The organism is Paraburkholderia sp. CNPSo 3076 (genome assembly GCF_026343935.1).
Classification (GTDB): Bacteria; Pseudomonadota; Gammaproteobacteria; order Burkholderiales; family Burkholderiaceae; genus Paraburkholderia; species Paraburkholderia nodosa.
Genome location: NZ_JAPMAL010000001.1, coordinates 1 through 56,023, shown reverse-complemented (window position 1 = coordinate 56,023; position 56,023 = coordinate 1). Strand labels below are relative to the sequence as shown.

Here is a 56,023-nt window from a genome sequence, read left to right as displayed (position 1 = left end):
GTGGACCTGAGCTTCAACTATCCGTCGTCGCCCGATCAGACCGACCTGCTCAGGGCAGCACTGCGCCAGCTCGCGGCGGCCGGCGACCTGGAGTCGCTGCTCCGCTACCAGCCCCAGGGCGGGCGCGAACACGAAAGGGCGACGGCGGCGCGACACCTGGCCCGCCGGGGCCTGGAAGCCAGCGCCGAAACCACGCTGTTCGTGAGCGGCGCGCAGCATGGACTGACGACGACGGCGATGGCGTTATTCGAACCCGGCGACGTGGTGGCGGTGGACGCGCTGACCTACCCGGGGTTCAAGCTGGCCGCCGAGGCCTGCCGACTGGAACTCGCACCGATCCCCGCCGCCGGACGCGGCCCGGATCTGGACGCATTGACGGCCCTGTGCAAGCGACGAAAAGTGCGCGCCGTCTACACCATGCCGACCCTTCATAATCCGCTCGGCTGGGTGATGGGCGCGACGCGGCGCCGCGAGCTCGCCGCCATCGCACGACGACATGGGCTGATTCTGATCGAGGACGCCGCCTATGCGTTCCTGGCAGACGATACGCCGCCGCCGTTGGCATCGCTCGCGCCGGAGACGACGGTCTATGTGTCGAGCTTGTCGAAGAGTGTTGCGACGGGACTGCGCATCGGTTTCATCCACGCACCGCGCGATTGGGTGCCGAGGCTCGAGCGGGCGATCCGGGCGACGACGTGGAACACGCCGGCGACCATGACGGCCATCGCCTGCGGCTGGATGGAAGACGGCACGGCGGCGAGGCTCGAAGACGAGAAGCGGCGCGATGCCGCGATACGTCAGCGCCTCGCCGCCGAGGTTCTGGGTCCGCTCAAGAGAATAGGGCACCCAGCGTCGTACTTCATCTGGATGCCACTCGAACCCGAGGTCCGCGCCGACGCGATCGCGATGGCGTTGATGCGCGAACGGATTTTCGTGACGACCGCGCTGCCGTTTTCGACTTCGCCTCACGTGCCTCACGCTATTCGCCTTGCAATCGGTTCCGTCGATCTGGCCACGCTCGAGCGGTCGCTGGAGACGGTGGCCCGTGTGGTTGCTGAACATACGTATTGAACGGAGCGCGCGATGGCTCTGATGAGCATCGAGGGATATGAGAACCTGATGCTATCGGTCAGGTAAAACATGAAGTATCGCGCGAGATCCTATCGGTATTCCTATGTTCAAATCGCGTACTCGCAGCTTTCACATAACGAGTAAGAACACGCTGAATTGAATTGACGAGGCGTAGAACGCGGCGGCACTTCCGCACCGATAGTCAGACGACTTGTCGATCTGGAAATAGTAAGTAATGTTTCCCACTGCCTGGCGCAAACTAATTCGACACCAAATGTTGTATTCGTCGTCCGATGTGGCATAGTGGAAAAAATTAACTTTTCAAAGGAAAACCACGAATGGCTACGCTCCAATCGATTCAGGCAAGAATCGCAAAGCTGCAGGCTCAAGCAGAATCGCTGGCGACAACGAAATCGTCGGTTGTACTCGAGAAGATTCGCGGCCTGATGGACAAGCATGCCGTGACGGTTGCTGACATTGAGGCATTTGTCGGCAAGCGGCGCGGCCGCACGCCGGGCGCGACCGTTGCTGCGAAGCAGGGTCCGTCGGCAGCGAAATATCGCGATCCCAAAACCGGCGCGACCTGGACCGGCCATGGTCGCGCTCCCGCGTGGATTGCAAATGCAAAGGACCGAAGCAAGTTCCTGATTGCCGGCGCGGCGCCGAAATCGGCCGCTGCTGTGAAAGCGCCTAAGGCAGGTAACTACGTGCGCGGACCGCAGCCGCCGAAATATCGTGACCCGAAAACCGGCGCGACGTGGTCCGGTCGTGGCATCGCACCGGCATGGCTCGCAGGCGCGAAGGACCGGTCGAAGTTTTTGATTGAAAAGGCTGAGCCTGCAGCCAAGACGGCCAAGGCGCTGGCAGCGAAGAAGGCTGCTGTAAAAAAGAACGCGGCAACGAAAAAAGCTGCTGTCAAGAAGGTATCTGTGAAGGCGGCGGCATCGCCGGCACGCAAAGCTGCACCGAAGAACGGCGCAGCGGCGAAATCACCTGTCGTCCGAAAAGCCCGTGCGCCGAAGCTTGTGGTGAAATCGACGGCGCCCGTCGAAGTTGCCGCGCCTGCGGCGGCCACTGAAGTTGTGAGCACGGCCGCTGCGGCCTGAGTGGCACACACCGGGCTCCGGAAGCCTGCTTCCAGCCCGGTTCAGCGCTTGTTACTCGTGGCGGGGCCGCGTGAATACACGGACGGTTGCTGGCATCGACGTGGGCGGTGACAAGAAGGGCTGCCATCTGGTCATTCTGGAAGGCAGCCGTGCTTTCCGGCCTGCCGATACGAAAACCCCGCAGGAGATGCTGCAAGCGTGCCTCGAGTACGGCGTCCAGGCCGTTGGGATCGACGCGCCTTGCCAATGGGGTGTCGAAGGCGAAGGGCGGCGTGCGGAAAGGGAGCTTGCGCGTCAACGCATCTTTTCATTCGCCACGCCAACCCGAAAGCGGGCCGATGAGAATCCGGGTCGCTTCTACCGGTGGATGTTCAACGGAGAAGTCATTTACCAGGTCTTTACTTCCGACTTTCCGCTGCTGTCATCTCGCGATTTCCAGGGTGGGCGTGTTAGCTTCGAAACGTTTCCCCATGCCGTGACCTGTGCTCTGCGCGGCAAGGAGGGGACGTCTGCGAAGGAGAAGCGCCGGCAACGGCCTGAAGTACTCGAAAGCGCTATGATCGACGCCTCTGGCTTGAAATCGATTGACGACTTCGATGCCGCGCTGTGTGCGCTGACCGCGAGATACCTGGTTGAAGGGCGCTCATATGCTTACGGCGACGTGGAAGGTGGCTACATTCATGTTCCGATTCCGCTTTCCTTGAACACGTATTGACGCTAATACCGTGCCGCCGTGTGGGAAGGTGTTGCAGGTGGCTTGCCGTGCGTTATGTCCCACTGCAGTTGTCACGAGGGCAATCACAGCTATGCACTCGAGCAGCGAATTTACCTATTTCGCGTACGGCTCCAACATGTCGATACGACGCCTCATCGCGAGGCTGCCGTCAGCGAGGGTTGTCACCACGGGGTTTGTGACTGGCTACAAACTCGCGTTCGACAAATTGAGCAAGAAAGACGGCTCGGGAAAATGCGATTGTGAGCACACGGGAAACGTCGGTGACAGAGTCTATGGCGTCATTTTCTCGGTCGTGCCTGGCGAACGGGAGGCGCTCGACACATTCGAAGGAGCGGGTAAGGGTTACGAGCCTTTGAGTGTCCGGGTTGAGACCGCGACTGGCGGAGTGTATGCGCTGACCTACGTCGCTACGAAGAAGCAACCGGGTCTTCAGCCCTACCACTGGTACAAGCAGCACGTATTGGTGGGCGCGAGGGAGGCGAATTTGCCTGAAGACTACGTGCGAGCTATCGAGGCAGTTGACTCTATCGACGATCCTGATTCAGCCCGAACCGAGAAGGAGCTTCGGGCTTACTCGGCGACTTGACCGGCCTCGGCACGGGATGCCTGCGCTTTCCATTTCCGAGCCGCCATTGCTTCACGCCTTTCCGACAAATGCAGGATCGGGTGCCTGAGGCGGCGCTCGCGACGCTACTGCGGCAAACTCCAATTCACCGACTGAGGTTTTTCCAGAAAGCCATCTCTGCTGCGACACCGGCGCTAAGGAAGTTGTCGGTGGCGGCTAGATCCAGATTCCCGTTCGCATCCCTCGTATAGGAATCCATGAGGTCATTGAACACCTGGCTTCCGCTCTCGATACTCTTGCTCACTCCCTCAACAAACTCACTCAGCGACACCTGATCATCGTCGGATGCGTCAAAGCTTTTGAAAAGCTGCTTTGCGGCGTCGGCCGCGACGCCGGCGCGTGAGGTGAGCCTGAAATTCTTCAAGTGACAGGGATATTGGGTAGGGCAGGAAACGGACGCCGATGCTGGTACCCGGCTGTATTACGGTTGTATTTCAGTGTGACTTTAGATATTTTTTAAATATTGACTGAATTCTGCGTCCTCATCCCTTTCCGAGCGGGGGCCGATGTGAGAATCCCGCCATATTGCTCAACTGGGCCAGTTCATTGGCCGCCTCGCGTAGCAGTCCCGAGTACTCGTGAATCTTCCCGGTCGTTAGTCGCACCCGAGGACCGGCCAGGCTGATGACGCCGACGCAGCGTGAGCCGCTCACCACGGGCGTCGCCACTGCCGACATGCGCGGGGCAAACACCTCGTCGATCATCGCGTAGCCACGCACGCGTGCCGCATGCACGAAACCGAGCAGCGCTTTTAGCGTCGTCGGCGCATTGGGTCCGAACTCATTCGGCTGTCCGAAGCCTTGCTTCAAGACTAGCAAGGCCGCCTGTTCGTCGGTCATCGTCATGAGCCATGCGTGTCCGGTCGACGTGCATGAAAGTCGTGCGGCCTGGCCCATGTCGGGGTCGTAGCGGAAGCCGGTGCGGTGTCCGTCCGCCTTCCCGACCCAGATGATCGCTTCGCCATCCACCAGCGACAGTCGCGCGAGTTCGCCGGTCTGCGCAGCGACGCGTTCGATGATCGGCTGGGCGATATCTGCGATGCCCGTGAGACTCAGGAATTCGAGTCCGTTCGACGTCATGCGCATTGTCAGGATGTAGCGGCTGTGATCGACCCGTTGCCTGACATACCCGCCTTCAACGAGTTCGGCGAGCAGGCGGTGGCAGGTGCTGCGCGGCAGAGACAAGGCATCGGCAATGGCCACGAGGCCTGCGCCTTCGCCCTGCGACGCCAGCAGATCGAGAATTCTTAGGCCGTTTCTAAGCGACATCTTTCGCTGGTTTCCATATTATGAGATGCAGTTCCGGTACGGAACGCCCCGCCTGTACAGCACAAACAATAGCACCTGTTCGTCGCCAGAAACGAACGCATCGACATATCAAGAATTCAGGAGACAACATGTCATTTTTTGCTGATTCGGACCTTGCCGCGGAGGGACGGTCTGCGCAGGCTCACTTGATGGCGCGTCGGGCAGTAGCAGGGGCAACTGTCGGTACCGCGCTCGAATGGTTCGACTTCGCGCTCTATGGCGTGGTCGCGGCCACGATCTTTCCCAAGCTGTTTTTCCCGTCCCTCGACCCGACCGCCTCGCTGCTCGCGTCTCTCGCAAGTTTCTGGGCAGGGTTGGCCGCACGCCCGCTCGGGGCGGTGATTTGCGGGATGCTCGGGGACCGTTGGGGACGCCGCAAACTGATGCTGATCACCGTGTCGGTGATGGGCGCGTCGTCGTTCCTGATGGGCTTGCTGCCCACTTACCACCAGGTTGGCATCCTAGCGCCGACGTTGCTGGTGTCGCTTCGCATCATTCAGGGTTTCGCGCTTGGCGGCGAATCGACGGGTGCGCAGCTGATGGCGGTGGAGCATGCGTCTGCTAACCGCCGTGGCTGGTATTCAGGTCTGCTTGGCATTTGTTCGCCGCTCAGCCAGATCCTCGCCAATTTCTCGCTCTTTACGCTGGCCGCGTTGCTTTCGTCGGACGACTTCGATAGCTGGGGCTGGCGAGTTCCGTTTCTCGCGAGCTTTGTTCTGGTGCTGCTGGGCATCTATATCCGCAGGAAGGTTAGCGAGACTCCGGCCTTCGAGGCGCTCAAGAGGACTGGCGCATCGACACGCGCCGCCAATCCGCTCGGCACCGTCTTCAAATATCACTGGCGCACCGCGCTCCGCCTGACGCTGTTCTTCTGCGGCCCGGCCGCGCTGTTTTATCTGATCGTGGTCTTCTCGCTCAGCTACCTGACGAAGCACCTCGGCGTACCCAGGCAGACCGGCTTCATGCTGCTGATGGTGGCGAATGTCTGCGCCATCGTGGGCGCGCTTGCGGGCGGCTATCTGAGCGATCGGATCGGACGCAAACGGGCGCTGATGATCGGTTCGTCCTGCACACTGATCTGCTGCCTGATTTACTTCCCGATCCTCAACCACAACTCGATCGCCATGACGATGGCACTCATGGGCGCCTTCCTCGGCTTCACGCAGTTCCAGAGCGGCATCCAGCCGGTCTGGTTCGCTGAGTCATTCCCGACCGAGGCGCGCTACACCGGGTCCGCGCTGTCGTACTCGGGAGCCAACCTGCTCACCGGCGGTCCGATGCCCATCGTCGCCGTGGCGCTGCTCAATGCCTTTAACGGCTCCCCGTGGGCCATCGTCGCGGTTTGCGGCTCGCTGAACCTGATCTCCTTCCTGATGATCGCAATATCCCGGGAAACCAAAGACACGGTCCTGGAACGCTCTTCTACACATTGACACCATGACTCGCAAACTCTACATCCTCAACGGCTCCAACCTGAACATGCTGGGCGCGAGGGAGCCGCATCTTTATGGCACCACCACGCTGAAGGACATCGAACAGAACTGCCTCACGCTAGCCGACGCACTCAAGTTCGACTGCGTATTTCGTCAAACAAACAGCGAAAGCGAACTGATCGACTGGATTCAGGAAGCCTTCCTGCAGGACGCCGCGCTGATTATCAATCCGGCCGGCTTTTCGTTCGGCCGGATTCCGGTGCTCGACGCAGTCAAGCTCATCCGCCGGCCAGTAGTGGAATTGCATATCACCAACATCCACCAACGCTCGGAGGAATATCGTCACTCGACGATTTCGGTGGCCGCCACGGCGGTAATTTGCGGGGCGGGGGCAAACGGATACCTGCTGGCGATCCGCGCGATCGACGATCTGTGGGCTAAACAGACTTGAGCCGGCTCCTCGATTTATGAAGCACGCGGGCTCCTCGATGGAGCCCGCTTCGTTCGGCATGCGCTACATCGTCATCTGGGGGCTCGCAATCGACAGTGTCCGAGGCGGGGCGAAACAAGTCCTCAAATAGGGTTGCGTTGGGTTTGCACAGCGCCTTGAGAACAAGAATCGCCGGTACCATCACGAGAAGTCCATTGAAATTGAAGTTGAAAACTTGATGCGCCGTTTCGGATGCATCTAAGCGGGCGGCAAACGATATGCCTCCGGTCCGATGAGCTTCCAGCTTGAAAACGCCGTCGTCGCGCGCAGCCTGCTCTTCGGAGCGATGGTTCGGTCGAGGAGACCGGGCGCTTTAGTCATCTCGATCGCAAGGGCAGCCACGGCCTCGCTCCTGGTAAGCGACTCTCGACTCTCAGTATTTGCGTGCGTACGAACCAAGCACCCTGATTTGAGTGTTTGATTGGAGAAATTCCTGCAATGCGCCAACTTTTGCGTGCCCCTCCACCTCTATAAGGTAACGATGGGTGTCTAACGTTCTCTTGCTCGGCCGTTCATAGATGGCAGGAATTTTGAGCTTCGCGGCCGTCATGTCTTCGAGTAAAGAGGAGAAGTCGTTATCCGCCACGTCCACAAGCAGCGACGTCTTGTCGTTGCCAGTGGCAGCAGGCATCTCTCTGCCAAGCACCCACCATCTCGTTACGTTGTGCGAGCCCTCTTCGATGTCGTCGACGAGAGAGACGAGACCGTAAATCGCGCCGCCAATTTTTGGTCCCATCGATGCTGTGTCTAGCGAACGGCTTTCCGACACGCTTTTGGCGGCTGCACCGCCACCGAGTGCCGTGATGCGACGTACCTTTGGCATCTCCTTGTCGAGCCACGGCTTGACCTCCTCGAGCGCTAACTGTGACCCACCTCAGCCGGTGAAGCACTGACAAAAGAAGCGAAAGCTGGCGTGGCAAAGGCAGTACGACGTCTAGCGCGCGGAGGAGGAGACCGAACGGACTCCTCTCTCGCCACGCATCCAGTCTCGTTACTTTTCCCCCAGGGTGAGCGGGGCGAGGAGCGACGTCCTCCTCCTTCATGCACGTTGCAGAAAGTTGGACAAGTTAATAGCGGTGGTAGTAGCCACCTGCAGGCACGACGATGCAGCCGCTCAACGCGGTTGCGAGACAAGCAGCCATCAGCACCAGCGCAAAAATTCGCTTCATACGTTCCTCACTTGTCGGTAGTGAAGGCAATATATTTGGAGCGCAAATTACTGATGTGTTTGTGTGTAACGAGACGTGTAATTTGAAACATCTGACCGGTCCACGAACCAGTTCGGACATCCGGTCTCACGCGAAATAATCGGTTTCAGAACTCACAACTCGTCAGTCAACATGGTGGTCGTCCGTGACGTTGAGGAGGTGAACGGCGAGATGCCGTCCCCTCAATGGAATCGGAGACGAACATGCACAACGTTGCCTACAAAATCGCGGCTATTTCTGTACTTGCTTTGTCATTCGCAGGCACCGCGTCAGCGCAGACCAGCTGGGATGCAACGCACCCACGTCGCGCAGAGGTGAATCACCGCCTGGCGAATCAGGACCGACGCATTCACTAGGAGGTGCGTGAAGGGGAAATGTCGCACGCCGAGGCGGCGAGACTCCATAGCGATGACCGTCGGATTCGGCAGGAGGAGCGCGACATGGCAACCCAGAACAGCGGCCGTATCACCCGGCGAGAGGACTACGTACTAAACCAGCAGGAGAATCACGTAAGCCGGCAAATCGGCCAGTAACGCGTTCGCCGACGTTAGACAAGGCTCGAACTGGGGGGAGTGGATACGCTCTGCCCAGCGTCATCGGCCCTCGGACTTGCCGGAGGGGAACATGAAAAGCACGGATGAAAAGTCTCTACGCTGTCAGGTCGAAAAATGGCTAGCTCCAGTACCAGCACTACCGGTTCACGTGATTGAGTTCGGTCGTACACGATGGGGCGGTAGTCGCTATGTGTACGTCGCGACCGCAGACGGGGCCAGAGCACTGTTCTTCTTTCGGCACGACGATGGTGCGTGGAGCGTTTGCCCGCCTGCTTCGGAGAGGAAGAAGGCGGCGGTTCGGCTACCCGCCCCGGGGCACCTTGGGGCTTCCGTGTCTGAATTTTTCTGACTTCACAGGCGCACAGCAGTATCGAACTTCGACGGTCAGGTGGGACTGCTGCTTGAATCGTTAGTCAACTGTACCGCCGTAAGAATGTAGGCAAAACTATAACGTTCGCTAACTAGCCCTGGCGTTTCACCATTATCGCCGTGCCGAATTGCCGCGGTAGCTTGAGCGCACTTGAACCTACGCCTACTGATAGCGCAAGAGCTTTTCACGAAATGACGCGGTCTTCACATCGATATGTTGATGTCGATGGCAATACGGCAATGGATGCGCGAGCGAACACAACCCAGCAACGAAGGGCCTATGCCATGTAGCACCTGCAGCGCGCGATGGCAAGGTTTGCGGATGCCAATGGCGCCGGCGAGAGCGCACTCCCTTTTCACGGCGCACGCCAGGGGCGGTCGTTGGAAGCTGCCGCGCAGTCTGGTCGCGACCCGACGTTCCGGTGGCTACGCCGCGCTTGTCCCGCGCTCTACGTGTGCCAACGCCAGCGCCAGCCGTACCCCGACCTCGGCATTGTGTTTCACGATCGCGATGTTTGTCGCGAGGCTGCGTCCACCTGTCAACGCCGTGATGCGCGCCAGCAGGAAGGGGGTCACGGCCTTACCGGTGATTCCTTTCGCAGTGGCCTCGTCGAGCGCCTGCTGAGTCAGCGCGTCAATCTCTTCGAACGTCATCGCTGCCGCTACCGGCACCGGGGTGCTCAACACCACACCGCCCTCGAGGCCGAGGTCCCACTTGGTGCGGATGAACCGCGCCTGCTCCGCCGGGTCGTCCAGCCTGAAGTCCGCGCGAAAGCCGCTGTCACGCGTGTAGTACGCCGCGAAATTGTCCTGTTCGCAACTGAGTACCGGGACGCCATGGGTTTCCAGGTATTCCAGTGTGAGCCCGATGTCCAGGATGGACTTCGCACCGGCACAGATTACCGCCACCGAGGTCTTCGCCAGTTCCTGCAGGTCGGCCGAGATGTCAAAGGTCTCCGGCGCACCCCGGTGTACGCCGCCAATGCCTCCGGTGACGAAGACCTCAATGCCGGCCAACGCGGCACATATCATCGTGCCAGCCACCGTCGTGGCGCCGGGCCCGCCTCCGGCCAGCACGGCCGGCAGGTCACGGCGGCTGACCTTATGTACCCGGTCCGAGCGGCCGATCAGGTCCAGTTCGTCGTCCGTTAGGCCGATGTGGATTCGCCCACCGATCAGTGCGATAGTCGCGGGCTCAGCGCCCGCGTCTCGGATCAAGGACTCCACTTCATGAGCAGTGCGAACGTTCTCCGGGTAGGGCATGCCGTGGGCAATGATGCTCGATTCCAGCGCCACGAGCGGCCGGCCGGCGGCCTGTGCGGCAGTCACAGGAGCGCTGCAGGTCAACCACGAGCGTGCAAGGTCCGTAACCATGTCGATGCCTCGTCAACTGAGCTGGTTTGCGACCATCCAACCCGAGCCGCCGCCGAGCCCGGGACCAGGATGGGTCGATGCGCCGATGTAGTACAGGTTCGCATACGGCGCGGTATGCCCGCGCTTACCTGAGACGCCCGCGAACGGGCGCAGCCAGAAGAACTGGTCTGGCGAGCATACCCCCCAATAGGGGTCGCCGCCCACGAGATTGCAGTTCAGGCGTTCGAGGTCCGCGGGTGAGTAGGCGCGCCGGCCCACGATCCTGGTGGCGAGCCCTGGCATCACCGTTTCGAGGCGCCGCTGGATGCGGTCGGCCACCTGCTCGCGCACGGCCTCGGTCCAGCGGCCGTCCTGCGGGACCTCAATCTCGCCCGCGGCGTCCCCCGAGAGGCGTGCCGGCATGTCCTGCATCTGCAGCCACAGGATCGCCGCGCCGTCTGGGGCGCGGCTCGGATCAACTGCGGGAATGATAATCAGCAGATCTTTCATAAGGCTCATTCACAAAGAGAATCGATCGCTGGATAGAAGCGACCGAACTACACATTGAGCTCGACGAATAGCAGAAACTAGCACAACTAACGGATCACCTAAAAGTCCGCTACGGGATGAGGAAGCGACGTTCGAGTGACTATCCGCGTAAAGTCGAAGGACCGTTCCTGGTCGAAGGGCCGCGACGACTGTTGCGCCTTCAGCCGGGCGATCCCGCGCCAATGCCGGACTTCCGTAGCCGCCCCGTATGCCAGCCGTTACACCATCACAGGGACTGCCGCGAACGACCTGTAAATGCAAATTAAGGGACGAGTCGGATAACAGAGACGGTGTGGGATTTTCCAGCGAGCATGTTGGCGAGGATCACGCTCCAGGAGAATGCGCGACCTCGTAGCTGCGCAAGCCATCGTCACGCGAGGTCATTCCGACATAGCCCAGTTCGCGACGTGCCGCAGCATCGCTCACACTGAATTCCCGCCCGATCATGCGCACCATTGAACGCGACAGGGGCGGGTCGCTGTTTTTCCGCAGAATGGCCCAGACGGCATCCATCAATCGCCCTGAGGCTGAAGCCAGCCAGTAAGGCATCGAACGCAGTTGCCTGACGGAAAGACCCTGCACGCCTGCAATTAAAGCGATGAACTCGCGGAACGTTTGCGTCTGCTGATCAGTGATGAAAAAGGCGCGACCACCTTCGCCGCGCGTCAGCGCGCACTGGACGGCTTCGACGACGTTATCCACGTGGCAAGTGGAGAACGCATAGTCACCACCGTCGATGAAAGCGAACTGGCCTGACTTGATCGCACGGGGGAGTTCGCGGCTGAACGGATCACCCGGCCCCCAGAGTGCCGGCGGGCGCAATGCGATGGTGCGAAAACCCGGCTTGTTGGCAGCCAGCACGATCTGCTCGGCCTGCGCCTTGCTCGCCAGATAGGCCGAAAAGTGCTGCGCAAAAGTAGGAGCGCTCTCTTCTGCATGACGGATGGGCGAACCGGATTCGTCCATGATGACGCCTGCCGCGCTGATATGAACGAAACTCGCCGCGCCAGCTTGCTCTGCCGCTGCCAGCAGTCTCGCGGTGCCATCCACGTTTGCGTGAAAGAACGGCGCGCGCGGCCCGGAGAAGCGAAACATGGCCGCCGCGTGAACTACGGCATCAAGCGCGGGCAGTATCAGCGGCATGCGGCTTTCCAGATCGCCATCGACAGGCTGAGCGCCCAGTTCCTGCACCCTTTCACGGGACGACGCCGAGCGTGCAAGCGCAAAGACCTGATGGCCTGCCGCTGCGAGTGCTGGGAGCAAGCGGCTGCCGAGCAGGCCGGAGCCTCCAGTGACAAGGATTTTCATGGTCGTTCAGCCTTTCGTATCCGTTGTGTCTGTTGTCAGAATGGCGCGCATGGCGTTCTCGCGGATGTCCTCGAGAACGGCGGACGCGGGTGCCGCCGCATGGCGCAGTTGCGCCGTGACATAGAGCAGAGAAGCTGCGTTAGCCGACGCCCACATCACATCCGCCGCGACTTCCACCGCGAGCGCGAGCCGCCCCTCGGCGGCGATGGCAGAAACGCACTCGATGAGGAGTGCGAAAGCTTGCTGGGCAGCCGGTATCTGCGCCCCCTGCAGAACACGTCCCAACATCGCCGCGTAGAGTCTGGGCCGTGCGGCCGCGAAGCGCACGTAATCGTCCCAGCCATCGCGCAGGACGGTCACGGGATCGGGCGATTGCGCGGCTGCATTTTTGCTTTCCAGAAACTGCGCGAACGCCTCCGCCATCGCGGCGCTTAGCAGACCGTCGGCGCTGCCGTAGTGGTGATATAGCGTCGGCGCGGTGACTCCCGCCAGGGAGCAGACCGCGCGCGTCGAAAACTGCGCCTCGCCTTCTTCTTCGAGAACTTTCAGCGCCGCAGCAAGCAGGGTGGTCCGTGTATCCATACCACCAATATAGCACCGATATAGACGATTGTATAGCGGCGATATAGCCCGGCGTGTGGGTGTTCTTTGCACGGGGAGCGGACAACCCCAGAAGCAGCTCGGAGCTGTCATCCATCGACTCAGGGAACGCTGCTGCCGCACTTGCTGGCTTCGAAGATGTCTTGCGCACGAAGCCATTTGTGTGTGGCCGGAGTCCAGGCCGGTAACGCGGCGATCGCCTTGGGTGCGGTGGTCGTGCTCAGGGATGCTTGTGCTCAGTCCGTCGATTCCAGCAATTCCACCTCACGAATCCGAGCTGATCAGGACCGCCCCACTGCGATCCGCCCGCTCGATGTGCGTGATCGCCTCGATGAACCGGGACAGATCGTAGTCGGCCTCCAGCTCGAATTGTTCGGGCGCCGCGCGGCCGATCTCGATCGCCTCCGCCACATCCTCGCGGCGCTGCTCGGCCGACGTGGTCTGCAGCCATCGCGAGCTCGAAACGCCCTTGAACATGATCTCGTGATGCGCCAGCTGGACGGACGGGAGTGCAATGGGCTCCGGCACGAGTCCGCCGTAAAACAGCAGGGCCCCGCCGTCGCCGAGCAGCCGGACAAGATCGCTCACCATCGCGCCTCCTATCGGATCCATGACGACCTGAAGCGGCCGCCCACCTGCGGCCCGGCGGACCTGGTCGGCCCAGTCCGTATCGGCCGTCGAAACCACGGTCAAATCCGGAAACCGCTCGGACAGGGCGTTCGCGCCGTTTCTGCTGCGTACCGCGCTTACGACCTTCAAGCCACGCCGGCGGGCGGCAACTGCGAGGATGCGTGCCACGGAGGACCCGGCAGCGGTCAGCAAGATCGGCGTCTCGCACCCTGCGTCCGGCACTGCCTGTTTTGCGGCACGCAGCAGCATGAGGGCGATCACCGTGTTCGGGAGCAACTGGGCAGCGATGGCGTCCGACAGGTCGTCCGGGATGGGCGTCACCAGTTCGACGCGCGTCTTGAGACGCTCTGCCCAGGCGCCCGGGCTGGGATAGAAGATCACTCGTGCACCCGGCTTCACGTCCTGTGCGGGGCCCACAGCTTCGCCCACGGCTTCGACGACGCCTACGCCATCGCCTCCCGGCACCACGAAGCCGTCTGCCGGAAGCGGGATGTTGAAGCGCCCGCGGACCATCGCCAGGTTGCCGGGATGGATGCTGCGTCTGGTCACGCGGACCACGACCTCACCGGGTCCCGGCGGCGTCGGATCGGGAAGGGTCCTCAGTTCGAGGACTTTCGCTGGGTCGCCGAACGCGGTGAGAACGATGCCTTTCATGCTTTCACTCCAGGTTGAGAGGGTGTGGAGCGAAGATAGGCCCTTTGTTGCGCCGCGATTAGTGGGTATTCTTTTGTTTCCGCTTCAAGCAATCGTTGAAGATCGTCGACCCATATGGAAACGTTGGCAAACCTCGAATCCTTCGTACGGGCGGCGGAAGGCGGCAGCTTTTCAGAGGCGGGGCGCAGGCTGGGGCTGACCGCCGCGGCGGTCAGCCGAAACGTGGCGATGCTCGAACGCAACCTGGGCGTACGGTTGTTTCAACGCTCGACCCGCAAACTCACGCTCACGGAAGCCGGCGAGCGGTTCCTGGTTTCGATCGACGGTAATCTCGATGCGCTCCAGGCCGCCATTGCCGAGGCCGCAGCCCACAACAGCGAGCCGTCAGGCGTCTTGAAAGTCAGCTTGAGTCCAACGTTTGGCGTCACGCATATCCTGCCTTTGCTGCCGCCTTTCCTTGCAAGGTACCCGCGAATCAAGCCGGAATGGCACTTCGAGAACCGGCCCGTGGACCTGATCGCCGAGAACTACGACGCCGCCATCGGCGGTGCCTTCAATCTCGCCCCCGGTCTCGTATCACGCGCGCTGGCCCCGGTGCATATCGTCGCCGTGGCCTCGCCGGCCTATATGTCCGGCCGGTCGCTGCCGGCCGATCCTTCGGGACTCGCTGCATACAACGGCATCGCCATGCGCTCGCCGCAAACGGGGCGAATTCGCCGCTGGATGTTCCGGAATGCCAACGGTATTGAGGTGCCGGGAACGTTCACGGAAACCATCGTCGTGAATGATCCCGCGGCGATGCGCGAGGCCGCGCGTCTTGGCCTGGGCATGTCGTTGATCGCGTTGGTCGATGTGCTGCCCGACCTGGAGCGCGGAGATCTGATTCGGCTGCTGCCGGACTGGTACGCGGACGCCGGCACAATTTCGCTTTACTACGCATCGCGAACGCTCATTTCGGCCAAGACACGTGTTTTTGTCGATTTCGTCGTTAGCGCCTTCGAGAGCAAGCGATTGGACCACTTCAAACCGTAGCGGAATAGCGCCCGGGGCAATACCTGATTGCCGTGAGTCATGTCGCGAACGCAAACATCCGCAACCGTTCATTCGCCGCTCGACGGTCGAAGCTCCAACCCAGCCATGTAAGCCATTCGTCGAGCTCAACGTGTAGTTCGGTCACTTCTATCCAGCGATCGATTCTCTTCGTGAATGAGCCTTATGAAAGACCTGCTGATTATCATTCCCGCAGGCAGCCAATACTCTACATCCGTTATTCATCAGCAGACGGAAGTTTCCAGCTTGCGTTTGGATCCACGCCAGCTGACGATCTCCGATCCTGCAGGGCAGTGGCTGGCGTTAATGGCTGGTTTAATTTTTACCTTGAGTCGACCCGATGCGATCAGGAATCCAAATGATTTCCATAATTTTGACGCGTCATAGCGTGAAACGCTGAAGCATCTATGGAATGCCAGAAAAAGACTCGACTAGCTTCAACATAATACGGTGCCGTGCGGTCGATATGAACCGGGTCCGCCTCGTCGACCCAGAAGGCAACACCGTCAAACGCGGCGAAGCGGGCGAGCTGTTGCTGCGCGGTCCGAACATGTTCGTCGGCTACTGGCATGGGCCCGGACACATCGACGACGCACGCAAGGATGGCTGGTGGGCCACGGGCGATGTGCTGAGACAGGACGAGGCCGGCGATTTCTGGTACGTCGCCAGAAAGAAAAACCTGATCGTCCGTGGCGAGTCGAATATCTCGCCAGTCGAAGTTGAGGACGCGCTGCTTGTCCATCGCGGCGTGCGCGAGGCAGCGATAGTCGGTGTGCCGGATGCCGTCCTCGGTCAGCGCGTAATCGGTTTTGTTGAACTGACCGAAGCCGCGACGCAGGTCGAGGAAGTATTGCTCGACCTGTCCACCCGGGTTGCGAGCGATGACAAGTTGCCGCGCAATTCGTTAGGCAAAGTGGACCGGGGCAGGCTGAAATCAATCGGCGAGCATCTGGACAGTCGGCACGCTACGTAAAGCTCGTTTTTGCCATGTCAGCCGGGTGACTATCGACTGCTACTGCACACCCTCTGCCACCACGGCGCGCAATACATCGATCAGCAACGACGTCGACGCGCTCGGCGGCCTTCCCACGCGAGTGACGATGCCGTAGGGGCCGAGCTTGCGCGGTAGCGGCACTGGAAGGATATGCAGCAAGCCCATGCGGGCATGAAAATCCGCCACTGCCATCGGCACGACGGCGATCAGGTCGCTCCCGGGCAGCAGTGACGTCGTCATCAAAATTGCCGCCGTCTCGATCGTGCTCTGCGGCGGCGTAACGCCTGCGTCCGCGAAGGAGCGGTCGATCAACGCCCGCATCGGGCTCGGCCGGGGCTGCAGGATCCAGGGATAAGTCGCCAGTTCGGCAAAGCTCGGGGCGCTCTGGTCGATCAGCGGGTGATCGCATCCCACGACCACGGCAAGCCGCTCGTCGCCCAGTTGCTCGAAAGCCAGATGGCTGGAATCCCAACCCTCGGGCACGCGACCCAGCACCAGATCCAGTTGATCCCGCTCGAGTAGCGGCACGAGCATGTCGCTGGTGTCGACCTGGACCGTCATGTTCAGCCGCGGATGATCGCGCTTGAGCCGCCGGATCACCTCCGCCATCAGCACCGGCGTGGGCGCCATGACCGCGCCCACGCGCACCTTGCCTACCTTGCCCGTTTCGAGCGACGCCAGCTCGTCGCGAAGATTCGCCATGTCCGAGAAAACCAGCGTGGCGTAGCGCGTGACGGCCGTGCCGAAGCGCGTGGGCCGCAGGCCGCGTAGATGCCGGTCGAACAGCGTGACGCCCAGCAGCGCTTCCATGTCCTGCAGCATTTTTGTCACTGCCGGCTGCGTGAGCGAGAGCGCGTCCGCCGCCTGACGCAACGAACCACGCTCCTCGATCGCGAGCAGCAGACGCAGGTGCTGCATCTTCAGGCGGCTCTGGAGGCTCGTGACTGGCGGAATCGTGGAAGGGTTGAGGCTCACGGGGCTGACGCAGAGGAAAGAGACACGGCCGGACAGCCGGATGGCGTCCCGCGGCAGGGTATATCAATAATTTTTATCACGACATAGAAAAACGTCAATGGATTTTATCGCCTCCCCCTCATATATTTTCCCCCAAGCAGGCCCCTGCGCCTGTTTCGAGCCAAAACGTAGACGTCGCCACCGGGCACGAGCCCGCGCCGCGACGCGTATCCGGAGACAGTCCACATGCTTTTGAGCCCCGTCGCCAGCCCTGCGTGCAATGCCGCCATCCGCAAGTGCCTTTTGCGCTTGCTGCCGTTCCTCGTGCTGATGTACGTGATTGCCTTTATTGATCGCGCCAACGTGGGCTTCGCCAAGGCGACACTGCAGACCGATACGGGGTTGTCAAACGCCGCATTCGCGTTTGGAGCCGGCATCTTTTTCATCAGCTACGCGATCTTCGAGGTGCCGAGCAATCTGGCGCTGCACCGCTTCGGCGCGCGACTGTGGATGTCCCGCATCATGGTGACGTGGGGCATCGTTTCGGCGGGCATGGCCTTCGCGCACGACGCTACCACCTTCTACGCGCTGCGCGTGCTGCTCGGCGCCGCCGAGGCCGGCTTCTTCCCCGGCGTGATCCTTTACCTCACTTACTGGTTTCCGAAGCACGTTCGGTCGCAGGCCATGGGGGTCTTCTACTTCGGCTTGCCGCTTGCGCTGGTGCTGGGAGGCCCGCTGTCCGGCTTTTTGCTTCAGTTGCAGGCGCCGTTCGGTCTGAAGCCGTGGCAGTGGATGTTCGTGGTGGAAGGGTTGCTGGCTTCGATCGTGGGCGTGATCGCGTTCTTCTATCTGAACGACGGTCCCGACAAGGCAGACTGGCTTGCGGACGACGAGCGCCGTGCACTAACCGACGCGTTGTCGCAGGAGGACGCGGCCAAGCTAAGCCACGGCCCGGCGACGCTGCGCGACATGTTCCGCAGCCCTCGGCTCGCCGCGTTTTGCCTCGTATATTTCACCGTGCAGATGAGCGTGTACGGCGTCGTGTTCTATCTGCCCACGCGTATTGCCGAACTCTCTGGCGGCAAGGTTGACCTCGCCGTGGGGCTGCTCACCACCATTCCCTGGCTTTGCGCACTCGGCGTGACCTGGTGGGTCACGCGTCTTGCCGACCGCACTGGCACGCACCGCAGGCTGGCCGCGCTCATGCTGGTCTGCGCCGGTTGCGGTATTGCGGCTTCGGCGCTCTCGTCGAGCCTCGTGCCCGTCATCGTCGCCTTCTGTTTCGCAGCGAGCGGTTTCGTTTCCGTGCAGCCGCTGTACTGGACTTTGCCTACCAACTACCTGGGCGGCGTGGCCGCGGCGGGCGGCATCGCGCTCATCAACTCCCTCGGCAATGTCGGCGGCTTCGTCGCACCGAACCTCAAGACCTGGACCGAGCAGGCGTTCGCCGACCCGCGCGCTGGCATGTTGAGCCTCGCGTGCGTCGCCTTCGCGGGCGCCGTGATGCTGATGTTGATGCGTCGCGCGTCGCACACGGCGCAGCCGCAGGTGCGATCGGCGACCACCTGAAAGAAGGGCGCGCCCTGGCAGGTGCGCGCCGACGACGAGGCCACCTGGCAGGCCCTGCAGATTGCATGCCGCATGGATGCGGCGCGGCGCAACTAGCCGCCAGGCACCGGCGGCGCATCACGTAACAGTCGCCGTAGCTGTCAATGACGACGACGATCCCATTTCTCAACCTAAGTACTCCTGAGAACGCTTATGAAGATCAAATCAGTACGTGCCCGCCTCTTTCAATGGAAGGGCAAGACCGTGCCGCCGCGAGGCAACTTTTGCTCCAACGCCATGGACCTGCTATATGCGCCGCAGGAGACCATGAGCACGTTCCGCTTTCATTCGTGGACCGTGGTCGAAATCGAAACCGATGACGGCATCGTCGGTCTCGGCAACGTGGCGCTCGCCCCGGCCATCGCCAAGGCGATCATCGATCAGTACCTTGCGCCGCTCGTGATCGGCCAGGATCCGTGGGACTACGAGTACCTGTGGCAGCGCATGTATCGCAGCACCCACGCATGGGGCCGCAAGGGCGTGGGCATGGCCGCCATCTCGGCGGTCGATCTCGCCATCTGGGACATTCTCGGCAAGTCGGTGGGTAAGCCTGTCTTCAAGCTGCTGGGCGGACGCACCAAGGAAAAGATTCCCTGCTACTACAGCAAGCTCTATCGCACCGACCTCAAGGAAATGCAGAACGAGGCGCAGAAGTATCTCGATCAGGGCTTTGCCGCCTTCAAGATACGCTTCGGCTACGGGCCGGCTCACCTGCAACACGGTGTGAAGGAAAACCTCAAGTCGGTCGAGGCGATCCGCGAGGTGATCGGCTACGACAACGACCTGATGCTCGAATGCTACATGGGCTGGAATCTCGAGTACGCGAAGCGCATGTTGCCGAAGCTCGAGAAGTTCGAACCGCGCTGGCTCGAAGAGCCGGTCATCGCCGACGATATCAACGGCTATGCAGAACTGAATGCGGCGTCGAGCATTCCCATTTCGGGCGGCGAGCACGAATTTACGCTCTACGGCTTCAAGCAACTGCTCGAACAGCGTGCAGTGAGTGTCGTCCAGTACGACACGAATCGCGTGGGCGGCATCACTGCTGCGCACAAGATCAATGCGCTGTGCGAGTCGTATTCGGTTCCCGTGGTGCCGCACGCGGGCCAGATGCACAACTACCACCTAACGATGAGCTCGGTCGCTTCGCCGATGAGCGAATACTTCCCCATGTTCGACGTCGAGGTTGGCAACGAGCTGTTCTATTACATCTTCGACGGCGAGCCCGTTGCCGACAACGGCTTCCTGCAACTGCGCGACGACGTGCCGGGCCTCGGCCTCACGCTCAAGACTGAATTCCTCGACCAGTTCGAGATCATCGAGTAAGGGTGGGTATGCCAGGCTTTTCGAACCCCCGCTATCGCGGCATTTTCCCGGTCGTCCCGACCACGTTCCACGAGGACGGCACGCTCGATCTCGCAAGCCAGAAGCGTTGCGTCGACTTCATGATCGACTCGGGTGTGGACGGGCTGTGCATTCTCGCGAACTTCTCCGAGCAGTTTCTGATCTCGGACGAAGAGCGCGAGGTGCTCACGCGTACGGTGCTCGAGCACGTCACCGGCCGGGTGCCGGTAGTTGTCACCACCACGCACACAAGCACGATGGTGTGTATCGAACGCAGTCGCCGCGCGCAGGCAATGGGCGCGTCGTTGCTCATGGTGATGCCGCCGTACCACGGCGCGACGTTCCGCTTTCCCGAAGCGCAGATTCAAGCATTCTTCGAACGGATTTCCGACTCGGTTGGCATTCCCATCATGATTCAGGACGCCCCGGCGGCCGGCACACCGCTTTCCACGCCGTTCCTTGCACGTATGGCGAAGGAGATCGAGCACGTCGCGTACTTCAAGATCGAAACCGTTGGTGCCGCGTCGAGGTTGCGGGAATTGATCCGTCTTGGCGGCGAAGCGATCGAAGGGCCGTGGGACGGTGAAGAAGGTATCACGCTGCTGCCGGACCTTGACGCGGGCGCCACCGGCTCGATGACGGGTGGCGGTTTCGCCGACGGCATTCGCCCGGTTATCGAGGCATATCGCAAAGGCGATCAAGACGCCGCGTTCGCGCAGTACCAGCGCTGGCTGCCGCTCATCAACTACGAGAACCGGCAGGCCGGCTTCCTTACGGCGAAGGCGCTGATGAAAGAGGGCGGTGTGATCGCGTGTGAGGCGCCGCGGCATCCGTGGCCTGCGCTGCATCCCGAGGTTCGTCGCGGCCTCATCGACACGGCGCGGCGCCTCGATCCGCTCGTGCTGCGTTGGGGGAAATGAAGCCGTGAGCCAGTTCAGGAATCTGATTAATGGAGAATGGCTTGCCAGCGAGGCGGCAGCCCGCAACGTCAACCCGAGCGACCTTTCGAATGTCATCGGCGAATAGCCGATGTCGCCGCCCGCCACTTCGAGTCTGCCCGAGTTCGATCCGAGCGCGCGAATGCGTCAGCGCTCAGTGGCGCGATGGGCGCTCACCAAAGCGTGGTATATCCGATTTCGGTTCGACTTCCGGCGGCTGGCCAGCCGCCTGACGCTGCGCGGAAGCTTCACGATCGAAGCGCTGGCTATCCATCGTGGTTCGACGCTCCTTAACGAGCGCTCGGCGTAGTTTCGACTTAAACATGGGCTAGTTCCTTGTGACCGGCTTAGGCGATCTCAAGGTACAGGGAGAAACCACTGGCGCGCAACACTTTCAATGCAAAGCGCCAGCGCTCGCGCAACGCAATCCAGATGCAGGCCGACATTCGCCTGCGAAACTTGCAACGAATATGGCTAAGTGACTGTTCTTAGGGGTGGCGTTTGCGTCCAGCGTTTGGAAGGTCACCTGGGCGGGTGCTGGTAATTTTTACAGTGCGGCGAAAGCGCGCTTGGCGTGGGACGCGCGTTGCCTGCAAACCCTTCGTTTGCCAATCACGAATCATCTGTCCCGACTTGCAACATCCGGCAACACCGGTGGTAACATTTGTTGTCACCCACTGCCCGAGCGACGCATGCCAGACAGTTTCGACCAGCTCGCCGCGTTGATCCGCGCGCGCTTCTCCGACTTGAGCCCGCAGTTCCAGACCGGCGCTGCCTTCCTGCTCGACCATCCCGACGAAGTGGCCGTCTCGTCCATGCGCAAAGTGGCGGAGCGCGCCCGCGTGCAACCGGCTTCGCTCGTGCGGCTTTCCCAGCAACTGGGTTTTCCAGGCTGGAACGAGCTGCGGGACCTGTTCGTCGCGCGTGTGCGCACGCGGCCGGAGCCGCTTTCCTCGCGGGCTCGCTCGCTCGTGGCGGGCAATGCGAAGGGCGGCCTTGCGCGCGACCTGCTCGTGGCGCAACAGCACAATCTGGAGGCGAGCGCCGCGCACAACACACGTTCGATGGTCGAGGCGGCGCGCGTATTGCGCCGCGCGAAGCATGTGCACGTGGCGGGCTTTCGCTCGTGTTATGCGGTGGCGTTCGGGCTCGTCTACGGCTACCGGCTGTTCCGGCCTTCGGTTTCCTTGCTGGGCGGTGAGGCGGGGACGCTGGAGATGCAGTTGCTCGGCATCGAGCGCGACAGCGCAACGATTGTTGTCAGCTTCGCACCGTATTCGGTCGAGGCGGTGCGCGTGGCCGAGGCCGCGCTCGCCAAAGGCAGCCGCCTGATCGCGATTACCGACAGCGCCGTCTCGCCCATCGCACTGAACGCCGACAAGGCGCTGATCTTCACGCACGAAAGTCCGTCGTTTTTCCCTTCGCTCGTCGCCGCGACGGCCTTGGCCGAGTCGCTCGTCGCCCATCTGCTGGCGCTCGAGGGCTCGGGCGCGATCGCGCAGCTCGAACAGGCCGAGCGTTCCCTGAACGCACGCGGCGCTTACATGCCCTGAGCGCCGCCCCGGCATTTCCGTGCCATTTCCCGCTTGTTTTTCCGCAGCCGGATGCCGTTGTGAGACGGAATCCGGTTTTGCATCATCCGTACCCATCTCATTTGTTGTAGTCGGTATTAAAATTGACAACAGATGTTGTTGAGGCGTATAAAGCGGACTATAGGAAGAGGTAGACCCATACCGGTAGCGAAGCGAGAAAACAGATGCAGGAACTCATGACTATCCGTGTAGCCGGCTCGCCCGAGGCGATCGGCCGGCAGCTAGGCACACACGTGAAGCCGATCTTTGCCGACTACATGGCGCAAAGCAGCGCCTGGCAGGCGGTGAGCCGCTGGCGCGGCAGTGCGTTCGCGCAGCAGTTGCGCGCCGCAGCCGTGCAGCATTTCCCGTCCTATGTCGCGGAAATCGACGCCATGGCGCAGGCGCTCAACTGGTCCGCGGACGACCTGTTCCTCTGGAATTGCCGCGGCGAACTGATCCACAACGCGCCGGACGGCTGCACGACGCTCGCGGTGCGCACGCCTGGCGCAGGCCTCATTGCGCACAACGAAGACGGCGCCCCCTGGCTGCATGGCCGCTGCAGCGTGGTCGAGGTCGAACCCGAAGGAAGGCCCGGTTTCGTGAGCTTCTACTATCCGGGCTCGCTGCCGGGGCATACCTTCGCGGCCACGCGCGCGGGACTTGCGCAAGCGATCAACAACGTGCGCATCCGCGAGCCGCGCGTGGGCGTGCCGCGCATGATTCTCGCGCGCGCCGTGCTCGATTGCGCGACGCTGGGAGAAGCCCTCGCGCTGCTGCGCGACACGCCGCGCGCGAGCGGCTTCCACCACACGATTGGCGGGACCGACGAGGCGGGCGAGGTGCGTGTGGTTAGCGTCGAAGCGACCGCGCAGCGCGCTTCGGCGCGCGAAGTGAGCGCGCCCTCGGGCCACGCGAATCACCTCATCCACACGGGCTGCGAGCGTGAGGCGCAGATCGTCACCGATTCGTCGCGCGATCGCCAGACCCGTCTCGCCGAACTGTTGCCCGCGCTTGGCGCGCAGCCCGACGGCGCGGCCTTCGTGCAGGTGCTGCAGGATCGCGCGGGCGCAGGCCTGCCGATCTTCCGCGACGACCCGCACGACCCCGACGACGAGAACACGCTCGCCACCGCCTGCATGCGCGTCGAGCCGCGCGGCGTGGCGTTCGACGTCTGGCAGGGCGTCGAGCGCGTGCTCGGCTGCTTTATCGATTCGAACGCGCGCCATGTGGCCGGCGCGACCCGCTAATCATTCACAGACTTCATCGAGGACACATATGACCAAGGTGTTTCACCGGATGCCGAAGCAAACCTTGCCCGTCGCGGTGGCAGGCGAAGGCATCGAAATCATCGATTCCACCGGCAAGCGCTACGTCGACGCAAGCGGCGGCGCCGCTGTCTCATGCCTCGGCCACAGCAACCAGCGCGTAATCGAGGCGATCAAGCGTCAGGCGCAACAACTGCCGTACGCGCATACCTCGTTCTTCACGACCGAGGCCTCGGAGCAACTGGCCGATCACCTCATCGCCGCCGCGCCCAAGGGGCTCGACCATGTGTACTTCGTGTCGGGCGGTTCGGAGGCGATCGAAGCCGCGCTCAAACTCGCGCGCCAGTACTTCGTGGAGAAGGGCGAACTTACGCGCCGCCACTTCATCGCGCGCCGCCAGAGCTATCACGGCAACACGCTCGGCGCGCTCGCGATCGGCGGCAACGCGTGGCGCCGCGAGCCGTTCCTGCCGATCCTGATCGAATCGCATCACGTGAGCGCGTGCTACGCGTACCGCGAGCGCAGCGAGGGCGAAACCGACGAGGCCTACGCGCAGCGCCTTGCCGACGAACTCGAGCAGAAAATCCTCGAACTCGGCCCGCAGACGGTCGCGGCTTTCGTCGCCGAGACCGTGGTGGGCGCAACGGCCGGCGCGGTGCCGCCCGTGCGCGAGTACTTCCGCAAGATTCGCGCGGTGTGCGACCGCTACGGCGTGCTGCTGATCCTCGACGAGATCATGTCGGGCATGGGCCGTACCGGGTATCTGTTCGCCTGCGAGGAGGACGGCGTTGCGCCGGACCTGCTGACGATTGCGAAGGGCCTGGGCGCGGGCTACCAGCCGATCGGCGCGACGCTCGTGAGCCAGCGCATCTACGAGACGATCGTGGGCGGCAGCGGCTACTTCCAGCACGGCCACACTTATATCGGCCACGCCACGGCCTGCGCGGCTGCGCTCGAAGTGCAGCGCGTGATCGCTGAAGAGAAGCTGCTCGACAACGTGCTCGCCCGCGGCGAACAACTGCGCGCGCGTCTGCGCGAGCGGTATGCGCACCATCCGTATGTGGGCGACGTGCGCGGCCGCGGTCTGTTCGTGGGCGTCGAGCTGGTGAAGGACCGCGCCACGAAGGCGACCTTCGACCCGGCGCTCAAGCTGCACGCGACGGTCAAGCGCGAGGCGTTCGCGCGCGGCCTGATGGTCTATCCGATGGGCGGCACCGTGGACGGGCGCAACGGCGATCATGTGCTGCTCGCGCCGCCTTTCATTTGCACGGAGCAGAACATCGACACGATCGTCGAGCGGCTTGCCGCCGCAGTCGACGGCGCGCTCGACGCAACGGGCGTGGCGCGCCCGGCGTAAGCTTCGCCGTACAGATTGAAGTGCAACTAACTGTCCGCCGCTAGCGGCGGCCGAAATCGCGGCGACCGCAAGCAGTCGCCGCGACCGGCCATGACCTCCAATGGAGACCATCGATGACGCAAAATCCGACCTCGCGGCTTCCCGCATTCGACGCTGCCCAGGCTTCGCCTGAACAGAAGGCGGTGCTGGACGAGATCCTTTCCGGTCCGCGCGGCAACCTCAACGGCCCGTTCCTCGGCTGGATCCACAGCCCGGAACTGGCGCAGCATGCGCAGCGCCTTGGCGCGTTTTGCCGCTACCAGACGGGCCTGTCGCTGCGCCTGTCCGAACTGGCGATCCTCGTCACGGCCGCGCGCTGGCAGGCGCAGGCCGAGTGGTACATCCACTATCCCATCGCGCTGAAGGCAGGCGTGCCCGAGGCGCTGGCCGAGCAGATCCGCACGGGCGCCACGCCCCAGTTTGACGAGCCCGACGACGCGCTGATCTACGCATTCACGACCGAGCTGTACGACTCGAAGCGTGTTTCCGATGCGACCTACGCGCGTGCCGTCGAGCGCTTTGGCCACGAAACCACGATCAACCTGGTCGGGTTGCTTGGCTACTACGCGTTCGTCGCAATGACGCTCAACGTCTTCGGCATGCGCGCCGAAGGCCAGACGACCTTGCCGTTTGCCGAATAAGCGCGGCCTGATCGCGCCCTGCACACGCGCCGCCCCATCCGGTTTTGCCGGATGGGGTTTTTTTTGCACCGCACTGCAATTCCAATTAAGTGACAGCCGTATTTCAACCGCATAAATTTAGAGGCCATCCGGTAAAACATGAGGATTTGCCCGCACACGAACAGTTCACGTACGGCGCGAGCGAATTAATCGAACGGACGGTTTATTGGTGCGGAAAACGTTTCCACTCGCTCTGGCTGGGCTTGCGGTTTCCGGATCAAATCGTTAATGCAGTCGCCGTGTGCCATGTTTATTGCCGCTGCATTGCGGTATTTTCTGGCGGCGGATTCGAAATAATATGACTGTTTCGTGGAGAAACCTTGCTCGGTAGCTTTTGCCAGCCATGTACGGCTTTCCGCGTAAATTGTGCGGGACGGGATTAAACGGCGCTTTCGCCGTGCGTCGAATAACAGGGTTTTCAGCAGGTTTAATGGAAAGCACTTGCACGCGTTAATTCGAGTTGTTAGTCTTGCCAAACTTATTAATGACCGCCCCATTCTCATTATCGAAATGGGCGGTAGGGAGCCGGGGGTGCTAACCCGCCCGGGTTTTTCTCTGTGCGACTTTTTTAACGGGGAACATCATGCTTGATACGACCATCGACGTAGCCGAAAAGCCGCTCGCTTCCATGGCCGGAATTGGCGCCGTTGTCACCCTGAAATCGGGTGGTCCGCGCATGACCGTCATGTATGCCGGCCCGGTTGGCTTTGCCAGCGGTCACTGGCTGATCTGCCAGTGGTTCGACGAACACGGCGAACTGCGCCAGGACATGTTCGCTCAGGACATGGTGCAGATCGAACCGCGCTCGATTCCCGCGGCATTCGTCAAGATGCGCAGCCCGGCTGGCGGAAGGGCCATCGGCGGGTTCTGAAGTAGAGCCAGACAGACCTGCGCACGTGCGCACGCGTCGCAGGCGTGCCAGACAAGGACGAAGACGGACGAATTAGCGGCCGGGCCAGATGCGCCCGGCCGTTTGCTTTAGCGCTGGCCTTCGGCGGCGATACGCACGGCGAGTCCTGCCAGCACCGTACCCATGAGCCAGCGCTGAAGCTTGAGCCAGCCCGGCCGGTCGCCGAGAAACGTTGCAATCGTGCCCGCCGTCATCGCAATGGCGGCATTCACGCTGATCGATAGCGCGATCTGCACGCTGCCGAGCACGACGGACTGCGCGAGCACGCTGCCGTGATGCGGGTCGATGAACTGCGGCAAGAGCGACAAATAGAGAATGGCGATTTTCGGATTCAGCAGGTTCGTGACGAACCCCATCAGAAAGAGCTTGCGCGGGCGGTCGGCGGGCAGCTCGCGCACCTGGAACGGCGAGCGGCCGCCGGGCTTCAGCGCTTGCCATGCGAGCCAGAACAGGTAGAGCGCGCCGCCCAGGCGCAGCGCGTCGTAGGCGAACGGCACGGCCATGAGCAACGCGGTAATGCCGAAGGCGGCGCACAGCATGTAGAACAGGAAGCCGAGCGCGACCCCGCCCAGGGAAATCAGACCCGCCTTGCGGCCCTGGCAGATCGAGCGCGAGATCAGATAGATCATGTTGGGTCCGGGCGTGAGCGCCATGCCGAGTGCAACGGCGGCAAAGGCGAGCAGCGGGGCGGCGTGTGGCATGACGAGGCTCCGTGTTGAGGGTTGCTGTTAGGTGTGAGGGTGACCTGGGCGGTGGGCGCAGGCCTGTACGCATGCGCCTCATACTGCGCGATCAAAACGGCGCGGCCACCGCAGCTTGATTCCCGGCGATTATTTCATGCGAGGGCCGCGCGTGCGCGCCATGGCCTGCAACGTTGGCCAAACGGATAAGCCGCGACGGCCTCAATGCGGGGAGCGCTTGCTCTCCGCGGAGCGGGTTTCGCGCGCCTGGACCCGATCGTCGAGCCGGCGCGAGAAGAGCTGCATGCCCAGCCGGCGGTTGCGGACCCTGGTCTGGCCGCCGAGATCCTTCGGCGGATTCGGTTGCAGCGCCCAGAAGAACGCCAGCAGCCAGCCGAGCAGCGTCCAGCCGAGCACGGCATTGAAGAGGGCGATGACCAGCAGGTCGTGACGCTGGCGCCTGTCGGCGATCAGCGCTGGGAGAAAGTAGAGCGCGACCACCGCTGCGAGAACGACGATCTCGAAGACGGAACGGCTCACCATATTTCCATTCTCCAGAAAAAAGGGCGGATATGCCCGATCCATCATTGTCGCGCGGATTGACCCAGAGCGCACGCCATGCCCTGGCCGAACGGCCAGCAACGGGCGTGAGGGGTGTCGGCGGGCGGGGGTTCGGGTCTATCATCGGGTTTTTCATCGCTGGGAACCCACACCATGATCTCCGACCCGTCCGAGGCCACCCGCCAACTCGACCATGACGAATTGCGCGCCTTCGTCGAACGTAAATGGCATGACGAGATCGTGCCTGCGTTGACCGACTACATCGCGGTGCCCGCCAAGAGTCCGGCATTCGACCCGCAGTGGGCGCAGCACGGCTATCTCGAGCGCGTCGTGCAGGACGCCGCGAAGTGGGCAGAGCAGCAGCCGGTGCGCGGCCTGAAGCTGGAGATCGTGCGCCTGCCCAATCGCACGCCGGTGATTTTCTTCGAGGCGCCCGCCACGCGCTCGGGTAGCAGCGAGACGGTCGTGCTCTACGGCCACCTCGACAAGCAGCCTGAATTCGCTGGCTGGCGCAACGACCTCGGCCCCTGGACTCCGAAGCTCGAAGACGGCCGCCTTTACGGTCGCGGCGGCGCTGACGACGGCTACGCGATCTACGCGAGCGTCACGGCGCTCGCCGCGCTCGACGCGCAAGGCATTGAACGTCCGCGCTGCGTGGGTCTCATCGAAACCTGCGAGGAGTCGGGCAGCTATGACCTGCTGCCCTATGTCGATGCGCTGCGCGAGCGGCTCGGCGACGTCGGTCTCGTCGTTTGCCTCGACTCGGGTGCGGGCAATTACGACCAGCTGTGGCTGACCACGTCGCTGCGCGGGCTCGTGGCGGGCGACCTCGAAGTCGAAGTGCTCGAGGAGGGCATTCACTCGGGCTCTTACGGAGGCATTGCGCCGTCCAGCTTCCGCGTGATGCGGCAGCTCTTCGAGCGTCTCGAAGACGCCGCGAGCGGCACGCTGCTGCCCAAGGGTTTCCATTGCGCGATTCCCTCGCAGCGCCTGAGCGAAGCCGAGGCCACGGCGAAGATCCTTGGCGAAAACGTCTGGAAGAGCCTGCCTTGGGCATGTGGCCAGGACGGCCGGCGCGTGCTGCCCACCACCACGGATCCGCAGCAGGCGCTGCTCGATTCCACGTGGCGGCCCTCGCTTTCGGTCACGGGCGCGGCGGGCCTGCCCGCACTCGCCGACGCCGGCAACGTGCTGCGGCCGCGCACGGCGTTCAAGCTCTCGCTGCGCTTGCCGCCGCTAGTCGAGGCTTCGAAGGCCGTAGCCGAACTGAAGGCGCTGCTCGAACTCGATCCGCCGTATAACGCGAAGGTCACCTTCAAGCCGGACGCCGGCGCGGCCAACGGGTGGAGCGCGCCGGAACTCGCGCCGTGGCTCACCGAAGCGCTCAACGCCGCCTCGCGCACGCATTTCGGCGCGGACTGCGCTTATCTCGGCCAGGGCGGCACGATCCCGCTGATGAACGTGCTGCAGGCAGGGTTTCCCAAGTCGCAATTCATGGTGTGCGGCGTGCTCGGTCCGAAGTCCAACGCGCACGGCCCGAACGAGTTCCTGCATGTTCCCTACGCGAAGAGGCTCACGGCCACGGTGGCCGAAGTGATCGCCGCCGCGCCTTGAGTTGCCTTTGAGTGACTAGTGGCGGTGAGGGGCGGGCGCGCCGTCTGCAGGCGGCGCGTCCTGTGCGGCGTGCCCGTCGCCATGGCATGAGCAGCTTTCGTCGTCGATGGGCTGTTCGAGGCTCTTCATGATCCCGCACTCCGCGCTGCTGCTCTGATGGGCATGGCAGCTCTCGCGCAGCGTGCGTAATTGCTGCTCGAGTACGCGCATCGCTTCGATCTGCTGATGAATGCGCTCGATCTGGCTGTCGATCAGATCGTTGACTTCGTCGCAGGGCTGGCTCGGGTCGGCCTGGAAGCGGCGCAGCATGCGGATGTCGGTGAGCCCGATGCCCAGCGACCGGCAATGGCGGATAAAGTTGAGCTGCGCGGCGTGCACGGCCGTGTAGCTGCGGTAACCGTTGGTTTCGCGCGCGGGCTCGTCCAGCAGGCCTTCGCGCTCGTAAAAGCGCACCGTTTCGACATCGCAGTGCGCGCAGCGCGCCAGTTCACCGATTCGCATAGTCGCGGCTCTCCCAAATGACTTGACCCTGTAGTGGCTACAGGCTGTTCAATGATTGTGTCACTTTTGGGAGAAACCGGCTATGAACCAGAGCTACGTGTCGCGGCTCGGCATTGCGCAGCGCCTGTGCGCGCGCGATGAGGAACGGAAGATGGGCGGCGCTCACGGGTCTGGCGGCGTGGGTGGCGCGTGCGGCGGTCACGAGCATGAGCACGATCACGGCCTGGAACAAGGACACGCCGATGATCACGCCCATGACCATGACCACGATCACGATCGTGGACAAGCCCGGTCGAAAAGCCACGAGCACGCTCACAGCTGCTGTCACGGCGGCGCGGCGCACAGCACGCCGCCGCAAAGTCAGCGCAACACGGTCCCGGCGCCCGAAGGCACGCGCCGCGCGCGCTGGCGCATCGAAAACATGGATTGCCCGACTGAGGAGCGCCTGATCCGCAACCGGCTCGAGCCCATGCCGGGCGTCGTGCGCCTCGACTTCGACCTGCTCGCGCGCGAGTTGACCGTGCATCATCGGCTCGACGATACGCAGCCTGTCGTCGCCGCGCTGCGCGCGCTCGACATGGCGCCGCGTGCGCTAGACGACAGCGCGTGCGCGCAAGCCGCCCCGCCTGCGTCTGTCGGTCTCGCGCTGGGCCAGAAGCTGCTGCTGGCGGTGAGCGGCGTGGCAGCCGCGGGCGCCGAGGTGCTCGCCTGGAGCACCGGCCGGGAAACCAGCCTGCCTGTACTCGCCTGCGCAATCATCTCGATTGCGTGCGCGGGTTTGCCCACGCTGCGCAAGGGCTGGATCGCGCTGCGCAACTTCACGATCAACATCTATTTCCTGATGTCGCTTGCGTTGATCGGCGCCGTTGCGATCGGCAAGTGGCCCGAAGCGGCAATGGTGGTCTTCCTGTTCGCGCTCGCAGAGGAAATCGAGGTGCTTTCGCTCGAACGCGCCCGTCAGGCGATCCGCGCGCTTACCGCGCTCGCGCCTGAAACCGCCGAAGTCTGGCAAGCCGGCGACGGCGCACCCGGGCAACGCGAATGGCGCGAGTGCGCGGTGGGCGACGTGGCCGTCGGCAGCCGGATTCGCGTGCGTACCGGCCAGCGCGTGCCGCTCGACGCGCGCGTGATCGCCGGCCGGGCCGCGCTCGATCAGGCGCCGATCACGGGCGAAAGCCTGCCTGTCGACAAGGAGACCGGCGCGGCGCTTTACGCGGGTAGCATCGTAGTCGATGGCGTGGTCGAGGCGCTCGTCACCGCGGCCGCGAAGGACAGCACACTCGCGCGCATCGCCGCGGCGGTGCAGGAGGCGCAGGCGCAACGCGCGCCCACGCAGCGCTTCGTCGACCAGTTCGCGCGCTACTACACGCCGGCCGTGGTCGTGCTGGCCGTGGTGTTGGCGCTTGCCGGGCCGCTCGTGTTCGGTGGCGCGTGGAGTGCGTGGCTCTACAAGGCGCTCGTGCTGCTCGTGATCGCCTGCCCGTGCGCACTCGTCGTCTCGACGCCGGTGACGGTCGTGAGCGGCCTCGCCGCCGCCGCGCGCCACGGCATGCTCGTGAAGGGCGGCGTGTGGCTCGAACGCGGCCGGCTGCTCAAGGCCGTCGCGCTCGACAAGACCGGCACGCTCACGCGCGGCGAGCCTGTCCTGACCGATGCGCTCGCGGCGCCGGTTCGGGCGCTCGCCACCGTAGGGGAGTCCAGCGAAGCGCCGCTTTCGACGCAAGAAGCACTACGCATCGCCGCGAGCCTGGACGATGCAAGCACGCACCCCGTCGCCCGTGCGGTGGTTGAAGGCTGGCGGGCGCGTCAGCCGGAAGCGCGCCTGCTCGCGGTCGATCAGTTCGCGGTGCTGAACGGTCGCGGCGTGCAAGGCCGTATCGACGGCACGCTCTGGAGCCTCGGCAATCATCGTCTCGTGGAGGAGCTCGGTTTGTGCTCGTCCGAACTCGAAGCGCAACTGGCAGCGCTGGAACGGGCCGGCAAGACCGCGATCGTGCTGTGCGCGCCGCAGGAGGCCGTCGCCGTGTTCGCCGTGGCCGACGCGCTGCGTACGGAAAGCGCACCGGCCGTGCGGGCCTTGCGCGCGCTCGGCGTGACGCCCGTCATGCTGACCGGCGACAACGCGTCGACCGGGCGTGCGATCGCCGATCAACTCGGCATCGACGACGCGCGCGGCAATCTGCTGCCGCAGGACAAGCAGGACGCGATCGCCTCACTCTCGAAGCAGTACGGCATGGCTGCAATGGTCGGCGACGGCGTGAACGACGCGCCCGCGCTCGCGCGCGCCGACATCGGCTTCGCGATGGGCGCGGCGGGCACCGCGACCGCGCTCGAAACCGCCGACGTTGCGATCATGGACGACGATCCTCGCAAGATCGCCGCGTTCATTGGCCTCTCGCGCAAGACCGCGGGTGTGCTCAAGCAGAACATCGCGCTTGCGCTCGGCATCAAGGCCGTGTTTCTCGTGCTCGCGATGGCGGGCGCGGCCACGCTCTGGATGGCCGTGTTCGCCGACGTGGGTGCGAGCCTGCTCGTCGTGGCGAACGGTCTGCGCGTGCGCCGGCATTTCGACGGCACGCGCAGCGTGACGAAGCCTTCCGCGCACGCAGCACAACGCAACTAACAGCCAATCCCGCCCGCGGGCGCCCAGCGCGCCTCACCAGGGTTTGGCGAGCCGCGCGCGGAGTTCGGCGCGCGTGCTCTCGTCGAACTCGCCGAGAAACCCGAAGCGGCCGGCAATCAGGGTGGCGGCCGGCACGCCGTCACGGAACACGATGCGGTTGCCGGCGAGCGCGGGCACTTTCTCGCCGGGCAGCAGCGTGCCGACGAGATTGAGCGGATCGGCGGCGCTCACGCAAACGAGCGCGCCGCCTTCGCCTTGTGCCGCAGCGCGCCGCCGCACGTCGCGCAGCAGCGCCACGGCTTCGGGCAGCGCGAACTGTTCGCCCGAAATCCCGGTGACGAAGCGGCCGCCGCGCACCTCGCCGCGCGCCTCCATGCGATGCAGCACGCGCAGCAGATCGCGCCACGGCGGCAGCCACGCGGCCTCGCGTCCGAGCAGATGCCAACTGACCACGCCGTAACGGCGCAGCAGCACATTGGCGACGTGCTCCAGCAGATCCGGGTCGGCGGGCGGCCGGCGCGCGGCGCTGGCGGTCGTTTGCCTGGCACGCGCAAGCGCCTGCGAGCGCGAGGCTGCTGCTACGCCCGAATTCGATACAGCCGACTCCGTCGCGACGAGCGCCGCTTCAGAGTCCAGATCCGCAAGCGGAGTGATCGACGCATCGGCCAACGCCTTGGCCAGCTCAACGCGCCGCAGCGTCGCCCAGCGTCCCGCGTCGGCCATGCCGCCCGCGAGCGGCCCGAAGCCGCGCGGCCGGCGTCTGCCGTGATGCGCGCTATGCTGCGCGGCCGGCTTCACGAGCGCACGCAGCCCGGCAAAGCTATCTGCGTTGACGAGGCCCGCCGCCACCAGTTCGCCAAGCGCATTTTCCAGCTCGACGCCGAGCAAGTGCGCGTCGGCGGCGAGTTCGTCGAAGAACATCGCGCCGTGCCGCAGCAGCGCCTCGTAGACACGCTGCGCGCGCGCTGAAAGGCCGGCCGTGTCGGTCGTTTCGACGAGCGCCATCCAGCGCGCCAGCTCGCGGCGCGCGAGCAACACGACCGGCGTGCTGCGTACCGTCGAAGCGGCCGCCGCGCGCGCGGGCAGCCGTGCCCAGGCGAGGCGCCCCGAGCGGCACAGCTCGTCGAGCAGCATGGGCGTGTAATCGTCGATGCGCGCCGGCAGGATGTCGTCCTCCCACGCGAGCGCCGAGGCTTCCCAGCCTTCGAGCTGGTCGAGCACGGCGGCCAGCGCGTCGCGGCCCGAGCCGCGCGTGCCGGGAGCCACGCGTTGCCATTCGAACAGGAAGCGCATGAAGTCGTGACGCTCGACCGGCTCGATTTCGCGCCGCAGCTTGCGCACCGTGTAGCGGTGGATGCGCGCGAGCAGATGGCGTTCGCACCATTCCTCCTGGCCGCCGTTCATCGCTTGCGGCGTAAAGCGTCCGCGCATCACGGCGCCTTCGGTTTCGAGGCGCGTGAGCGCGAGCGCCGCCACGCTCGCCTCCAGCGCGAGCGGCCGCGCCACCTGCGCGACCGTGAGCGGTCCGAAGCCCGACAGGCGCGCACGCACGATCTCGACGAGCGCCGCGTCCTCGGTCCACGTCTCCGCGTATTCAGGCGGCGGCGTGAGCGGCGGCTCGCATCGCGCCTGCGGGTAGATGGCCTGGACGCACGCAAGCCGCTCGATGCCCACCCACAGCGCGTCGTGGTCGGCGACCGGCAGCCGCGTTGCGCGGCCCGCCGCCGCCAGACCGGCGAGCCATGCGAGCCACTGCGGCGCCTGCTGCGCCTCGCTTTCGGCCAGTGCGCCGAGGCTCGTGAGCGCGTCGTGCATTTCGTCGGCGTCGCGCACTTGCGGCCAGGCTTCTTCGCGCACGCTCGCAATCGCTTCGGGGTCCAGCGCGCCGAGATCGTCGGTGGATTCGGGGTCGCTCCAGCGGCGCGACAGCACGGCCTGGGTGCGGCGTTCTTCGATCGGGGCATCGTCGAGGAACGCATATGGGCGCGCGGTGAGGATTTCGGCCGCGAGCGGCGAGGGCGCGGGCAGTTCGCGCACCACGAGCTTCAGGTCGCCCGCCTCGATGCGCCGCAGCAGCGCAATCCATGCTTCGGTATCCATAGCATCGTGCAGGCAGTCGTCGAGCGTCTGATCGACGAGCGGATGGCGCGGCACTTCGCGCTCGCCCGCGATGTTTTCGACGCACGCCACCTGGTCGGGAAACACGGCTGCGAGCAGGTCTTCGCTGCGCATGCGCTGGATCTGCGGCGGCGTTTTGCGTCCGCTGGTCTGACGCGGCAGCGCGAGCGACGTGGTCGCATTCCAGCGCCAGCGCACGCCGAACAGTGGTGCGTCGAGCAGCGCCTGCACGAGCAGATGCTCTGCGGAATTCGAATGGAGATAGCGCCACACCTCGTCCAGCGCGAAGCTGTGCGCACCGGTGAGCGAGAGGATGATGGCGTCCTCGGTCGCGGCGGCCTGTAGCTCGAAGTTGAACTGGCGGCAAAAACGCTTGCGCAGCGCGAGACCCCACGCACGGTTCAGGCGGCTGCCGAACGGCGTGTGGATCACGAGCTGCGTGCCGCCGGCCTCGTCAAAAAAACGCTCCATGACGAGCGTGTCCTGGGTGGGCAGCACCGTGAGCGCGGCGCGGGCGCGCGCGAGATATTCGACGATCTGGCGTGCGGCGGCATCATCGATCTCGAGCGAAGCGGCGAGCGCCACCGTGGCCCGATCGACCACGGCGGGCGACGCAGCGTCATCCGTCGCGCCAGCATTCGCGCTCGCGTCGATCAGCGCGGCTTCCACCTGCGTGCGCAGCCGCGAAATCGCGAACGAAAGCTCGTCGCTGCGGCCCGGCGCCTCGCCCAGCCAGAACGGAATGTTGGGCGGCTGTCCCTGGGCGTCTTCCACGCGCACGCGACCCGCTTCTATGCGCAGGATCCGGTACGAGGCGTTGCCGAGCTGGAACACGTCGCCCGCGAGGCTTTCGACGGCGAAGTCCTCGTTGACGGTGCCGATCTGCACGCCCTGCGGTTCGAGCAGCACCGAGTAGTCGGCGTTGTCGGGAATCGTGCCGCCCGACGTGAGCGCGACGAGCCGCGCGCCGCGCCGCGCGCGCAGCGTGTGGCTCACCACGTCGCGATGCAGGTAGGCGGCGCGCGGCCCGTGGCGGCTCGTGTAGCCCTCGGCGAGCATGCGCAGCACGGCATCGAACTGCGCGCGCTCGAGCGCCGCCCATGGCGTGGCGCGCCGCACGAGCGCGTAGAGCGCGTCTTCTTCCCAGGCCTCGCAGGCCACTTCCGCAACGATCTGCTGTGCGAGCACATCGAGCGGCGCTTGCGGCAGCGCGAGGCGATCGAGTTCACCGCGCCGCACGCTATCGAGCAGCGCCGCACATTCGATCAGGTCGTCGCGCGACGTGGGGAAGAGCCGTCCCTTCGGCACGCCGCCGACCTGGTGGCCCGAGCGCCCGACGCGCTGCAGGAAGGCCGCAATCGAGCGCGGCGAGCCGATCTGGCACACGAGATCGACGTCGCCGATATCGATGCCCAGTTCGAGCGACGCCGTCGCCACGAGCACGCGCAGATCGCCGCTCTTGAGCCGCTGCTCGGCGAGAAAACGATGCTCGCGCGCGAGGCTGCCGTGGTGCGCGGCCACGGCTTCGGTGCCCAGACGGTCGGTGAGGTGGCGCGCCACGCGCTCGGCCATGCGGCGCGTGTTGACGAACACGAGCGTCGTGCGGTGCATGGCGACGAGTTCGGCCATGCGGTCGTACACGCGCTCCCACACGTCGTTCGCCATCACGGCTTCGAGCGGCACGGGCGGCATTTCTATCGCAAGGTCGCGCGTGCGCGCATGGCCTACGTCGACGATCTCGCACGCGGGCGGCCTGGCGTTCGGATCCTGCGCGGCGTCGCCCATGCCCACCAGAAAGCGCGCGACGCTTTCGATCGGTTTTTGCGTGGCCGACTGCCCGATGCGCAGCAGGCGCGAGCCGCACAATGCGTCGAGCCGTTCGAGGCTCAGCGCGAGATGGCCGCCGCGCTTGTTGCCCGCGAGCGCGTGAATCTCGTCGACGATCACGCTGCGTGCGCTCGCCAGCATGCGGCGGCCCGATTCGGAGCCGAGCAGCACGTAGAGCGATTCGGGCGTCGTGACGAGAATGTGCGGTGCGCGTTTTCGCAGCGCGGCGCGCTCGGGCTGCGGCGTGTCGCCGGTGCGCACCGCGGTACGGATTTCGACCGGCGGCAAGCCAAGCCGCGCGAGTTCCTCGCCGATGCCTTCGAGCGGCCGTTCGAGATTGAGCCGGATGTCGTTGGAGAGCGCCTTGAGCGGCGACACGTAGACGACGAGCGTCGTGTCGGGTAGCGCGCCGCCATTCGCGAGGCCTTCGCGCACCAGTTCGTCGAGCGCGGCGAGAAAGGCGGTGAGCGTCTTGCCCGAGCCGGTCGGGGCGGCCACCAGCGTCGCGCGCCGGTTCGCGATGAGCGGCCATGCGGCGCGTTGCGCGGCAGTGGGCGCGTCGAAGCTGCGCCGGAACCAGCCGGCCACGGCCGGATGGAAGCGCGCGAGCACGTCGCTCTGCTCGCCGTCCTGATTGGCGGCTTGAGGGGCGTGCGGATCGGATACGGGCGAAGGTGTGGTCATGCGGGCGGTGTGCGGCAGAAAAAGCGGCGGAGAAGGCGGCATTGCACGTCTGCCAGTCTCGCAGCTTTCGTGCGCGCCTGCCTGGCGCGGGGCGGGCCAGGTGCGGGCGTTGCAGGGCGTAAGCAGGAATGTACGGCCGCCTTGCGGCGTTTCAAGCCGTGGCGGCCGTTCGGCAGGCCCGACGTGATCGCAGTATCCTCGCCGCGTTGGACTTTCCCTCGAACCACGACGGAGTCACACCATGCGTTACAACCCTCTGGGCCGCACCGGCCTGTTCGTTTCGGAACTCTGCCTCGGCACGATGACCTTCGGCGGCGGCGCTGGCATCTGGAACCAGATCGGCGATCTCCAGCAGTCCGACGCCGAACGGCTCGTTGGCCGCGCGCTGGACGCAGGCGTCAATTTCATCGACACCGCCGACGTCTACTCGCAAGGCGTTTCCGAGCAGATCACCGGCCAGGCGCTCAAGAACCTCAAGATCCCGCGCGAGCAGGTGGTGATCGCGACCAAGGTGTTCGGTGAAATGGGCTCGTCGCCGAACGAGCGCGGCGCCACGCGCTATCACATCATGGACGGCGTGAAGGCGAGCTTGAAGCGCCTGCAGCTCGACCACATCGACCTCTATCAGATTCACGGCTTCGACCCCGTCACCCCGATCGAGGAAACGGTGCGCGCGCTCGATACGCTCGTGCAGCAAGGGCACGTGCGCTACGCCGGCGTTTCGAACTGGGCGGCCTGGCAGATCGTGAAGGCGCTCGGCATTGCGCAGCGCGAAGGGCTCGCGCGCTTCGAGTCGCTGCAGGCCTACTACACGATCGCGGGGCGCGATCTCGAACGCGAACTCGTGCCGATGCTGGAAAGCGAAGGGCTCGGACTGATGGTCTGGAGTCCGCTCGCGGGCGGGCTCTTGAGCGGCAAGTACGGGCGCGACCAGCAAGGCGAGGCGGGCAGCCGCCGCACGACCTTCGATTTTCCGCCCGTGAACCGCGAGCGTGCATGGGACTGCGTGGACGCGATGCGGCCGATCGCGCAGGCCAAAGGCGTGTCGGTCGCGCAGATCGCGCTCGCCTGGCTGCTGCATCAGAAGGCGGTGACATCGGTGATCATGGGCGCGAAACGCGTGGACCAGCTCGACGACAACATCGCGGCGACGAAAGTGAAGCTCAGTATCGAAGAGCTAGGCGTACTGGGCGAGGCGAGTGGGTTGCCCGCGGAGTATCCGGGCTGGATGCTCGCGCGTCAGGGCGAGCAGCGGCGCGCCCAGCTCAGGCAGGCGCAGCAGGAGGAGGAATGAGGCAGGGATGAGGCTGGCAGGAGAAGCGCCGGCGGTGGAAGCCGCCGGCGCAGTCCGGCTCGAAACTGGCTCGATCCGGTGGCCCGGCGGATCGATCAGCTCGCCGCCGAGACCTTCAGATGGTTCTTCACCGAGCTCACGCCCGAAACGCCTTCCACGACCTGCTTCGCGTTGTCGCGGTCCGCGGCGCTCGGCACGGTGCCGGTGAGCGAGACCACGCCATTGCGCGTCTTCACGTGGATGTGCTCGGACTTCACGTTCTTCGCGCCGAGCAGTTCGGCCTTGACCTTGGTCGTGATGGTTGCGTCGTCAACGTGCTGGCCCATGGATTCCGAACTGCCCGCGGGCGCGGAACTGTTCGTCGTGGTCTGCGCACCGGCTATCAGTGCGAACGTCATGCAGGCGGCACCAGCCGCGGTCTTGAGGATCAGGATGCGCTTCATGGCTACTCCCTTTCTGGTTGTGGTCGCCGCTTCCTTCCGCAAGGTGCGTGCCTCGCCGCGTCCGTGCTCGCTTCCGCGCGCCGTTGAAAGCCTGCTGGAAGCGGCTGTAACCGCCCACTATGCGGGATCGCGGCCGCTTCACGCAGCCACGGTTTTCCCAACCGGCCCGCGCAACAATTTTTCCGCACCTTTGTAAAAATCTCCACGGCGGGGTCGGAAAAGAGACTCGCAAAGCCTATGTTGCAAGCGCCGATCCCGTTTCAAAACAGGACGTTGTAAAAACTGGCATGGCTGTTGCATGAGGGGGCTACCACTCAATTCAACAAAACGGGATTGCCATGCCTTCCATCGCGTTACACGCGCGCCAGCATCTGGCGCTCACGCCGCGTCTTCAGCAGGCGGTGAGGCTGCTGCAACTGTCATCGCTCGAATTCCAGCAGGAGCTGCGCGAGGCGCTCGACACCAATCCGTTCCTCGAATATGTTGCGCCGGCCTCGGAGACCGGCGAGGCCGCCGAAGCGGCCGACGGCGCGGCGGGCATCGGCTCCGCGGCGGCACCCGCGGCCGAAGCCCCCGCCATGGCGACGGAAGGCGCCGGCGAGTCTGGCCTCGATGCCGGCATGGAGCAGGAAACGTCCCCCTACGCCGAGACCTCGTACGCCGAGGCCAGCTATAGCGACGAAGGTTCGGGCTACACCGCCGAGATGCCAACGCCTGGCGCGTTGCGCACATCGAGCTATCGCGGCGGCGAGGACGGCGATTCCGAGGCCTCCGACTGGGTGCGCGTGCCGCTCACGCTGCGCGAGCAGTTGCATGACGCGCTGCGCCTCTCGCCGCTCGACGACCTTGACCGGATCGCCACGCAGATCGTGATCGAGGCGCTCGACGACGACGGCTACCTGCGCCAGGACCTCGCCGATCTCGCCGACGTAGAGGGTGCGGGCGACACGCTCGACGAGGACCGTCTGCGTGTGGCGCTGCGCGTGGTGCAAACGCTCGATCGCCCTGGCATCGGTGCGCGTTCGCTCTCCGAATGCCTCGCGCTTCAGCTCAATGCGATGCCTGACGACACCCCGCATCGCGAACTGGCCATGCAGATCGTCTCGCATCATCTCGAACGCCTCGCGCGCCGCGAGCATGGGGAGCTGCAGCGCCAGCTCGGCTGCGACGCCGCCTCGCTGCAGGCCGCGAGTGCGCTCGTGCGCCGCCTCGATCCGAAGCCGGGCAACCACTATGGGCGTGCGGACGGCGGCTATGTCATTCCGGACGTGATCGTGCGGCAGGTGCGCGGCAAATGGGTGGTAAGCGTGAACCCGGCCATCGAGCCGCGGGCGCGCATTCATAAACTCTATGCGGAGATGTTCGCGCGCTCGGATCAGACGAGCCGCTCGCCGCTCGCCCAACAGCTGCAGGAAGCGCGCTGGCTGATCCGCAACGCGCACAAGCGCTGCGAGACGATCCTGCGCGTGGGCGAGTGCATCGTCGCGCGTCAGAAGGCGTTTTTCCAGTACGGCGAAATCGCCCTGCGGCCCATGCTGCTGCGCGACGTCGCCGACGAACTGGGCTTGCACGAGTCGACCGTCTCGCGCGCCACGGGCAACAAGTACATGGCCACGCCGCGGGGCATCTTCGAGTTCAAGCGCTTCTTCCCGCGCGAGCTGGAGACGCGCACGGGCGGCACGTGCTCGGCGGCTGCGGTGCGCGCGCTCATCAAGGAAATGATCGACGCCGAAGATCCGCGCGACCCGCTTTCCGATGTCATTCTCACGCAGGAACTCGAAAAGCAGGGCGTGCAGGTTGCGCGCCGCACGGTCACGAAGTATCGGCAGATGATGAAGCTGCCGGCGGCGGAAATGCGCCGGCAGATTTGAGGCGCGGTGTTTCGGTTCCGTGCCAAAAGACGGGGGGAGGTCAGCGGCGTGTGACCGGCGTAACGCAACGGGTGGATATGTAAGGACTGCACGTTGCGTTACGCGCGCCGCTTCAATGCAACACTTCAAGGCGATTTCAGGCGGGCGTGCCGGGGGCGGATAAAATACGAGCCATTGCTCACATTCGATGCCTGCTGCGCATTGCCCGCCATGACCCAGACGCCCCGCGCCGCTAGACGCGCGCAAGCGGCCCGTACAGCGCCGTTCCGCCGCCACGGTTGACGCGATACTCGAAGCCGCTGCCCGCATCCTCGAAAGCGCCGCTCGACGCGCGTGCCGCGATCGGCTATTTGTGGCGCACCGAGCGTAGCGAGCGCGGCGAGTAACGTCCGCAGCCTGGCCTGCCTGCGTCCACGATCGGGGCGAAACGCCGCTCGTTAGCCGGAAGTGTGTGGCGCGATGCCGAGCCATCGCGCCACACGCCCTAACGTGAGGCCGTTGCAGAGCAGATTCAGCAGCACGAAGGCAGCGGCCATCGCGGCCGCGAACGCGCGGGTGTCGGGCGAGAGCGCGTCGTTGCGCGCGACGCAGATCGCGAGCGTGAGCGTGACGGGCCCGCGCACGCCGCCCCATGCGATCAGCCATTGATGTGCGCGCGGCAGCGGCTTGCAGATGCCAAAGCGGCTCAGCAGCGGCACGAAGATCGTGAGGATGCCGAAGCGGCTCAGGGTGGCGGCCAGCAGCGCGAGCCCGAGCGGGAGGGCGTCGCGCAGATGCAGCTTGTGCACCAGACCGGGCACGCGCGCCGACGCGAGCAGAAAGACAGCGGCGGAGGCGATGCCAGCCTGGTACGCCCATAGCTGGCGAAACAGCCCCTGGCTCGCGGCGGCCCGGCGTGTTCGCATGAGCTGGCTGGCCGCGAGACCCGCGCACACCACTGCGGCCACACCAGACACGTGAAGCCCGTGTTCCGCGGCCGGATAGAGCAGCGTGGGCAGCGCGAGCGAGAGCGCGTACTCGGAAAAAGGCAGGCTGCGCAGCGCGCTCGACGTCGCGACGAAAAGTGCTCCCGCGAGCGCCCCGAACGCACAGCCGCCGACGAGCGATACGAGGAACGCGGCGAGTGGGTAGCTGTGCGTGTGCGCGGCGGGCGGCGTGAGCACCAGCGCGCTGGTGAGGAGCGTGGAGATGCTGATGGCGGCGGCGTCGTTGAGCAGGCTTTCGCCCTCGACCAGCCGGATCAGGCGTTCGGGCGCGCCGCTGTTGCGAAAGAGCGCGATCACGGTGGAAGGATCCGTCGTGCTGACGATAGCGCCGAGCAGCAGGCACACGATCAGGCTCTCGCCGCTGCTGATCCACGTGGCGAGGCCGACGCCTGCCGCCGCGGCCACCACCGCGCCGATCGCGAGTAACAGGATAGGCGCGAGATCGGCGAGAAGACCGCGCGTATCGACCTGCAACGCCGCTTCGAAGAGGATGGGCGGCAGGAAGATCCAGAGATAGGCCTCGGGCGGAAGCGAAGGCGTGAGCAAGGGTACGACGCTCGAAGCGGTGAAGCCGGGCGCGAGGTTGAGCAAGGCGAGGTAGCCGGCGCCGAGCAGCACGCCGGCGCTGGTCAGACCGAACGAATCGGAGAGGCGAAATCGCTGCGCAGCGGCATGGCAGAGCGCGATGAGGAGTAGCAGGACACCGGTGCGGATGGTGAATTCGATTGCGGTTTGCAAAGGCAGGACACTCCGTGGTGCGGTTGGGCGGCGGGAGCGGCAGTGCCCGCAACGCATCGATTCAGTATCTCGCTGCGTTGCAAGTTTGCATGTTGACCGATATCAACTCGCTGCTGACCAAGTCACTACGGCGGCGTTACGGTCTTTTACGTGTCGGATGAGACTCGCCGTGCGCGGCTACCTCGCGCCGAGGCGCTCGATCAGTGCCATGGCTGCCGCCGGGTTGCGTTCCTTGAAGCCGCTGATGACGTAGAGATACACGTCCCGGCCGGCCTTCGCGGCGAGCGGCTTCGCGTAGGTGGCGAGGTCGTCGGGTGTTTCGCCGCGCGCCCAGGCGAGCGCGCGCGACGCCCAAAGGTCGAGGTCGGCGGGAGCATAGCCCTGCGGGTGATCCTGCGCGGTTCCCATGATGCGGGCATAGACGAACGGCGCGCTCGTATCGCCGATCAGCGGGTAGCTGGAATCGCCGCTGATGACGATCGCCGCCTTGTGCTTGCGCGCGAGCGCGACGAATTCCGGCGTGCAAAAGCTCTCGTCGCGCACTTCGAGCGCGTGGCGCAGCGGGCGGCCTTCGGCCTCGCCCGGCAGCAGTTCGAGAAATCGTGCGTAGTCCTCGGGATCGAAGCGCTTGCCCGGCGTGATCTGCCAGTTGATCGGCCCGAGCTTGTCGCGCAGGTTCAGCACGCCGCCGCCCAGGAAGCGCTCGATCGTGGCCCCGGCTTCGGCCAGCACACGGCGATTCATCGCAAAGCGCGGGGCCTTCAGCGAGAACACGAAGTCTTCGGGGGTTTCGTCGTGCCAGCGCGTGAAGCTTTCCGGGCGCTGCGCGCCGTAATACGTGCTGTTGATTTCCAGCGTCGAGAGATGACGGCTCGCGTATTCCAGTTCGCGGCGCTGCGCCAGGCCGTCTGGATAGAACGCGCCGCGCCACGGCGCATAGATCCAGCCGCCCACGCCGACGCGAATCCGGCCGTGCCGGGCTTTTGAAGGGGATGAAGGCGCCATTGGAAATCCGTCATCGAAGCCGGGATGGGGCAGTGTAGCGCAGCCATGGCCACGGCCTCCGGTTAGTGTGCCGACCCGGAACCGGCGAGTTCATCTCGATTTTTAGGCATAGTCCGATATTTTCTTGTCCGCTGTGAGGCTACCTTAGTCCTGTTGTGTCAGATAACTTCACAGGGACCATCAGATGTCTTCCCGCATATCTCCGGAACTTACCGATGTGCAGTGGCGCAGCATCGCGCCCATGTTTCACGAAATCCGCGTTGACGGTCGTCGTCGCGGGCGCCCGGCGCACAATCCTCGTCACGTTTTCGCGGGCATCCTTTGGGTACTGGCCACCGGCTCGGTCTGGTCGAAGCTGCCCGAGCAGTATCCTGATTTCCGCACCTGCCATCGCCGCTTCAAGCTGTGGTTCGACGCCGGTCTCGTGCATCACGCCATGGAGCGTCTGCACGGCGAGGAAGGCCTCGCCCTGTGCGCGGCCATGGCCGCACGCATGCAGCCGTGGCGCGCGCCGGCTGGCCGCAAGCCGCGCTTTCCGGTGGCGTCCTCGCTGCGCTGGCCGCTCGCGCGGCCTTTCGTGGAACGCTGAGCCAGCAGGGCTGCGGCGGCGGATTATGAGTCCGCCGCCGCTTCAAATCTCCCCACTCTCCGCACGCATGCGCGCGAACAGCGGCGTCCACCATGACTCGCGCGAGAATGCCCCGATTTCCACGTCGGTGTCGAGATCAACCGTGCGCTGCCGCTCCCGCGCATCGAGTGGATCCGCTTGCGCGACCTGCGCGGCGAGCACGTCGGCGCCGGCGTCGGAAGCGTCGCGCGGCCCGCGCGCGCGGGCGTTCACACGCTCGGCGAGCCGCGCTTGCGGCGCGTAGAAGTTCAGGATCAGCATTGGCCGGTTCAGCTCACGCGCGAGCGCTGCGAAGCGCGCGCGATGCGTCGCCTTGAGAAACGTCGCATCGACTAGCGCCGTGTAGCCCGCGTTTAGCACGTCGCGCACATGGGCGACGTGGCGTTCGTAATGCGCGTCGAGCGCGGCTTGCGTGTACGCGCTTGCCGGCAGCGCGTCGAGCGAGGGCGGCGCGAAGGGTTCGAGCCGCTTGCGTTCGAGATCGCTCGACACACGGATCGCCCCGCTCAATTCGGCGAGCGCGCGGCTCGCCACCGACTTTCCCGACCCCGAAAAGCCGTGGCAGAGCAGAAGCCAGGGCGCGGGCTCGCGCATGGCGCGCGCTTCGCCGGCCGCGAGCGCCAGGTAGCGCGAGGCGGCGCCTGCGCTCGCTTGCGCGTCGGGCCGCGCGGACGATCCCGCCTTGAGTATTGCGACCAATGCCCGCACCAGCGCGCGATAAACGATATAAAGCCGCAGTGCAGCGAGCCCCGCGAAATCGCCCGTCGCTTCGAGGTAGCGATTGAGCAGACGGTGGGCATAGGCCGCGTGGCCGTGCGCGCGCAGATCCATCAGCAGGAACGCAAGATCGCAGGTCACGTCGATCCAGCGCAGTTCGTCGCTGAACTCGATGCAATCGAACATCAGCGCGTGCCGCCCGTACCGCACGATGTTGTCGAGATGCAGGTCGCCGTGGCAGGCGCGCACGAATCCGTTCGCGCGGCGTGCGTCGAGGTGCCGAGCGAGGCGTGCGAGTTCGCTTTCGCAAGTCGCGCGCAACGCGGCGCTTCCCACCGCGTGCGCCGTGCGCGGATCCGCTTCGAGGGGCGCGAGCGCCGCGAGCACCTGTTCGCGCAGCAGTGCTGCCGAGCCGAGTCGCGTCGCCGCCGCCATCGGCCCGTGTCCGGCCCGGCACGCATGCCGATGGCTCGCGGCGAGGCTGGTTGCGGCCGCATCGATATCGGCCGTGCTCAGTTCGCCGTGCCCGATCAGGTTCGAAAACAGCAGACGCTGGTCGAAGCGGCGCATACGCACCGCATAGTCGACGACTTTTACATTGCCGCGAACGCCGCGCCTGGGCCTGAGCCTGCAACGCCGACCGTCAAAAAATAGCTCGCCTGTGTCGCGATAAATCGGTCCCGCGAATGGCGCATTCAGACGAATCTCAGCTTCGCAGCAGCGGAGTCGGACATCGAGCCGCACAAAATTGACGAAGCCGAAATCGACGGGCTTCATGATCTTGTACGCGTACCGCCCGCAGAGATACACCACGGATATATGCGTTTCGATGCGCACGATGCGCCCGGCCGGGTGCGCATACGTGGAGGCGCGCGAGAGCGCGGCGTCCACGAGGCGACTGTGGCGGCGCGCTATGCGCTGACGGTTGAGGACGTGGTGTGAGATCGGCGTGTCGGACATCGGCGTGGCTATCGTGGGAGTAGAGGGCTACGGGGCGCTGCGCGTCGGAACCAGCATACCTCGAGCCAGCGCGGGAAGGCCGTCGCGCGGCATGTCAATGCCTTGATCGAAACAGCCTGCATGGGCATCGCCGGATTGGACGTTTTGTGCAATCCGACGAGGCTGCGCGATACTGTGATGCTCAACCCAACGGAATCTCGGAGACATGGCGCATTTCGACGTATTCAACGGCGACGCAGACGGCATCTGCGCGCTGCATCAGCTGCGGCTCGCAAGGCCGCGCGAGGCGACGCTCATCACGGGCGCGAAGCGCGACATCGCACTCGTCGAGCGCGTGCCCGCCCAGCCGGGCGATTCGCTCACGGTGCTTGACATTTCGTTCGAAGTGAATCGCAAGGCGCTCACCGCGCTGCTCGCGAAGGACGTCGCGGTCGAATATTTCGACCATCACCACGCGGGCGACCTGCCTGTGAACCGGAATCTCGTCGCGCACATCGACACGACGGCACAGGTCTGCACGAGCGTGCTCGTCGACCGCCATCTCGCCGGCCGCTACCGGCCGTGGGCGATCGCGGCGGCCTGGGGCGACAACCTGCCCGCCACGGCGCAGGCGCTTGCCCAGCAGGCCGGGCTCGACGCCGCGCAGGCCGAACAGCTGCGCGAGCTGGGCGAGTCGATCAACTACAACGCTTACGGCGACTGCGTCGAAGATCTCATGATCGCGCCGATCGACCTGTACGCGGCGATGAAGCCCTACGCCGCCCCGTTCGATTTCATCGCCTCGGAGCCCATCGTCGGACAGCTCGCCCGCTGCCGTCACGATGATCTCGAACTGGCCCAGGCCATCGCGCCGCTCATCGCGCTCCAGTACGGCAGCGTTTGCGTGTTGCCCGACGAGCCGTGGGCGCGCCGCGTGCGCGGCGTGTTCGCCAACGTGCTCGCGAACGAGGAACCTTCGCGCGCGCACGCGGTGCTGAGCGTGAACGCGGACGGCAACTACGCGGTGAGCGTGCGCGCGCCGCTCACGGAACCGCGCGGCGCGGATGAACTCTGCCGCGCGTTCCCTGGCGGAAACGGCCGGGTAGGCGCGGCTGGCATCGACTGCCTCGAATCGACCCGGCTCGACGCGTTCGTCACCGCGTTCGCACGCGTGTTCGGGCGCGCGAAGCCGGCTTCGGCCTGAGCGGCGCAAGGCGCAACTAAGCCGTTTCGCCTGGGCCGTGCGCGGCGCGCGCCGCCGGCCAGCGCCAGTTGCGGATTTCGGGCATGTCGTCGCCGTACTCGTCCACGTAACGGCGGTGCGCGGCCAGCTTGTCGTGCAGTGTCTGGCGCAGGTGCGCCGCGCGCTGCGCGAGTCCGTCCACGCGGTCGATCACGGCTTCGCACAGATGGTAGCGGTCGAGCCGGTTGAGCACCGTCATGTCGAACGGCGTGGTCGTCGTGCCTTCCTCGATGAAGCCGTGCACGTGAATGTTCGCGTGATTGGCGCGCCGGTACGTGAGCCGGTGGATCAGCGAGGGATAGCTGTGGTGCGCGAAGATGACGGGCTTGTCGGTCGTGAAGAGCGCGTTGAAGTCGGCGTCCGGCAGGCCATGCGGATGGCGGTCGGCGGGTTCGAGCGTCATCAGGTCCACCACGTTCACCACGCGGATCTTCAGGTCGGGCAGGCAGGTGCGCAGCAGGTCCACGGCGGCTAGCGTCTCCATGGTCGGGACGTCGCCGGCACAGGCCATGACCACGTCGGGCTCGCCGCCATCATCGTTGCTCGCCCATTGCCAGATACCGATGCCGTCCGCGCAGTGGCGAATGGCCGCGTCCATGTCGAGCCATTGCGCCTGCGGCTGCTTGCCCGCCACGATGATGTTGATGCGGTTCCAGGTGCGCAGCACGTGGTCGGTCACGGCGAGCAGCGTGTTGGCGTCGGGCGGCAGATAGACGCGCACGGTGTCCGACTTCTTGTTCACCGCATAGTCGATGAAGCCCGGGTCCTGATGGCTGAAGCCGTTATGGTCCTGGCGCCATACGTGCGAGGTGAGCAGATAGTTGAGCGACGGCAGCGGCCGCCGCCACGGAATCTCGCGGATCACCTTCAGCCACTTCGCATGCTGGTTGAACATCGAGTCGATGATGTGGATGAACGCCTCGTAACACGACATGAAGCCGTGGCGGCCCGTGAGCAGATAGCCTTCCAGCCAGCCCTGGCAGGTGTGCTCGGACAGGATCTCCATCACGCGGCCATTGGTCGCGAGCTGGATGTCGTCGGGCGTGACCTCCGCGAGCCAGGTGCGAGACGTCACGTCGAATACGTCGCTCCAGCGGTTCGACGCGGTTTCGTCGGGCCCGAAGATGCGGAAGTTGCGCGTGGCGTCGTTGACGCGCATCACTTCGCGCAGGAACGCGCCCATCACACGCGTGGCTTCGGCGTCCACCTGGCCGGGCGCGGGCACATCCACGGCGTGGTGCTCGAAGGGCGGCACGCGCAGTTCGCGCACGCGGCCGCCGCCGTTCGAACGCGGGTTCGCGCTCATGCGCTTTTCGCCTTGCGGCGCGAGCGCGGCGATGTCGGGCACGAGTCGGCCTTGCGCGTCGAAGAGTTCCTCGGGCTTGTAGCTGCGCATCCAGCTTTCCAGCAACGCGAGGTGTCCCGGCTTCGAAATGTTGGCGAGCGGCACCTGGTGCGAGCGCCACGAGCCTTCGGTCTTCTGGCCATCCACGGTCTTCGGGCCCGTCCAGCCCTTGGGCGTGCGCATGACGATCATCGGCCAGCGCGGGCGCACGTAGCCGGGCGGCAAGTTGCCGTGTTCGTCCGCGAGTTCGCGCGCAGTTTTCTGGATGCGCGCAATGTCGTCGAACGCCGTGTCGAACGCTGTGGCCATCAGGCGATGCGCGACGTCGGGCTCCTCGGCTTCCACGAAGATCGGCTCGTGGCCATAGCCCTTCATGAGCGAGGCGAGTTCGTCGTCGCCTATGCGCGCGAGCACGGTCGGCCCCGCGATCTTGTAGCCGTTCAGATGGAGGATGGGCAGCACCGCGCCGTCGGTGGCGGGATTGAGGAACTTGTTCGAGTGCCAGGCGGTGGCGAGCGGCCCCGTTTCGGCTTCGCCGTCGCCCACCACGCAGGCGACGACCAGATCCGGGTTGTCGAACACCGCGCCGTAGGCGTGCGAGAGCGCGTAGCCGAGTTCGCCGCCTTCGTGGATCGACCCCGGTGTTTGCGGCGCGACGTGGCTCGGAATGCCGCCCGGAAAACTGAACTGCTTGAAGAGCACGGCCATGCCCTCGACGTCCAGCGGCACGTTCGGCCAGGTTTCGCTGTAGGTGCCTTCGAGCCAGGTGTTCGCGACGACGGCGGGGCCGCCGTGGCCCGGCCCCGCGAGAAACAGCACGTCGAGATCGCGCGCGTTGATGATGCGGTTCAGGTGCGTGTAGAGGAAGTTCAGGCCCGGCGTCGTGCCCCAGTGGCCGAGCAGGCGCGGCTTCACGTGCGCGAGTTGCAGCGGCTCGCGCAACAGTGGATTGGCGAGCAGATAGATCTGGCCGACCGAGAGATAGTTGGCGGCGCGCCACCAGGCGTCCATGCGGCGGCGCAGGTCGTCGGAGAGCGGCGGGTAGGCAGGTGTGTCGGTGGCATTCATGCGGGGCTCCGGTTGCGCGGCGGCGGAAGGCGGACCGAGGCGGACTGCGTGCGCGACGCCGCGGCGCGCGTGGCGCGAGCCAGCGGCCCGCACGGCGGACGGACTCCGCGCGCGAGGCCGGGCGGCGGCCCTCGTGGTCCTGTGGGATTCGTCTTATGGTGCCACGATCGCGCGGCGCGCCACGCGTGGATGTCCTGTGGCGGCGAGTCGCATCGGGCGTGTAGCTGCGCCGCAGCGCGCAATGCACGACAGCGCGCGGCCCGATTGCATAACATGGTTTTATGGTGATCGATGCGGCGCGTCTGCCGCGATCTGGCGAGGAGGATGGCGATGCGGGCAATGCTGTTCGACGGCGAGAATCCGCAGCTGCGCGAAGCCGATCTACCCGACCCGGCGCCGGGCGCGGGCGAACTGCTGATCGATGTGCGCGCGTGCGGCGTGTGCCGCACTGACCTGCACGTCGTGGACGGCGATCTCGCACACCCGAAAAGGCCCGTCATTCCCGGCCACGAGATCGTCGGCACGGTCGCGGCGTTCGGGGCAGGCGTGACGGGGTTCGCGCCCGGCGACCGCGTGGGCGTGCCGTGGCTCGGCCACACCTGCGGCCATTGTCGTTTCTGCGCCGACGGGCGCGAGAACCTCTGCGACGCGCCCGGCTTCACCGGCTACACGATCGACGGTGGCTATGCGACGCGCACCGTCGCCGACGCCCGCTATTGCTTCCATCTGCCGCGCCAGTACAGCGACGTCGAGGCCGCGCCGCTCCTCTGCGCGGGACTCATCGGCTATCGCTCGCTCGCGATGGCGGGCGATGCACGGCGCATCGGCATCTACGGCTTCGGCGCGGCGGCGCATATCGTTGCGCAGGTTGCTCGCCACCAGGGACGCACAGTCTATGCGTTCACACGTCCGGGCGATGCCGCGGCGCAGCAGTTCGCGCGGCGCCTCGGTGCAACGTGGGCGGGCGGTAGCGACGAGCGCGCGCCCGAGGAGCTCGACGCTGCGCTGCTGTTCGCGCCGGTCGGCGCGCTCGTGCCCGCCGCGCTGCGGGCGCTGACGAAGGGCGGCACGGTCGTGTGCGGCGGCATCCACATGAGCGACATTCCCTCGTTTCCTTACGCCTGGCTGTGGGAAGAGCGGCGCATCGTCTCGGTGGCGAATCTCACGCGCGAGGACGGTGCGACCTTCATGGCGATCGCCGCGCGGCACAAGCTCGAAATCGAGACCACGCCGTACCCGCTCGCGCGCGCGAACGAGGCGCTGGCCGATTTGCGCGAGGGACGGCTTACCGGCGCGGCGGTGTTGACGATGCGCTGAGCGGGTCAAGTGGATCACGAGGCTGACGCAGTAGAGACAACGGGTCGCACTGGCCGGAGCGCGCATCCGTACCCAAATGCGCTACAACGAACTTTATCTAGATAGCGCGCGGCGAGCATGCCGCGCAACATGGGCAAGGCCCGGGAGGTCCACGATGTACAAGCAGATTCTGGTAGCGGTCGATGGCAGCCGCAGCGGCCGGCGCGCGCTCGAGGAGGCCGTGAAGATCGCGAAGGCGACGGGCGGCGCCGTTCAGGCGCTATGTGTCGTGCGGCATCCGGCGCGGCTCGTGGACGTAAGTTCCGGCTTCGCCGAGGAACAGGCGCGCCACTCGGCGGAAAACGACGCGGCAACGGCGGCGCTCGAAGAAGCGAAACTGGTGTTCGCCCAGGCTCAGGTGCCGGGCTCCACGCGCGCAGCCGATGCGAGCGGCGAGGAGATCGCCGCGGTGATCTCGCGCATTGCCGCCGAGGACGGCGCGGACCTCGTCGTGATGGGCACGCGCGGCTTGTCGGGCGTGAAGCGCCTGTTGCTCGGCAGCGTGGCCGAATCGTTCCTGCGCATGGCGGACCGGCCGGTGATGCTGGTGCGCGACGAAGAGGCGCCGGCCGCCTGACTGGGGCGCCCGGTTTCACCGGCCGGTTCGCGGCGAGGGCGCGATCGGCCGGGTAGCGTTTCCGCCCTTACAATCCGTCGCGAAATACCCGCATTAGCAAGCCTGGTTTTGACTCGCTGCGCATCAACTATCTCGAAATGAGACGTCGCTCAAGCGACAAATCGCCCATTCGTCGCGCGGGAGCCCGTCTTACTGCCTATGATGTTGGCTTGAGCCGGCTGTCTTGCGAACACACGGCACTCCGAAGCATCCCGTTCCCCATCGTCGCGCGTGAAGCGCTTTCATTTCGCTCGCCGCAGCCCGCGTCCCGTCGCGGTCCACCGCGGTCCCTTTGGCAGCAAACGCATCCGGCCGCGCTGGGCGAAAGCTACATAAGGAGGAGATTGACCATGCCAACCGCTTCCCATCCCTCATTCGACGCCGCCTCGCTCGGCAACGCGATGGGCGCCTCATTCGACACGTACCGTGCCAACACGTCGGCCGCGCTGCGCTTGCTCGTCGGGCAGCAGCAATGGCGCGAGCAGTTGTTGAAGCTGGAGCAGCGCCGGATCGCGCGCGACCGCGAGGCGGTCGAAGGCCTGCTCGAATCGCTGCGCACCGCGCGCGACTGGACCGATTTCGCGGTCGCCACGCAATCGGTCTGGCGCGACTATCTCGGCGCGAGCACCACCCTCTGGCAAGAGGGCGTCGCGGCGGCGATGCAGGGCGCGAGCACGTGGTCCGACAATGCGCGCGACTTCACGCAGCAGTGGCAGGAGGCCTGCGCGGGCGCGCAAGCCAGCGCGTCCAGAGTGCCGGGTGCGCTGCCGATGCGCGAGTGGATGAACGCCTTCGAGCGTGCGATGAGCAGCGCCGCCAATGGCGCCGCGCATCCGGGCAAGCCGGCGGGCGCGGGCCGTGCGCAGGGCGCGAGCGCGGGCGGAGGCCAGCATGGCCACTAAGCGCGTTGCTTTCGTCACGGGCGGCATGGGCGGACTCGGCGAGGCGATCAGCCGGCGCCTGCACGACGCGGGGATGACCGTCGCCGTCTCGTGCTCGGCGGCGAACACGCGCGCCGATGCCTGGCTTGCCGCCGAACGCGCGGCGGGCCGCGACTTCGGTTGCCACCAGATGAACGTCGCCGACTGCGAGGCCTGCGAGCGCGCGGCGCAGCAAGCGCTCGACAATCTCGGCCAGGTGGACGTGCTCATCAACAACGCGGGCATTACGTGCGACCGCAGCTTCGTGAAGATGTCGAAAGGCGACTGGGACTCGGTGCTGCGCACCGATCTCGACGCGCTCTTCAACGTGACGAAGCCGTTCTTGCCCGGCATGATCGCGCGCGGCTTCGGGCGCATTATCAATATCGGCTCGGTCAACGGCTCGCGCGGCGCTTTCGGCCAGACCAACTATTCGGCGGCGAAAGCGGGCATGCATGGCTTTACGAAGGCGCTCGCACTGGAAGTGGCGAAGAAAGGCGTGACGGTGAACACCGTGTCGCCGGGCTATCTCGCCACGCAAATGGTGGAAGCCGTGCCGAAAGACGTGCTGGACACGCACATCCTCCCGCAGATTCCGGTCGGCCGTCTCGGCCAGCCGAACGAGGTCGCGGCATTGGTGGCGTTCCTCTGCTCGGACGACGCGGCGTTCATCACCGGCGCCGATATCGCGATCAACGGCGGCATGCACATGCAATGACGCGCCGCGCTGCGATGCAAAAATTTCGCGTGCGGCAAAAAAAGGGTCTTGCAAACGCGCGAGGCGCCTTCATGTTGGAACGGTAAGCGGCAGCGACCGCGCCGCGCGAGCGGCGCGCTTCGTTGCAGGCTATTCTCCATCGTTTGCCGCAGAGGCGTCATGCATCTGCGCCAACTAACGGGGAATTTAGGAATCCGATGCAACATCGTCGTTGCGTCGACACGAAAATCGTTCGGTCCATGGAGGCATCAATGAGCACTATCTCGCGTTACGATCCGTTTTCGATGGAAGGTGTGCCCGATCTGTTTCACGGGCTGTTCCGGCCGTTGCGTGCTACGAGCGGCGTGGAGGGGCAGGCGGCCAGTATCCGGATCGACGTGACGGAAGACGAGGCCGGCTTCACGGTGAAGGCCGAAATGCCCGGCGTCGACCGGAAAGACATCGACGTGAAAATCGATGGCAATCTCGTTTCGATTGCCGCGAAAGTCGAGCGCGGCAGCGAACTGAAGGAAGGCGAGCGCGTCGTGCGTCGCGAGCGTTATGCGGGCAGCGTGAGCCGCGCGTTCACGCTCGCCGCGGAAATCGACGATGAAAAGGCGAGCGCGCAATACAAGGATGGCGTGCTGAAGCTGACGCTACCGAAGCGGGCCGCAAGCGCCAGTAAGCGCCTCGAAATCAACTAAGGCGGAAAAGGCGTTGAGCGGGCGGCGCGCAGACTGCATATCGTGCAGCTGCGCGCCGCTTTCTTGCTTCAGACACCGATGCGTAACACAGCGAAACACGACTGTAGCGAAACTGTACGATTGACTCGCTATGCTGGGGTGACTCAAGCCCACGACCCTTCGGTCGATTGCTTGTCGGGCATGTGACTGGAATCGGCACTTACGCCCCGACTCCGGCCAACAACTGGAGAGACTTGATGCTCAGCCACCACGAACTAGCGACCTTGCTGCTGATCCGTGATGCGGACGCGCCGATTCAGATGCTCGATTCCGATTTCCTGGCGCTTCAGCGCTACCGTCTCGTCGAAATGGACGAGGCGGGCGGCGACCCCACGCTGCGCCTCACCACCCGAGGTCGCGAACTGCTGCGGCGTCTCACACACGACGAGGGTGGCGAGCCCACTATTTGAGCGGCCGCCGCGACCCGGTCTTGCGCAGCAAGGCGTGTCAAGAGCCTTTCATCGAGCGCTACGCCCGTTACATCCGTGTAATACGCCGCGGAACACTCTGCGATACAGTGCTGGCTTTTCATTCCCACCCACGCTGTTTTCACACGCAAGAGCCGAGTCATGAACGCCGTTATCAAGCCCGCTGTCAGCCTGTTCGCCCTGATTTCCTGCGCCGCACTTTTCGCGCCGCTCGCTGCTGTCGCCGCACCGTATCACCACGAGGTGTGCCACATCGAGCACGTTCACCATCACGCTGAGCGCGTCTGCCATCACGTGCACTGAGATTACGCCGATTGTGAAGCTGACTGCAGGAAACCGCCGCACTTTTTGTGCGGCGTTTCTCTTTTGTTATCGAGTAATTAGGATCGCGAAATAAATATCAGAAGTTTGTGCTGCGTCATCTCTTAATCAATTGAAAGAGTGGGTTCACACAATAAATGTCGCGGCGCGGTATGCTCCGCGTTCCGTTGCATACATTTTCCTTGCAGCGAGTCACGTCATCCCAACCGCAAGGCCAACGCACGCAATGAAAAACATCACGTCGCTAGCCGCAGCCGGTGTTGTCGGCAGCGCGCTCGCCATGGCTTCGGGGTCGGTTTGCGCGCAGGAATTCACGCTCTACACAGGGCCGCTCAAAAGCGGCGCCGACCGTACCTATTCGTGGCAAATGGGTTACACGGAGGGTTTCGGCCAGTATTTTGCCGGCAGCATTGCGTGGTTGAACGAAGGCCATATTCCGGATCATCACCGTGACGGCCAGGCCATCCAGGCGTGGGCGCGTTTGCCGCTCGCGCAGCGCCGCTTCGTGTTCGCGCTGGGTGTCGGGCCGTATCGCTATTTCGATACCGAGGCCGCGTCACAGGGCCAGGGCTGGTCCGATACACACGGCTGGGGCGTGCTCTATAGTGCGCGCGCCACGTGGTACTCGACGCATCGCTGGACGGCGAACCTGCAGCTCAACCGCGTGCAGGTGTCGCGCGGCCCATCGACGACATCGCTCATGCTGGGCGTGGGCTATCAGCTCGACGCGCCCGACACGCCAGGCCCGCGCGATTTCGCGTTGCCGCGCACGCAGAAAGTGACGAACAACGAGATCACGCTGATGGCGGGCGAGACGATCCTCAACAGCCTCGAATCGCAGACTTCGGCGGCCGAGGCGATCGAGTACCGGCGCGGCATCAATTCCTTTCTCGACGCGACGGTGGGATATCTGCACGAGGGCAATGGCAATTCGCCGCGGCGCGATGGCGCGACCGCGCAGCTCTGGCTCACGCGCGCGTTCTTCGACGAGCGCCTCACGCTCGGGTTCGGCGCGGGCCTCTACGCGGCAATCCACCACGGCGAGCATCCCGACGAGCGTGATACCGGCGACGGGATTCTCTCGGGGCTGATCTCCGTCTCGGCTTCCTATCGCTTGACGCAGCACTGGGCTGCGCGCGTCACGTGGAACCGCGTGGTCACGCGCTATAGCCGCGATACGGACGTGATCCTCGGTGGTATCGGCTACCGGTTCTGAGCGATGGTGACGTAGCAAGCGCGGACATACCGTGGTTTGGCATGACTTGCCCGCGCGCGAGTCGCGACGTTAACTACCCTGAGGCGGACGGCCACCGCCGCCGCCAGGCCCACCGCCACCGCCGCCACTAGACCC

General features: G+C 64.7%; 49 protein-coding genes and 4 pseudogenes (1 of these 53 cut by a window edge). 35 read left to right on the top strand and 18 right to left on the bottom strand.

Annotation, left to right across the window (positions count from 1 at the left end):
• The 4 genes from M3A49_RS00265 to M3A49_RS00250 all read left to right on the top strand — a co-directional run.
• On the top strand, nt 1-1,071 hold the 3' portion of the coding sequence (locus M3A49_RS00265; RefSeq protein WP_266227026.1) for a PLP-dependent aminotransferase family protein. Its footprint begins 261 nt before the window's first position; 1,071 of the gene's 1,332 nt are visible here — the last part of the coding sequence; its start codon lies beyond the left edge, outside the window; the stop codon is at nt 1,069-1,071.
• 338 nt (nt 1,072-1,409) lie between these two features.
• Entirely contained in the window at nt 1,410-2,177 is a 768-nt protein-coding gene (locus tag M3A49_RS00260; RefSeq protein ID WP_266227025.1) for an H-NS family nucleoid-associated regulatory protein, read from the top strand.
• Between the two features lie 70 nt (nt 2,178-2,247).
• Nucleotides 2,248-2,892 carry a DUF429 domain-containing protein gene (locus M3A49_RS00255; RefSeq protein WP_266227024.1) on the top strand — a complete coding sequence of 215 codons (645 nt, stop codon included), beginning with the start codon at nt 2,248-2,250 and terminating at the stop codon, nt 2,890-2,892.
• Nucleotides 2,893-2,983: 91 nt separating this feature from the next.
• A complete protein-coding gene (locus M3A49_RS00250) occupies nt 2,984-3,499 on the top strand; it encodes a gamma-glutamylcyclotransferase family protein (protein ID WP_266227023.1) in 516 nt (171 codons plus the stop codon).
• Nucleotides 3,500-3,623: 124 nt separating this feature from the next.
• On the opposite strand, the gene M3A49_RS00245 is transcribed toward M3A49_RS00250, so the two are convergent.
• Nucleotides 3,624-3,902 (bottom strand): hypothetical protein, encoded by a 279-nt coding sequence (locus tag M3A49_RS00245; RefSeq protein WP_266227022.1) that lies wholly within the window; start codon nt 3,900-3,902, stop codon nt 3,624-3,626.
• Between the two features lie 118 nt (nt 3,903-4,020).
• Nucleotides 4,021-4,806 carry an IclR family transcriptional regulator gene (locus M3A49_RS00240; RefSeq protein ID WP_266227021.1) on the bottom strand — a complete coding sequence of 262 codons (786 nt, stop codon included), beginning with the start codon at nt 4,804-4,806 and terminating at the stop codon, nt 4,021-4,023.
• Between the two features lie 128 nt (nt 4,807-4,934).
• Here M3A49_RS00240 and M3A49_RS00235 point away from each other — a divergent pair, with 128 nt between their 5' ends.
• A complete protein-coding gene (locus tag M3A49_RS00235; protein WP_416338892.1) occupies nt 4,935-6,278 on the top strand; it encodes an MFS transporter in 1,344 nt (447 codons plus the stop codon).
• A gap of 4 nt (nt 6,279-6,282) precedes the next feature.
• The gene (locus M3A49_RS00230; RefSeq protein ID WP_266227020.1) at nt 6,283-6,729 is read left to right on the top strand and encodes a type II 3-dehydroquinate dehydratase; all 447 of its coding nucleotides are present in this window, start codon (nt 6,283-6,285) and stop codon (nt 6,727-6,729) included.
• A 412-nt stretch (nt 6,730-7,141) separates the two neighbouring features.
• On the opposite strand, the pseudogene M3A49_RS00225 reads toward M3A49_RS00230, so the two are convergent.
• A pseudogene (locus tag M3A49_RS00225) lies at nt 7,142-7,618 on the bottom strand (prephenate dehydratase domain-containing protein); the annotation flags it as partial.
• A gap of 561 nt (nt 7,619-8,179) precedes the next feature.
• Here M3A49_RS00225 and M3A49_RS00220 point away from each other — a divergent pair.
• Both M3A49_RS00220 and M3A49_RS00215 read left to right on the top strand, forming a co-directional pair.
• Nucleotides 8,180-8,509 (top strand): annotated as a pseudogene (locus M3A49_RS00220) (hypothetical protein).
• A gap of 91 nt (nt 8,510-8,600) precedes the next feature.
• Nucleotides 8,601-8,879 carry a hypothetical protein gene (locus tag M3A49_RS00215; protein WP_266227019.1) on the top strand — a complete coding sequence of 93 codons (279 nt, stop codon included), beginning with the start codon at nt 8,601-8,603 and terminating at the stop codon, nt 8,877-8,879.
• Between the two features lie 446 nt (nt 8,880-9,325).
• On the opposite strand, the gene M3A49_RS00210 is transcribed toward M3A49_RS00215, so the two are convergent.
• The 5 genes and pseudogenes from M3A49_RS00210 to M3A49_RS00190 all read right to left on the bottom strand — a co-directional run bounded on the left by M3A49_RS00210 (nt 9,326) and on the right by M3A49_RS00190 (nt 13,993).
• Nucleotides 9,326-10,273: a pseudouridine-5'-phosphate glycosidase gene (locus M3A49_RS00210; protein WP_266227018.1), complete on the bottom strand. Its 948-nt coding sequence runs from the start codon at nt 10,271-10,273 to the stop codon at nt 9,326-9,328.
• A 12-nt stretch (nt 10,274-10,285) separates the two neighbouring features.
• A pseudogene (locus M3A49_RS00205) lies at nt 10,286-10,735 on the bottom strand (phytoene desaturase family protein); the annotation flags it as partial.
• A gap of 390 nt (nt 10,736-11,125) precedes the next feature.
• The gene (locus M3A49_RS00200) at nt 11,126-12,109 is read right to left on the bottom strand and encodes an NAD-dependent epimerase/dehydratase family protein (RefSeq protein ID WP_266227017.1); all 984 of its coding nucleotides are present in this window, start codon (nt 12,107-12,109) and stop codon (nt 11,126-11,128) included.
• Nucleotides 12,110-12,115: 6 nt separating this feature from the next.
• Nucleotides 12,116-12,691, bottom strand: coding sequence for a TetR/AcrR family transcriptional regulator (locus M3A49_RS00195; RefSeq protein ID WP_266227016.1), 576 nt, complete (start codon nt 12,689-12,691; stop codon nt 12,116-12,118).
• Between the two features lie 282 nt (nt 12,692-12,973).
• A complete protein-coding gene (locus M3A49_RS00190) occupies nt 12,974-13,993 on the bottom strand; it encodes a zinc-binding dehydrogenase (protein ID WP_266227015.1) in 1,020 nt (339 codons plus the stop codon).
• Nucleotides 13,994-14,107: 114 nt separating this feature from the next.
• On the opposite strand from M3A49_RS00190, the gene M3A49_RS00185 reads away from it, so the two are divergent.
• From M3A49_RS00185 to M3A49_RS00175, 3 genes are all read left to right on the top strand, one after another.
• Nucleotides 14,108-15,025 (top strand): LysR family transcriptional regulator, encoded by a 918-nt coding sequence (locus tag M3A49_RS00185; RefSeq protein ID WP_266227014.1) that lies wholly within the window; start codon nt 14,108-14,110, stop codon nt 15,023-15,025.
• A gap of 183 nt (nt 15,026-15,208) precedes the next feature.
• Nucleotides 15,209-15,430, top strand: a complete 222-nt coding sequence (locus M3A49_RS00180) for a hypothetical protein (RefSeq protein ID WP_266227013.1) — start codon at nt 15,209-15,211, stop codon at nt 15,428-15,430.
• A 25-nt stretch (nt 15,431-15,455) separates the two neighbouring features.
• A complete protein-coding gene (locus tag M3A49_RS00175) occupies nt 15,456-16,016 on the top strand; it encodes a class I adenylate-forming enzyme family protein (protein ID WP_266227012.1) in 561 nt (186 codons plus the stop codon).
• A gap of 39 nt (nt 16,017-16,055) precedes the next feature.
• Here the strand turns inward: M3A49_RS00175 and M3A49_RS00170 are convergent, their stop codons facing one another.
• Nucleotides 16,056-16,955, bottom strand: a complete 900-nt coding sequence (locus M3A49_RS00170) for a LysR family transcriptional regulator (RefSeq protein WP_254344105.1) — start codon at nt 16,953-16,955, stop codon at nt 16,056-16,058.
• Between the two features lie 282 nt (nt 16,956-17,237).
• On the opposite strand from M3A49_RS00170, the gene M3A49_RS00165 reads away from it, so the two are divergent.
• From M3A49_RS00165 to M3A49_RS00125, 9 genes are all read left to right on the top strand, one after another.
• Nucleotides 17,238-18,560 carry an MFS transporter gene (locus M3A49_RS00165; RefSeq protein ID WP_266227011.1) on the top strand — a complete coding sequence of 441 codons (1,323 nt, stop codon included), beginning with the start codon at nt 17,238-17,240 and terminating at the stop codon, nt 18,558-18,560.
• Between the two features lie 192 nt (nt 18,561-18,752).
• Nucleotides 18,753-19,925: an L-rhamnonate dehydratase gene (locus M3A49_RS00160; protein ID WP_254355292.1), complete on the top strand. Its 1,173-nt coding sequence runs from the start codon at nt 18,753-18,755 to the stop codon at nt 19,923-19,925.
• An 8-nt stretch (nt 19,926-19,933) separates the two neighbouring features.
• Entirely contained in the window at nt 19,934-20,863 is a 930-nt protein-coding gene (locus M3A49_RS00155) for a dihydrodipicolinate synthase family protein (RefSeq protein ID WP_266227010.1), read from the top strand.
• 109 nt (nt 20,864-20,972) lie between these two features.
• The gene (locus tag M3A49_RS00150; protein ID WP_254344091.1) at nt 20,973-21,191 is read left to right on the top strand and encodes a hypothetical protein; all 219 of its coding nucleotides are present in this window, start codon (nt 20,973-20,975) and stop codon (nt 21,189-21,191) included.
• Between the two features lie 382 nt (nt 21,192-21,573).
• On the top strand, nt 21,574-22,434 hold the full coding sequence (locus M3A49_RS00145; protein WP_266227009.1) for a MurR/RpiR family transcriptional regulator: 861 nt from the start codon (nt 21,574-21,576) through the stop codon (nt 22,432-22,434).
• Nucleotides 22,435-22,637: 203 nt separating this feature from the next.
• Nucleotides 22,638-23,702, top strand: coding sequence for a C45 family autoproteolytic acyltransferase/hydolase (locus M3A49_RS00140; protein WP_266227008.1), 1,065 nt, complete (start codon nt 22,638-22,640; stop codon nt 23,700-23,702).
• A 28-nt stretch (nt 23,703-23,730) separates the two neighbouring features.
• Nucleotides 23,731-25,077: an aspartate aminotransferase family protein gene (locus M3A49_RS00135; RefSeq protein ID WP_266227007.1), complete on the top strand. Its 1,347-nt coding sequence runs from the start codon at nt 23,731-23,733 to the stop codon at nt 25,075-25,077.
• A gap of 113 nt (nt 25,078-25,190) precedes the next feature.
• Nucleotides 25,191-25,757, top strand: a complete 567-nt coding sequence (locus M3A49_RS00130; protein WP_266227006.1) for a carboxymuconolactone decarboxylase family protein — start codon at nt 25,191-25,193, stop codon at nt 25,755-25,757.
• Between the two features lie 622 nt (nt 25,758-26,379).
• Nucleotides 26,380-26,667 carry a YodC family protein gene (locus M3A49_RS00125; protein ID WP_266227005.1) on the top strand — a complete coding sequence of 96 codons (288 nt, stop codon included), beginning with the start codon at nt 26,380-26,382 and terminating at the stop codon, nt 26,665-26,667.
• A 107-nt stretch (nt 26,668-26,774) separates the two neighbouring features.
• Here the strand turns inward: M3A49_RS00125 and M3A49_RS00120 are convergent, their stop codons facing one another.
• Both M3A49_RS00120 and M3A49_RS00115 read right to left on the bottom strand, forming a co-directional pair.
• Nucleotides 26,775-27,407: a LysE family translocator gene (locus M3A49_RS00120; RefSeq protein WP_266227004.1), complete on the bottom strand. Its 633-nt coding sequence runs from the start codon at nt 27,405-27,407 to the stop codon at nt 26,775-26,777.
• A gap of 201 nt (nt 27,408-27,608) precedes the next feature.
• A complete protein-coding gene (locus M3A49_RS00115; protein WP_254357923.1) occupies nt 27,609-27,929 on the bottom strand; it encodes a superinfection immunity protein in 321 nt (106 codons plus the stop codon).
• 171 nt (nt 27,930-28,100) lie between these two features.
• Here M3A49_RS00115 and M3A49_RS00110 point away from each other — a divergent pair, with 171 nt between their 5' ends.
• A complete protein-coding gene (locus M3A49_RS00110) occupies nt 28,101-29,561 on the top strand; it encodes a M20 family metallopeptidase (protein WP_266227003.1) in 1,461 nt (486 codons plus the stop codon).
• Nucleotides 29,562-29,576: 15 nt separating this feature from the next.
• Here the strand turns inward: M3A49_RS00110 and M3A49_RS00105 are convergent, their stop codons facing one another.
• Nucleotides 29,577-30,062: a Cd(II)/Pb(II)-responsive transcriptional regulator gene (locus M3A49_RS00105; protein ID WP_254357925.1), complete on the bottom strand. Its 486-nt coding sequence runs from the start codon at nt 30,060-30,062 to the stop codon at nt 29,577-29,579.
• 151 nt (nt 30,063-30,213) lie between these two features.
• On the opposite strand from M3A49_RS00105, the gene M3A49_RS00100 reads away from it, so the two are divergent.
• A complete protein-coding gene (locus M3A49_RS00100; protein ID WP_416338902.1) occupies nt 30,214-32,685 on the top strand; it encodes a heavy metal translocating P-type ATPase in 2,472 nt (823 codons plus the stop codon).
• 33 nt (nt 32,686-32,718) lie between these two features.
• Here the strand turns inward: M3A49_RS00100 and M3A49_RS00095 are convergent, their stop codons facing one another.
• Entirely contained in the window at nt 32,719-37,314 is a 4,596-nt protein-coding gene (locus M3A49_RS00095) for a DEAD/DEAH box helicase (RefSeq protein WP_266227002.1), read from the bottom strand.
• A gap of 241 nt (nt 37,315-37,555) precedes the next feature.
• Here M3A49_RS00095 and M3A49_RS00090 point away from each other — a divergent pair, with 241 nt between their 5' ends.
• Entirely contained in the window at nt 37,556-38,608 is a 1,053-nt protein-coding gene (locus tag M3A49_RS00090; protein ID WP_266227001.1) for an aldo/keto reductase, read from the top strand.
• 95 nt (nt 38,609-38,703) lie between these two features.
• Here the strand turns inward: M3A49_RS00090 and M3A49_RS00085 are convergent, their stop codons facing one another.
• The gene (locus M3A49_RS00085) at nt 38,704-39,051 is read right to left on the bottom strand and encodes a BON domain-containing protein (RefSeq protein ID WP_254357929.1); all 348 of its coding nucleotides are present in this window, start codon (nt 39,049-39,051) and stop codon (nt 38,704-38,706) included.
• Nucleotides 39,052-39,389: 338 nt separating this feature from the next.
• On the opposite strand from M3A49_RS00085, the gene M3A49_RS00080 reads away from it, so the two are divergent.
• Nucleotides 39,390-40,922 carry an RNA polymerase factor sigma-54 gene (locus M3A49_RS00080; protein WP_254357930.1) on the top strand — a complete coding sequence of 511 codons (1,533 nt, stop codon included), beginning with the start codon at nt 39,390-39,392 and terminating at the stop codon, nt 40,920-40,922.
• Between the two features lie 229 nt (nt 40,923-41,151).
• A pseudogene (locus M3A49_RS00075) lies at nt 41,152-41,238 on the top strand (TetR/AcrR family transcriptional regulator); the annotation flags it as partial.
• A 121-nt stretch (nt 41,239-41,359) separates the two neighbouring features.
• Here the strand turns inward: M3A49_RS00075 and M3A49_RS00070 are convergent.
• Together M3A49_RS00070 and M3A49_RS00065 are read right to left on the bottom strand one after the other, a co-directional pair.
• A complete protein-coding gene (locus M3A49_RS00070; protein WP_266227000.1) occupies nt 41,360-42,646 on the bottom strand; it encodes a cation:proton antiporter in 1,287 nt (428 codons plus the stop codon).
• A 177-nt stretch (nt 42,647-42,823) separates the two neighbouring features.
• Nucleotides 42,824-43,651, bottom strand: coding sequence for a DUF72 domain-containing protein (locus tag M3A49_RS00065; protein WP_254357932.1), 828 nt, complete (start codon nt 43,649-43,651; stop codon nt 42,824-42,826).
• Between the two features lie 184 nt (nt 43,652-43,835).
• On the opposite strand from M3A49_RS00065, the gene M3A49_RS00060 reads away from it, so the two are divergent.
• Entirely contained in the window at nt 43,836-44,240 is a 405-nt protein-coding gene (locus tag M3A49_RS00060) for a transposase (protein ID WP_254357933.1), read from the top strand.
• Nucleotides 44,241-44,282: 42 nt separating this feature from the next.
• Here M3A49_RS00060 and M3A49_RS00055 read toward each other — a convergent pair whose 3' ends face one another.
• On the bottom strand, nt 44,283-45,956 hold the full coding sequence (locus M3A49_RS00055) for an AAA family ATPase (RefSeq protein ID WP_266226999.1): 1,674 nt from the start codon (nt 45,954-45,956) through the stop codon (nt 44,283-44,285).
• A 205-nt stretch (nt 45,957-46,161) separates the two neighbouring features.
• Between M3A49_RS00055 and M3A49_RS00050 the strand changes: the two genes are divergently transcribed.
• Nucleotides 46,162-47,139, top strand: coding sequence for an acetyltransferase (locus M3A49_RS00050; protein ID WP_266226998.1), 978 nt, complete (start codon nt 46,162-46,164; stop codon nt 47,137-47,139).
• A 16-nt stretch (nt 47,140-47,155) separates the two neighbouring features.
• Here M3A49_RS00050 and M3A49_RS00045 read toward each other — a convergent pair whose 3' ends face one another.
• Complete coding sequence (locus M3A49_RS00045) at nt 47,156-49,591, bottom strand: phosphoketolase (protein WP_266226997.1); 2,436 nt, start codon at nt 49,589-49,591, stop codon at nt 47,156-47,158.
• Nucleotides 49,592-49,921: 330 nt separating this feature from the next.
• Between M3A49_RS00045 and M3A49_RS00040 the strand changes: the two genes are divergently transcribed.
• The 8 genes from M3A49_RS00040 to M3A49_RS00005 all read left to right on the top strand — a co-directional run bounded on the left by M3A49_RS00040 (nt 49,922) and on the right by M3A49_RS00005 (nt 55,888).
• Nucleotides 49,922-50,908, top strand: a complete 987-nt coding sequence (locus M3A49_RS00040; protein WP_266226996.1) for a zinc-dependent alcohol dehydrogenase family protein — start codon at nt 49,922-49,924, stop codon at nt 50,906-50,908.
• Nucleotides 50,909-51,062: 154 nt separating this feature from the next.
• Entirely contained in the window at nt 51,063-51,524 is a 462-nt protein-coding gene (locus M3A49_RS00035) for a universal stress protein (RefSeq protein WP_266226995.1), read from the top strand.
• A gap of 389 nt (nt 51,525-51,913) precedes the next feature.
• Nucleotides 51,914-52,465: a hypothetical protein gene (locus tag M3A49_RS00030; RefSeq protein WP_266226994.1), complete on the top strand. Its 552-nt coding sequence runs from the start codon at nt 51,914-51,916 to the stop codon at nt 52,463-52,465.
• Entirely contained in the window at nt 52,455-53,201 is a 747-nt protein-coding gene (locus M3A49_RS00025; RefSeq protein WP_266226993.1) for a beta-ketoacyl-ACP reductase, read from the top strand. The genes M3A49_RS00030 and M3A49_RS00025 overlap by 11 nt, the downstream gene beginning before the upstream one ends.
• A gap of 251 nt (nt 53,202-53,452) precedes the next feature.
• Nucleotides 53,453-53,884 (top strand): Hsp20/alpha crystallin family protein, encoded by a 432-nt coding sequence (locus M3A49_RS00020; RefSeq protein WP_266226992.1) that lies wholly within the window; start codon nt 53,453-53,455, stop codon nt 53,882-53,884.
• A 236-nt stretch (nt 53,885-54,120) separates the two neighbouring features.
• Nucleotides 54,121-54,333 (top strand): hypothetical protein, encoded by a 213-nt coding sequence (locus M3A49_RS00015; protein WP_254357939.1) that lies wholly within the window; start codon nt 54,121-54,123, stop codon nt 54,331-54,333.
• Nucleotides 54,334-54,492: 159 nt separating this feature from the next.
• Nucleotides 54,493-54,654, top strand: coding sequence for a hypothetical protein (locus tag M3A49_RS00010; protein ID WP_266226991.1), 162 nt, complete (start codon nt 54,493-54,495; stop codon nt 54,652-54,654).
• Nucleotides 54,655-54,898: 244 nt separating this feature from the next.
• A complete protein-coding gene (locus M3A49_RS00005; RefSeq protein ID WP_266226990.1) occupies nt 54,899-55,888 on the top strand; it encodes a hypothetical protein in 990 nt (329 codons plus the stop codon).
• Nucleotides 55,889-56,023 lie beyond the last annotated feature (135 nt).

Coding starts and splice junctions, on each gene's coding strand:
- M3A49_RS00090 (WP_266227001.1), top strand. CDS start 37,556: ATGCGTTACAACCCTCTGGGCCGCACCGGCCTGTTCGTTTCGGAACTC.
- M3A49_RS00120 (WP_266227004.1), bottom strand. CDS start 27,407: ATGCCACACGCCGCCCCGCTGCTCGCCTTTGCCGCCGTTGCACTCGGC.
- M3A49_RS00045 (WP_266226997.1), bottom strand. CDS start 49,591: ATGAATGCCACCGACACACCTGCCTACCCGCCGCTCTCCGACGACCTG.
- M3A49_RS00190 (WP_266227015.1), bottom strand. CDS start 13,993: ATGAAAGGCATCGTTCTCACCGCGTTCGGCGACCCAGCGAAAGTCCTC.
- M3A49_RS00105 (WP_254357925.1), bottom strand. CDS start 30,062: ATGCGAATCGGTGAACTGGCGCGCTGCGCGCACTGCGATGTCGAAACG.
- M3A49_RS00260 (WP_266227025.1), top strand. CDS start 1,410: ATGGCTACGCTCCAATCGATTCAGGCAAGAATCGCAAAGCTGCAGGCT.
- M3A49_RS00085 (WP_254357929.1), bottom strand. CDS start 39,051: ATGAAGCGCATCCTGATCCTCAAGACCGCGGCTGGTGCCGCCTGCATG.
- M3A49_RS00065 (WP_254357932.1), bottom strand. CDS start 43,651: ATGGCGCCTTCATCCCCTTCAAAAGCCCGGCACGGCCGGATTCGCGTC.
- M3A49_RS00100 (WP_416338902.1), top strand. CDS start 30,214: ATGGGCGGCGCTCACGGGTCTGGCGGCGTGGGTGGCGCGTGCGGCGGT.
- M3A49_RS00170 (WP_254344105.1), bottom strand. CDS start 16,955: ATGCAGCACCTGCGTCTGCTGCTCGCGATCGAGGAGCGTGGTTCGTTG.
- M3A49_RS00240 (WP_266227021.1), bottom strand. CDS start 4,806: ATGTCGCTTAGAAACGGCCTAAGAATTCTCGATCTGCTGGCGTCGCAG.
- M3A49_RS00130 (WP_266227006.1), top strand. CDS start 25,191: ATGACGCAAAATCCGACCTCGCGGCTTCCCGCATTCGACGCTGCCCAG.
- M3A49_RS00095 (WP_266227002.1), bottom strand. CDS start 37,314: ATGACCACACCTTCGCCCGTATCCGATCCGCACGCCCCTCAAGCCGCC.
- M3A49_RS00050 (WP_266226998.1), top strand. CDS start 46,162: ATGGCGCATTTCGACGTATTCAACGGCGACGCAGACGGCATCTGCGCG.
- M3A49_RS00180 (WP_266227013.1), top strand. CDS start 15,209: ATGAAAGACCTGCTGATTATCATTCCCGCAGGCAGCCAATACTCTACA.
- M3A49_RS00040 (WP_266226996.1), top strand. CDS start 49,922: ATGCGGGCAATGCTGTTCGACGGCGAGAATCCGCAGCTGCGCGAAGCC.
- M3A49_RS00005 (WP_266226990.1), top strand. CDS start 54,899: ATGAAAAACATCACGTCGCTAGCCGCAGCCGGTGTTGTCGGCAGCGCG.
- M3A49_RS00080 (WP_254357930.1), top strand. CDS start 39,390: ATGCCTTCCATCGCGTTACACGCGCGCCAGCATCTGGCGCTCACGCCG.
- M3A49_RS00140 (WP_266227008.1), top strand. CDS start 22,638: ATGCAGGAACTCATGACTATCCGTGTAGCCGGCTCGCCCGAGGCGATC.
- M3A49_RS00250 (WP_266227023.1), top strand. CDS start 2,984: ATGCACTCGAGCAGCGAATTTACCTATTTCGCGTACGGCTCCAACATG.
- M3A49_RS00155 (WP_266227010.1), top strand. CDS start 19,934: ATGCCAGGCTTTTCGAACCCCCGCTATCGCGGCATTTTCCCGGTCGTC.
- M3A49_RS00230 (WP_266227020.1), top strand. CDS start 6,283: ATGACTCGCAAACTCTACATCCTCAACGGCTCCAACCTGAACATGCTG.
- M3A49_RS00020 (WP_266226992.1), top strand. CDS start 53,453: ATGAGCACTATCTCGCGTTACGATCCGTTTTCGATGGAAGGTGTGCCC.
- M3A49_RS00010 (WP_266226991.1), top strand. CDS start 54,493: ATGAACGCCGTTATCAAGCCCGCTGTCAGCCTGTTCGCCCTGATTTCC.
- M3A49_RS00235 (WP_416338892.1), top strand. CDS start 4,935: ATGTCATTTTTTGCTGATTCGGACCTTGCCGCGGAGGGACGGTCTGCG.
- M3A49_RS00195 (WP_266227016.1), bottom strand. CDS start 12,691: ATGGATACACGGACCACCCTGCTTGCTGCGGCGCTGAAAGTTCTCGAA.
- M3A49_RS00145 (WP_266227009.1), top strand. CDS start 21,574: ATGCCAGACAGTTTCGACCAGCTCGCCGCGTTGATCCGCGCGCGCTTC.
- M3A49_RS00060 (WP_254357933.1), top strand. CDS start 43,836: ATGTCTTCCCGCATATCTCCGGAACTTACCGATGTGCAGTGGCGCAGC.
- M3A49_RS00025 (WP_266226993.1), top strand. CDS start 52,455: ATGGCCACTAAGCGCGTTGCTTTCGTCACGGGCGGCATGGGCGGACTC.
- M3A49_RS00125 (WP_266227005.1), top strand. CDS start 26,380: ATGCTTGATACGACCATCGACGTAGCCGAAAAGCCGCTCGCTTCCATG.
- M3A49_RS00035 (WP_266226995.1), top strand. CDS start 51,063: ATGTACAAGCAGATTCTGGTAGCGGTCGATGGCAGCCGCAGCGGCCGG.
- M3A49_RS00030 (WP_266226994.1), top strand. CDS start 51,914: ATGCCAACCGCTTCCCATCCCTCATTCGACGCCGCCTCGCTCGGCAAC.
- M3A49_RS00215 (WP_266227019.1), top strand. CDS start 8,601: ATGAAAAGCACGGATGAAAAGTCTCTACGCTGTCAGGTCGAAAAATGG.
- M3A49_RS00200 (WP_266227017.1), bottom strand. CDS start 12,109: ATGAAAATCCTTGTCACTGGAGGCTCCGGCCTGCTCGGCAGCCGCTTG.
- M3A49_RS00210 (WP_266227018.1), bottom strand. CDS start 10,273: ATGGTTACGGACCTTGCACGCTCGTGGTTGACCTGCAGCGCTCCTGTG.
- M3A49_RS00015 (WP_254357939.1), top strand. CDS start 54,121: ATGCTCAGCCACCACGAACTAGCGACCTTGCTGCTGATCCGTGATGCG.
- M3A49_RS00185 (WP_266227014.1), top strand. CDS start 14,108: ATGGAAACGTTGGCAAACCTCGAATCCTTCGTACGGGCGGCGGAAGGC.
- M3A49_RS00150 (WP_254344091.1), top strand. CDS start 20,973: ATGTCGCCGCCCGCCACTTCGAGTCTGCCCGAGTTCGATCCGAGCGCG.
- M3A49_RS00175 (WP_266227012.1), top strand. CDS start 15,456: ATGCCAGAAAAAGACTCGACTAGCTTCAACATAATACGGTGCCGTGCG.
- M3A49_RS00110 (WP_266227003.1), top strand. CDS start 28,101: ATGATCTCCGACCCGTCCGAGGCCACCCGCCAACTCGACCATGACGAA.
- M3A49_RS00165 (WP_266227011.1), top strand. CDS start 17,238: ATGCTTTTGAGCCCCGTCGCCAGCCCTGCGTGCAATGCCGCCATCCGC.
- M3A49_RS00115 (WP_254357923.1), bottom strand. CDS start 27,929: ATGGTGAGCCGTTCCGTCTTCGAGATCGTCGTTCTCGCAGCGGTGGTC.
- M3A49_RS00055 (WP_266226999.1), bottom strand. CDS start 45,956: ATGTCCGACACGCCGATCTCACACCACGTCCTCAACCGTCAGCGCATA.
- M3A49_RS00160 (WP_254355292.1), top strand. CDS start 18,753: ATGAAGATCAAATCAGTACGTGCCCGCCTCTTTCAATGGAAGGGCAAG.
- M3A49_RS00135 (WP_266227007.1), top strand. CDS start 23,731: ATGACCAAGGTGTTTCACCGGATGCCGAAGCAAACCTTGCCCGTCGCG.